The organism is Bacillus salipaludis (assembly GCF_030938565.1).
Classification (GTDB): domain Bacteria; phylum Bacillota; class Bacilli; order Bacillales; family Cytobacillaceae; genus Neobacillus; species Neobacillus salipaludis_A.
In genome coordinates this window covers 750172-807842 of sequence record NZ_JAVGVR010000001.1, presented here as the reverse complement: position 1 = coordinate 807842, position 57671 = coordinate 750172, and the positions used below count along the sequence as shown (strand labels likewise).

The window sequence follows — 57671 nt, the reverse complement described above, 5'->3', positions numbered from 1 at the left end:
AACTTCTGTGATCGGTTTGATTTCTCCTTTTAATGGAGCAACAATGATTTCTTTACTAGTGTTCCCAGCCGGAACAGCTTGAAGCTTGGTTTCCTTTGACGGGGCTGCAGCTCTTGGACGTTTTCCTTCCATAATATCTTTCATTTGTCCTTTGATGGTTTCAGAACGCGGTCCAAAGATGGCTTGGATGTTATTACCTACCTCAAGAACACCTGCAGCACCTAATTTCTTCAATTGGTTTTTGTCTACTTCTTTAATATCATTTACTGATACACGAAGGCGTGTAATACAAGCATCTAAATGAGCAATGTTTTTCTGTCCACCCATTGCATCCAAAATATTTGCTGCAAGATCACCTGAACCAGTTTTTCCTGTTGGAGCCTCATCTTCTTCTTCTTCTAATTCACGACCTGGAGTTTTGAGGTCAAATTTACGAATTGCGAAACGGAATCCGAAGTAGTAAATGACTGCAAAGATAAGGCCTACTGGAATAACAATCCATGCATGTGTTTGCGGGTTAATAAGCCCAAATAAAATGTAGTCAATCAATCCACCCGAGAAGGTCATTCCGATTTTTACGTTTAAAAGATGCATGGTCATAAAGGATAGTCCAGCAAAAATGGCGTGAATACCGAATAATACTGGTGCTACAAACAAGAATGAGAATTCAATTGGTTCTGTAATACCTGTTAAGAATGATGTTAAACCAGCAGAAAACATGAGGCCGCCGACAACAGCTTTCTTTTCCGGCTTTGCTTCATGGTAAATCGCCAAAGCCGCAGCAGGAAGACCAAACATCATAAATGGATATTTACCAGTTGTGAAAGTACCTGCCGTTAAGTGTTTTACACCATCTTTAATTTGCTCCATGAAAATATGCTGGTCACCATGAACAATTTGACCTGCTTTATTTGTATAGCTCCCAAATTCAAACCAGAATGGTGCATAGAAGATATGATGCAATCCAAATGGAATCAGAGAACGTTCAATAACCCCGAAAATAAAGGCCGAAAGCGTTAAATTTGCGTCCACCATGTTCGTTGAGAATGCATTCAAGCCAGATTGAATCGGCGGCCAAATGACAATCATAATTAATCCTAAAATTACTGAACTTGCTGCCGTTATAATTGGTACAAACCGCTTACCTGCAAAAAATCCTAAATAAGATGGGAGTTCAATTTCAAAGAATTTATTGTACATTGTAGCTGCAATGATCCCGACAATAATACCGCCAAACACACCCGTTTGCAGAGTTGGAATCCCCAATACAGATGCATAACTTTGCGGATGTTTCGTTAAAGCATCTGCATCAATGCCTAGTGCTGTACCCATTGTTGCGTTCATGATAAGGAAACCAACAATTGCTGCGAGACCTGCAACACCGTCTCCTCCGGCTAATCCAATTGCAACACCGACTGCAAATAACAATGCAAGGTTACCAAAAATAACGCTTCCTGCTTGTTCCATAACTTTTGCAACCATTGCTACACCATGGTTGTCTAAAAATGGTGCAAGATCTAATAAGGTTGGGTTTTGAAGAGCATTACCAATCGCAAGTAAAATCCCAGCAGCCGGTAAAATTGCAACCGGCAGCATTAATGCTTTACCGACTTTTTGCAAGACGCCAAAGGCATTCTTAAACATAGATATAACCCCCAATATTATAATTTAGCTCATTAAGCGTTTTCATTTATGGTAAAAAACCAACAAAAAAAGGCATGAGTAAAAGTAAACTGAATAAAGGTACGGGTATAGAATGCCCCTTACACTTTATTTCAATGAATACTTTTCACTCATGCCTGATCGAATCAGTAACACGTAAAAAATAATAGCTATTTAATTTTCTTTTGAAGCCTTTGGAGATGCATTGTCAAATAAACCGCTTCTGCATCATAGACTGTCAACTTTAATGTTTGCTGCATTACCTTAATGAGCTTCCAAGATAGATTATAGCATACTGGATATTCTTCTTTCAATAGAGAAGCAATTTTTTCTGGTTCCTCTACCCTCTCCCCTTTTTGCACTCTTTCAATCGCAAATCGAAGATGACGAACAAGACGCATATAATCAATGCTTTCTTTATCAATTTCAATATCAAGCTGTTCTTCGACCATTTCAACTAGTCTGCTTATAAGCTGGGAATGTCGGTTCACATCGGAGAGGTTTTTATTTGTAATCGCACTATGAATATGCAGTGCAATAAAACCAATCTCACCATCGGTGAGGTTTATTCCCGTTTTCTCTCGAATATATCGGACGACTTCTGCCGCCACTTCGAACTCATGCCGATACAACGCTTTTGTTTCCACTAAAAACGGGTTGGACATTTCCATCCCTTGCGATGCCCTTGTAATCGCAAACATTAAATGGTCCGTTAAAGCAACATGTATATGTTCATTGAGCTGTGAATTTGTTCTTTGCTTGATCAGACCTATAGCAGAAATAATCACTTCAAGAAATTCATTATCAATAAAAGGAAGCAGCTTAATATAACTTTCTTGTTCCTTTTCATTTTTTAAAACAAAAAGCTTTTCAACTGTATCAGTCTCAATAAAATCCCCCTGTTTCCGATTGAAACCAATACCTTTTCCAATTAAGACAACTTCTTCATAGGAAGGGTGTTTAGCGATTAAAACATTGTTATTCAACACTTTATCAATCAATAATTTTGCCATACCCTTTTCTCCATTTCCCTTTTCCTTAGTATCATCATCGTAAAAGAGAGAATACAGGAAGTCAACGGCAATTTTCGACTATTTCCACGGAAATCATGACCAATAGTCGACAAAAAAGGAACCTCAATCTGTGAAAGAGGTTCCTTTTTTACACTTATTTCAAAATAAAATATACAAGAAAGATTACAAAGAAGAGATACATAATAGGATTAATTTCCTTGATTCTTCCTTTTACAATCATGGTAATTGGATAGAATATAAACCCAATTGCAATACCTGTTGCAATGCTATAAGAAAGCGGCATTGTAATCATCGTTAAGAAAGCCGGTACAGCAATCTCAAATTTTTTCCATTCAATATCGCCTAACGAAGAAACCATCAATACTCCGACAATAATCAGTGCAGGTGCAGTAACAGCTGTAGTAACTACTGATAATAACGGGAAGAAAAAGATTGCCAAAATAAAGAATCCCGCTGTTACTAATGAAGCAAATCCTGTTCTAGCTCCTGAAGCTACCCCTGCAGTAGATTCAATATAAGAAGTAGTAGTAGATGTTCCCAGAACTGCACCAACCATTGTTGCAATGGAGTCAGATAACAACGCTCTTCCTGCATTCGGAAGCTTGTTGTCTTTCATTAATCCCGCTTGGTTTGCAACCGCAACAAGTGTTCCTGCGTTATCAAAGAAATCAACAAACAAGAATGTAAGGATAATTCCCACCATACTCGTCGACCAGAAGGAACTGTCACTAAAGGATGAAAATACAGCACCAAACGTTGGATCTAAGCTCGGTACTTTTCCGACAACTTGATGAGGAATATCAATTAAGTTAAAAATCATTCCAACAATCGCCGTGATGATCATTCCAAAGAATACGGCTCCTTTTATTCCTCTGGTCATCATAATAACCGTAATTAATATACCAAAAATCGTAAGTAATGTATTCCCGTTTGATAAGTTTCCTAACCCCACAAGTGTTGCATCGTTTTTTACGATAATTCCTGATTCCTGAAGTCCAATAAAGGTGATAAACAAACCAATACCGGCCCCAACGGCATGTTTTAAATCGATTGGAATTGCATTAATAATTTTTTCACGAAGACCAGTCAGTGTCAAAACGAAGAAGAACACACCAGAAATTAATACCGCACCCAACGCATGCTGCCAAGGGATTTTATCGCCCAATACTACGGTATAAGCAAAGAATGCATTTAACCCCATCCCCGGTGCAAGCGCAAGCGGGTATTTTCCAAGGAGCCCCATGACAATCGAGCCGATAGCAGAAGCAATAGCCGTTGCCACAAATACTGCTCCATAATCCATTCTTAAAGCATCTGGGAATCCTTTAATACTTGCTAAAGATAAAGTAAGTGGGTTTACCACTAAAATATAAGCCATTGCTAAAAAAGTAGTCATACCGCCCATGAATTCTTGACGATAACTAGTACCAAACTTTGCAAACTCAAAATAGTTTTTCAACCTATTTACCCCCTAATTGATCCTTTATCTAATAAAATCACCAAAAAACGCTCCGGTATCCACCGAAACGTTGACAAAAGGCATATGTAAATAACAAAAGGACAAAAATCCCCTATTAAAAACTCGCCTCGTAGTCAAGCTATTTACGGTAGCTCGGTAGAAACTTTTGGGCCCTATTCCCAAGATTATACGACACAATATGACAAATATTTAGTACGTTAGTATCATATCAAGGGTGAGGTCTTCTGTCAATAAAAAATACGAACGTTTTTTATTTTATAAATAAAAACATTCGTATTTTCCAACATTTATTTAATTATCCGATTGGTACAACTAAAAAATCAGTGGGGAAGCCCCCACTGATTAAAGTTTCACCTTATTCCCATTCAATCGTAGCTGGCGGCTTGCTTGTAATATCATAGACCACCCGGTTTACATGGGCAACTTCATTGACGATTCTGGTTGAAATAACTTCAAGTACATCCCACGGAATCCGCGCCCAATCGGATGTCATCCCATCGATCGAGGTTACAGCACGAATACCAATCGTGTAATCATACGTTCTAGTATCCCCCATAACCCCAACACTGCGAACGTCTGGAAGGACAGTGAAGTATTGCCAAATTTCGCGATCTAAGCCAGCCTTTTTAATTTCTTCACGTAAAATCCAATCAGATTCACGAACAATCTCTAATTTATCTTCAGAAATCGCCCCTAATACCCGAATACCAAGACCCGGACCTGGGAATGGCTGACGCCAAACGATATCATCCGGAATTCCAAGCTCAGTTCCGAGAGCACGGACTTCATCTTTAAAAAGGGTATTTAATGGTTCAATTAATTTAAACTGCATATCTTCAGGCAGACCGCCGACATTATGGTGGGACTTAATCGTTTGCGCTGTTGCTGTCCCACTTTCAATAATATCGGTATAAAGCGTTCCCTGCGCTAAGAACTCAATTCCTTCAAGCTTCGTTGCTTCATCATCAAAAACATAGATAAATTCGTTACCGATAATTTTACGTTTCTTCTCAGGATCTGAGACGCCTTCCAATTTGGAAAGGAAGCGATCCTTTGCATCAACCTTGATGACATTCATATGGAAACCTTCGGAGAAAGTTTTCATAACGCTCTCCGCTTCGTTTTTACGAAGTAATCCGTGATCAACAAAAATACATGTCAACTGATCGCCTATCGCTTTGTGGATTAAAACAGCCACAACAGATGAATCTACACCGCCGCTAAGAGCACATAGGACTTTTTTGTTACCGACAGTCTGACGGATTTTCTCCATTTCCATTTCGATATAGTTTTCCATCGACCAATCGCCACTGCAATCACAAACATTGAAAACAAAATTTTTCAGAAGGTCGTTTCCATAAACGGAATGACGAACCTCCGGATGGAATTGTACAGCATAAAGTTTTCTTGCTTCATCACTCATGGCCGCAATCGGACAGTGTGGATTTGTTCCGTCTACAGTAAAGCCAGCAGGTGCTTCAACCACCAAATCACCATGGCTCATCCAAACCACCTGCTCATTTGGAAGATCCTTATATAAGGCAGATTGATTATGAATCGTCATTGTTGCTTTTCCATATTCACGCTGCTTTGCTTTTTCGACTTTGCCTTCAAAATGAACGGTCATTAACTGCATCCCATAACAAATCCCCAGAATCGGCAGACCCATTTCAAAAATCCCTTCATCACACCGGAAGGAGTTCTCATCATAAACACTATTTGGACCACCTGAGAAAATAATCCCTTTTGGATTCAATTTTTTGATTTCCTCTACGGTAATTGTGTGGGGATGTAGCTCACTATACACACCAAATTCACGAATTCGGCGGGTAATAAGCTGGTTATACTGGCTTCCAAAATCTAAAACAACTATCATATCCTGTTTACCTGACAATGCGGCCACCTCTTTTTAATTTCATGTAATTTTAATTAGTTTTTACTACAAATGAAAAAAATAAATAAAAAAAAGAAAACTAGCTTTCTCCAACCAAAAAAAATAGGAAGGCAGAATTCTAGTTTTCTCGCAAAATCGTTCAAAAACTTTCTGCCTTCATAGTCGGGCCATTTACGGCAGCCCGGTAGAGACTCTCGAACCCTATCATCGAGGATATATGAAGGTAACGTAAAACGAACCTTATTGAATTAAACCTTATTGTAGCAATTTGTCGTTTTTTGTTCAAGCGATTGTCTTTTTAATTAAATTTTCCCACAATTCACAAGCTTCCTTCCAACTTCCTTCAGGCAGCTGATTATGATAGAGATACTGTTCATATTTTGAGGTCAAACGTGTCATTTCATTCGTTGAAAAGAATGAGTCAACATAACGGGCATAATTCCTTAATGTTTGATTTTCCTTCCGGGTAATTCCGTATCTCTCAAGCTGTTTTAATAAAATTAAGTAGGCATAACCAATATTTTCATCCTTTTTCCTAAAACGGAATTTTAGGAGCAAGAGATATGGATACCATTTTCCGCGAATTCGATAAAGAATCCCTGAAACTCCTAAAACAACCAACAGAATGAGCACCAGCGGCTTCCAATGATTTTTAAAAAATACATTGATGTTCTTTAGAAAGCCCTTTTGGTCTGTGTTTCCAGAACTCTTCACATTTTCCTTTTCATCCAGCGGTTTCTTTACTGGTTTCATTGCAGGTACTTCCGTTCTTAAGGTACCGCTTGAGCTAGTTGAGCCAACTAAATAGCTGATTGAAACATCATTTGAAAAACCCTTCGTCGGTTCAAACGGAACCCATCCTTGGTTTGGTAAGAAAACCTCTACCCATGAATGGGCATTATTATTGGTAATTTCGTAAATCTGTTTAGAAGGATCCTGCTTGCTATATTGCAAAAATTCTCCGCCCGTGTACCCTTTTACCCAGCGTGTTGGAATTCCTAACGTCCGCATCATCACTGCCATAGAGGTTGAAAAATTATCGCAATAGCCTTTTTTCGTCTCAAACAAAAATTGGTCGACATAATCATCATCCATCCCTGGAATAGCGACATCCTTTTGTTCATAGGTGTATTCCATCCGACTAAAATATTTCTCCACCGCTTTTGCCTTGTCAAACCAATTGGTTTCCTTCGAGGTAATCTTCTTGGCTAATTGTGTAACCCTTTGTGGAAGCTCCTCAGGCAGCTGTGTATATTTTTTGTACAAAATAGGGTCCATCACTTTAGGGTCAAACTTCTTTGTTTTCCTTAATTCAATTGCCCGATATTTCGGAATGTCAAAAACAATTGTATAAAGATTCGGTATAATCGGTTTATCATAACTAGTAACCGCAACAATTCGTTCCATTGTTGTATCGATATTAAACGAAATTCCGCCCCCAAGATTAGGATAGAAATTTAAGATTTTCCTAATTCCTGCAGGATAGATCACATGAGGGTATTGGTAATCCTGAACCGGGAATACTCTCGCCTGTTCCTTCTCCGTTTGTACAGTCTTACCCAATGGATATACGGGTACAAAATCCCCTTCGCTAAATGGAATGATTTCAGATCCTGGTGATAACACCCAGCCCTTTCCGGTATAAGTATCCTTGGTCTCCACTTTCCAATAATTCTTCCCATTTGCTTCAATGCGAAAAACAGTTTTATTATCGCCCAAAAAAGGGCCCCCAAGTTGGGCATCATTCGTTCCATAGCCAATCCTTTGGATTCCCCCACTTTTATCATCATTGTGGTATTTCTTGTCTCCTTTTAAATACGGAACAGGGTCAGGCCAGATTGGAGCAGCCTTTGGTGCAGCAATCCCAACAAGGACACTAAAGGCAATCATCCCGGCAAGGGGTATCATCCATTTTCTTGGCGTAGCATATTTTTTATTGATTTTTTCTTTTGCAAGCATCCGGTAAAAGGTGAGCATTCCCATTATAGTAAAACCGACCACAACCGTTCGAACGATCGCTGTATTTGCACTGTAGGGTGTAAAGGTATCCAAAACGGTAATGTAGATTAACGTCATGAAGAAAAAGATAAAAATTCTTTGACGTTTTAACAGCCAATAGTGGAGTAAATACACCATTAACCACAATAGAATAAAAAATAAGAAAGAACGGAATTCATCCGATAAGTTATTCCAATTTCTTGCAAAAAGGAAGGCAGTGTTATTTTTCAAATCAGCCAAAAACGCAGTCAGCCAGCCCAGGTGCAAAAAGCCTTCCTGGTAATAAAGTCGATTGATTGAAAAAAACACATAGAATACTTTTATCAAAAACGACAAGATCCATTTTATTCGATAAAATGACATCACAATTGATAATAGTAAGAACACTATAAAGATCCAAATATGGCTCGTATCGGTTAATTGTTCAATTGGCCGAAGCCACTCCCACAAAAGGAAAAAACCCAATGCATATAATAAAAGTGTTGAAATGTCCCGATTTTTCAACGGAAACTCACCTCCGAGAAAGCTTGGCTGAAGTCCCCTTCATGAATCATAATAATTCGAACCCCGCGAGCATTTGCAATCGCGATGAGCGACCGTTCATTTTCAGTTGGCGATTCTTTTTCAGCTTTGATAAGAAAAATGGTGGTTGAGCCCTTTCTTCGACCAAGAAAGCTTGCCTTTTCAATAAGTGGTTTGTTCAATTTTGCGGTTACCACCATAAATGATAGCGATTGCTGAATAAATACCCCATCCATTTCTAACACTTTTTCCAAAGTAGAAACGCTTTTGGCTTCAATTTTTGCGAGGTGATAAAAAAGCTGTTGGAGATGCTGCTCTCCCCCACGAATGGGAAAAGAGGCTCTTTCCTGACTAATTGTTAACAGACCCGTTTGCGCTCCTTTTTTTAAAACTGCCCTTAAAAGTGAAGCAGTAAAGGAAACCATCGCTTCAAAGCGTGGGTCCGGCACACAATCCATAACAACAAACACATCATGCGATTGCCGTTGCTCAAATTCCTTTGTCATGATTTCATTCCGTTTGGCGGATGCCTTCCAGTTAATCCAGGAAAACCGGTCCCCCGGCTGGTAGTCCCTTACTCCAATTGCCATGGATGTATCGCGCTGTACCCGCTCCCTTGAAGCAGTCATCCCCTGATCATAGTGGTTTTCAAACGGACGGTACAGGAGCTCTGAATAGGCAGGGTAAACGATGATTTTATTTTCAACTGTAAAGACCTTTTCCTTCTCGATTAAACCAAGCGGATCGCCGATTCTTACTTTAATCGATTGAAAAAGATGCTCACCTCTCGGCAGTACATCAATGATATATTCATAGGAAAGCTCTTTTTTCATACCAGCAATGAGGAGTGCGTTTTTTAATGGGGAAAATTTTTCTCTTAGTTGGTCGGCAGCCATCAGGTAGAACAACGGAAAAGATGATCCCCTTCGGAGGGTGATTTTAACCTTTAATGGTTCACCTGCATTGTAATCAGATTTTGGAATTTCTCTAATTACTGTCATGTCCTTCAGGGAATAAAAGGATAAGGCTAAGCAATAGAAACCAAAGGGCAAAAAGCTGTAAAATAAAAACCAGCTGACAAATTCTCCTTGAAACATTGCGTAAGAAAAGGTTAAGAGACTCAAGAAAAATAAAACCGTAAACTTCCAAACCTTTTTTAAAAAAGTGGCTATTTTCTTCATTTATTTCACAAGCCTTTGAACCGGAACTGGAACTCTTCCAACGATCCCGCTAATAACTTCTTCTGCGGAAATCCCTTCGAATTTGGCTTCAGATTTTAAAATAATCCGATGGGATAGGACGAATGGGGCTAAATATTGAATATCATCAGGAAGAACAAAGTCACGCCCGTACATAAAGGCATACGCTTGAGCAACTTTCATTAAGGCGATTGATCCCCTTGGACTTGCCCCCAGATAAACACTGCCATGGCCCCTTGTTCGACTGACCACTTCGACAATATACCGCTTCATCGTATCATCGATAAACACCTCTTTAATTTCCTGTTGCAATAAAAGCAGACCTGCGAGGTCAATTACCGATTCTAGTTCATCAATCGGCGGAACTTTTTGGGCCCGGTTTAATACCTCTATTTCCTCCCCCAAGTCGGGATAGCCCATTTTCATTTTTAGTAAAAAGCGGTCAAGCTGTGCCTCCGGGAGCGGGTAGGTCCCTTCATATTCAATTGGATTCTGTGTTGCCATCACAAAAAACGGCTTTTCGAGCCTATGGGTAACACCATCAATCGTTATACTTGCTTCCTCCATCCCTTCCAAAAGGGCAGATTGGGTTTTCGGTGATGTCCGGTTAATTTCATCTGCAAGGATAATATTTCCCATTAAGGGACCAGGACGGAATTGAAATTCCATTTCTTTTGGATTGTAAATCGAGATTCCCGTAACATCTGACGGTAATAAATCAGGGGTGAATTGTATTCTGCGGAACTTTGCGTCTACAGATTTGGCAAGCGCCCGCACCATCATCGTCTTCCCGACACCTGGTACATCTTCTAAAAGGACATGACCTCCAGCTAGTAGGGAAACAAGGCTAAGTTCTGCGACGCTTCGCTTTCCGATCATCACTTTTTCAATATTCGCAAGTATTCTTTCAATGGTTGGATTCATATTTTCAAGGGACATTTTAAATCCTCCTCTTTCTTACATACACCAAATGATTGCATCATCCATATTTATTCTATAAATTCTGAATAAATCCTGTAAAAACTTACAAATAATGCAAAAAAGCCGCTTACAAGGAAGCAGCTTTGCTTGATTATTATTTATCTACCGGAACAACTGGTAGTATTAGCTTGGAAGGATATTGTTCATTATGAAAAATGGTTTGCTTGGCAGTTCTTGTCTGTTTGCTCTCAACCAATGAATTTCCTGTATTTGGATTTGGCAAATAATGCGGAGAGCTGCTTGAAGAAATTTCAAGCGTGATTCGATGCCCTTGGAGAAATACATTGCTTGTAGCCCAAAGATCGATTTCATACTCCACCACTTCACCCGTCAATTCTTTTTCGGGCTGAAAGCCATTCCGGTATTTTGCGTTAACAATTCCCTCCGTTAAAATTAAAGCCTTTCCATCGGGAGCCGTATCGACGAGTTTAGCAGTAAAATCCGTATCCTTTGCATCAGTGGAAGCCCACAGTTTCACCTTTACCTGGCCTGTCACTTCTATTGCTTCAGTTAATGGCTCAGTTGAATAAACAAGCACATCTTCTCGTTCTTCTATTTCACGTTGATCAAACGGCCCCATTGTCAGCGGACCGGCAAATAGAGTACTTCCACCTTTTGTTGGTACAGGGTTTTTTGGGTCGTATAAATAGGAATCAAAGGCTTCATCCACAGGGCACATCAGCGAAAGCTCTCCATCACCATTTTTCGTATTGGCTTTTCCGCTACTATGCAAATAGAAATTGGTATATTGGGTTCGTGCAAGCGGCCATTCCCATTCGTCCCGCCATTCATTGATGCCCATGACAAAAATTCTAACCGGCGGTTCTGCTTCCAAACCAATATCGATTCCCTTTAACCAATGATTAAACCAGCGAATATGGAGGTCTGTGATATTCCCACCTAAATCTATCCAATCACCCGAAGCGTGCACACCGAAGGAGCATTCGCCTTGAATAGAAGCAAAATATCCATGCCCCCACGGTCCGACAATCAGTTTTTGGTGTTTTCCCGTTTTGGTCATCTCTGAGTAATTGGTTAAGGTCGGGCCAATAAAGCAATCATACCAGCCACCTAAATGATAGGCTGGAATCTGCAAGTCTTCATACTTATCGATAATACTAGATTCCTTCCAATAATCATCATCTTCAATCGGGTGTTCCAACTCTTCGAAAAAAAATTCAGCAACCTTAAGTTCCTTTAAGGGCAACCATTGATTCACCGGGGCAAACTGGTATAGTTCGTCCAATTTATTAAGCTGATCAGCAAGACTTCTTAATGCATCTGCTCTTTTTTTTGGCTCTCCATACTTTCGCATAAGTAAATCAGGTGCAATGGATTCAAGCGTCCAAGTTTCCGTAAATCCCGGCTGGTAAACGCCGTTTCGGTAGGAAGCACCATTTCTTTGGTCATTCAACGTCATAGCAGGAAAAATAGCAGCTAAGTGTGGCGGCCTCTTTGTTGCTGCCATCAGCTGGGTATATCCATAATAGGACATGCCAAACATGCCAACCTTTCCAGTAGAAAATGGCAGAGATGCTGCCCATTCCACCGTATCATACCCATCATTCGCTTCCTGTCTAAAAGATTGGAATTCCCCTTCCGATTGAAACCGCCCTCTCACATCTTGAATAATCACTACAAAGCCATTCTCTACAAGGCGGTTTGTATCTAAGTAACGATGTGAATAATGAGGTAAATCCTTACTATACGGAAGCCTTGTTAACAGAACCGGAAAGGTCCCTTCCTCATTTGGACGATAAATATCTGCATAAAGGATTACACCATCTCTCATTTCACATGGAACATTTTTTTCAACTAGAATCTGAATTGGTTTCATTTTTAAAGACCTCATTTTCTTTCTAAATTCACCCTCAAAAAATACGATCCCATGAGTCACCAGACTCCATGGGATCACCACACCTTTCCTATAGGTTACTCACTTGGCTGATAGGCTCTTCCTGGATAGCAGCAACTTTTTTGGTAAATAGGCTGACAGCAAGCATAACAACCGTATTGACTAAAATCGCAACGACCCCGATGTCTAAGTCCTGAATGAAGTGTGGCGCACTTGGAAACATCGTAGCCATTGTTGTGCCTTGAATCGTCTGGTAAGCGACAATTGCCACCCCAACAACCATTCCTATGGCAGCACCAACCTTACTGACCGGATTTTTCTTCATGAAACTAAAAGCAAGCGGCGGGAATAACTGTAGAACAAAGCTATATGCCATCGTCAGCAATGCAATCATCGTGTTGCCGCCATAGAAGGTAAAAAACAAAGAAATTAGAGCAAGGACCGGAACAAAAATTCGTGTTAATTTTGCAAGTTTTTGCTCTGATGTATTCGGTTTAAAGTGTTTATAAATATTTTTTGAAAGAAGCGTTGATGCCGTTAGGATTAGTAAGGAACACGGAATGAGAGCTGCAAGTAATCCGGCTGCTCCTATTACACCGATAAACCAAGGAGGCAGCGAGGCTTTAGCAATTTTGAACAAGGCTAAGTCCGAAGCTGTGCCTTCCAAATTAGGGATTTGCAATACCGCTGTAAATCCAATAAATAGAATAAAGACAAGAACGATTTGATACAAAGGTAAAATCGCCGTGTTTTTCCTTAAGGCTGCCTCACTTTTAGAAGATAAGCTGGCACCAAAGCAATGCGGCCACATATATTGACCTAATGCAATCGTCAAACAGATCGAGACATACCAAGAAATACTTAACCCTTTGTCAGGCATTAATAGGAATCCCGGTTTCGCTTTATCTAGTGTCTCAAACATCGGCTGGATTCCACCGTAGTAATGAAATGGCAAATAGAATCCTAAAAAGAGAATGACAGTAAGCATGAGAATATCCTTTAAGACAGCTGTCCATGCAGATCCGTGAATACCTGAGATATAAACGAAAATCGTCACCGCAATCAGGCCAATCCATACGGCGATCTTCGGAGGAATTGCTCCGTAAGAAGCTTCAGAAACGATAATTTGAAAGCCTTTTAATTGTAAAACAATATATGGGATCATCGAAATCACACCGATTATCGCAACAAGTAACCCTAAATTCTTACTCTGATATTTTTTAGCAAAGAAATCGGATTGAGTGATAAGATTGTGTTTTTTAGCGTAGCGCCAAATTGGAGGTAGGATCCAAAAAGGAATGACATAGGTTATGGCACAAAAAACATAAATCGTAGGACCTCCCATACGGTAGGCTCCTCCGCTTGCACCTAAGAAAATGAAGGTTGAAAACATTTCTCCAGCCATTAAAACAAACATAATGAGTGAACCAAAATTTCTCTCTGCAACGGCCCACTGTTCGAGCTTCATATCCCGCCCTTTTCTTGCTTTAATTCCAAGGTAAATAGCTAAGCATAATGTTAAACCAATAATAATAATGGAGCTGTTCATTTATTTTTGCTCCTTTCGATCATACATGATGTTACAGGCAATCAAACATACCGAAGTGAGAATTAGCCATAATGTTGACCAAAAAACAATAAACGGTAAGCCGAAAACATAAGGTTCAATTTTATTAACCACGGTTAATGATCCAATTGCAGGCAGGATGGTCAGAAAAGCAATCCATTTCTTCATAAGCAAATTCCTCTCCAATGTGAATTTCCAAGAAAGTGTCTATCTAAAAATCATGTAGGCGGTTTCAATAAAATGAATAATGAATTTTTTTTATAATCAGATAATTGGTGTTAAAAAAAGTCCCCCTTCTATATTCGAACAGAATTAGAAGGGGATGAATGTTACTTTATTTTAACTTCTCCCATAAAACAAGCAACCCTAATATAAATTAAGCCTTTAAAGAAACAATTGATTGAATAATCTCTACAGCTCTGTCACCAACTTCAGATGTTAAAGCTGTCCCCTTCATATCAGGTGTCAGCACTTCACCCTCAACAAGCAGCTCCTCAATGGCATCAATAACTAATTTTCCGTACTGTTCATAGCCTAAAAAGTCGAGCAGTTGGCTGGCGGACCAAATCGTTGCTAATGGATTGGCAAGACCTTTGCCGGCAATATCCGGAGCAGACCCATGAATCGGTTCAAACATCGATGGATACGTTCTTTCCGGATTGATATTCGCACCTGCTGCAAGTCCAATCCCCCCGGCCAATGCTGCACCCAAATCGGTTAATATATCGCCAAATAAATTAGAAGTAACAACGACCTCAAAGCGCTTCGGATCGTGAATCATTAACATCGCTGCCGCATCAACAAGATAGGACGCGGTTTTCACATCCGGATAATCTTTGCCTACTTCTTCAAAAACCTGGTCCCAGAAAACCATTGAATAGTTCAAAGCATTGCCCTTACTAATGCTCGTAAGCGATTTTCCTTCTTTTCTTGCGGTTTCAAACGCATAGCGGATGACGCGTTCTGTTCCTTTTCGGGAAAAGACACCGGTTTGCAGGACCACTTCGTTCTCTTGGCCTTTAAATAACCAATCTCCAGCTCCTGCATATTCACCCTCACTATTTTCGCGGATAAACAGCATGTCCACATCTTCCCGCTTCACGTCCTTCAATGGACATGTCGCACCTTTAATTAACTTAATCGGACGGATATTAATATATTGATCAAAGCCTTTTCTAATCCTTAAAAGTAAATCCCATAATGAAATATGATCAGGGACACCTGGATACCCGACAGCCCCAAGAAAAATTGCATCGTAGTTTTGTAATTTCTCAATTCCGTCGGCATCCATCATCACACCGTGCTTCGTGTAATACTCACAGCCCCACGGAAAATACGTATATTCAAATTGGAGAGAAGCGTCCAATTCAGCAATTTTATTTAAAACCTTAATTCCCTCCTGGAGAACTTCAGGGCCAATCCCATCTCCCGGGATCACGGCAATTTTATATATGCTCATTACTTATCGCCTCTGTTCCAAACAATTAATTTCATTTCAGTCATCTCTTCTACTGCATATTTGAGCCCTTCACGTCCGGTACCGCTCTCTTTTACACCGCCGTATGGCATGTTATCTACCCGGAAGGTTGGGATATCATTGATCATTACAGCCCCTACTTCAAGAGCTTCACTAGCAAATAGCGCATGATCAATATTTTTCGTATAAACACCAGCTTGCAGCCCGTATCTGGAATTATTTACGTAGCCAATCGCTTCTTCTACCGATTTCACTTTATTAACAATCACGACTGGAGCAAATACCTCTTGGCAAGAGACTTTTAACAGCGGATCAACATTCGTAATTACGGTTGGCTCTAAAATACCATCTTTTAGTTTTCCACCGGCTAAAACCACTGCGTCGTTTTGTTTAGCTTCTTCAATCCAGCTTAGTGCCCGCTCTGTTTCTTTTTTCGAAATTAACGAAGAAATATAGGTTTCTGGATCTAGTGGATTTCCTACCTTTAATTGCTTCGCCGCTTCCACAAATTTTTCAACAAATTGATCATATACCTCTTCATGGGCGTAGACGCGCTGAAGGGAGATACATACCTGGCCTTGATTTGAAAAGGCCCCCAAGATGCAGCGGTCAATGACCTGATCAATATTCGTATCTTTATCTAAAATGACTGCAGCATTTGATCCAAGTTCCAAAGTGGTTTTCTTCAAACCAGCTTTATTGCGAATGCCAATTCCGACCGCTGGACTTCCTGTAAAGGTAATCATTTGTACACGGTCATCTTTTATAATCGCCTCACCAACTACTGAACCTGACCCTGTCACGACATTCAATACTCCGTCTGGTAAACCGGCTTCTTTGAAAAGCTCTGCGATGTATAGAGCAGATAAAGGAGTTTGTGATGCAGGCTTCAATACGATAGAATTTCCCGAAGCAATCGCTGGACCCACCTTATGGGCCACTAGATTCATAGGAAAGTTAAACGGTGTAATAGCCCCGATCACGCCAATTGGTTTACGAACGGTATAACCAATTCTTCCGACCCCGCCTGGTGCAGCATCAAAGGGAATGGTTTCTCCATGAATTCTTTTCGCTTCTTCTGCGGCAAACTTATATGTTTCAATTGTTCTGGTAACTTCGCCTTTTGCAAAAGAAATAGGTTTTGCTGATTCAATAGCGATCACTTCTGCCGCTTCGTCCGCTCTTTCTTTTAATAATTCTACCACTTTTTCCAGAATAGCTGACCGCTCAAATGCTGCCATTTTTGAGATTACTAGAAACGCTTCCTGTGCTGCCTTGATGGCCTCTTTTGTTAAGTGCTCATCCGCCATGGCGATGTCAGCGATTACTTCATCAGAATAAGGAGAATAGAGCGGTGCATAGTTGTCAGCCTCTACATCTCGACCATTAATAAATAAGTGCTTCTTTTCTACAACTTTTACATTTGTCATCGTCCTAACGCCTCCAATACCATTTCGTGAAATTGAACAATTGCCTTTTCTGATTGGGAATATACTCCTTGGTTAAAGGCACGGGAACGGAATCCAATTTGCTCTAATTCTACTAAGTCAACATCTTCCTGTCTTACTTGTTCCGCAAATGTAACCAAATCTTTTTCTTCTTGTGTTAGGTTTTCATCTCTAAAGTAGTAAGTATAAACTGCTAAAGTATTTTCATGATCAATTGGAATCATTTGAATCGTTGCCATATTTGCTGGTCCTGGATAAATGGTTACCATCAAGTTTGGCCATAACCAATAGAACTCTCCACCCTGCATTTCAGCTTCATTCAAATCCGTTGTTCCCATTGTTTTATCCGGCTTAATCATTGATCCTTGAACGGAGTAGTTTTGGCATGTAACAATTTGGTAGTTTTTCATATCCAAAGTGGCAACAAAGCTTGGGTGGGCAACATGGCAATGGTCACACTCTAAATAGTTATCAATGAACGCCTTCCAGTTCGCTTTGATTACACGTGTTTTTTGATTGATTCTTTTTAACTCTCCTAGGAATGGAAACTTGCTTAAGCGGTCAAAGAAATCACCGTATGTTTCTTGTAAAGTTTTTGCGTTATCATCAAGGTTAACGAATATTAATGACTCCAAAATTTCCATTCTTACAGATCTTAAGCAGCGGTCGCTGACACAATGGGCATCTTCTCCGGTAAAGTTAGGAGCTTTATTCAATTCTCCATTTAAACGGAATGTCCAGCCATGGTAGCCACATTGAAGAATCTTCTTTTGTCCCGATTCATTTTTTTCTAGCTTTGTGGCACGGTGTGGACAAACATTATAAAAAGCGCGAATGACCTCGTCCATCCCACGAGTAACAATAATCGGCTCACCTGCAACATCAGTAGTAAAAAATTGCCCTGGTTTTTCTAACTGGCTCACATGGCCGACCAACTGCCATGATTTAGCAAATACATCATTCATTTCTTGTTCTAGCACTTTTGGGTCTGTATATAAATCATAGGATAATGTTCTTTCAAACGTTCGATTTGCTTTGTTTTGTACTTCATTATAAGTTGCCATTTTAATTTTCCTCCTCTAATCATTCATCATTTTTTTAATAAAATTATGTTTCTAAGAAATATTTCAGGCTGTTTGAAGGCCCTCTCTCCCTTCAAAATCAATTTTTAAAATGAGTCATTTTCAATTCACCTTTGAAATCCCAAAATACAACATGACAATAGTAATAATTAAGCGTTTACAAGATAATGAAAATTTTGTTTAATTAATTCAATGAGATTTCTCATCCATGTCTAACGACACTCACTATTAATTAATGCAAGTAACGTGCCAAAACTATAAATAGTTGAATTACCTTGAAAACTGTCAATTTTCTTTCGAAATTTGTTCAAACTTTGTTCAAAACCGAGTTGTTTTCAACTCATTTGAATTATAATCAACTCATCTTGTAATGGAGGAATCTTGAATGGTTTCTGAAACACAAAGTCCGTTCGAAATCACTGTTGATACACTCAAAAAAATACTTGATTATTCATCTGATGAAATCTTCGTGATAGATGCACAACAACGAATCATTTTCGTTAATAGTGCCTGCGAAAGACATTACGGGTTAAAACCTGATGATGTTGTGGGGAAATATAACATTGAATTATTTGAAAAAGGATACTGGAAACCTTCAATCGTCCCTTCAGTATTTAAGGAAAAGAGAACCGTTAGTATGAAACAGACAACCTATTTAGGAGCGGAGTTACTAACCACAGCCGTCCCTATATTAAATGATCAAAATGAAATTGAATTCGTTGTGACGACATCTCAAGCGCTGCAAAACTATAAAACTATTAAAACGGAAAAAGAAGAAGTAATACCTTCCGGCAATCCTAACAGTGCTACCCCCATCACCAATTGTGAAAAAATGAAAGATATTTTAAAGGTGTGTGAAAAAATCGCTAAGGTCGATTCAACGATTTTAGTTCAAGGTGAATCGGGTACTGGTAAGGGGGTACTGGCTCATTACATCCATAACATCAGCAAACGAAGTGACAAAACCTTCTTAAAAATAAACTGTGCTGCTTTGCCAGAGGATTTACTTGAATCGGAGCTTTTCGGATATACCCAAGGGGCCTTTACTGGGGCAAGTAAGTACGGAAAAAAAGGCTTGCTTGAAATTGCAGATAAAGGCACATTATTCCTCGATGAAATCGGCGAAATGCCTTTGTCCCTCCAAGCTAAGCTTCTCCAAGTCATTCAGGAAAAACAGTTCCTGCCAATTGGCGGACAGGAAATGAAAGAAGTAGATGTCCGGATTATCGCCGCAACTAACCGTGATTTAATTGACATGGTGCATAAAAACCAGTTTCGCGAGGACTTATTTTACCGCCTAAATATTATTGATATCCAGCTTCCACCGCTAAGGGAACGAAGAGAAGATATTATTCCGTTAACCTATAATTTCTTATATAAATTTAATAAAAAATACGAAATGAATAAAATCATCTCGCAGGAATGCTTGGACCTATTTTTTTTGTATTCCTGGCCAGGTAATATCCGCCAGCTTGAAAATGTGATGGAGAGATTGGTAGTCACCAGTGATTCCATCATCCATACAAGCGAACTACCTGATTTAATCTTAAAAAACATAAAACCCCACACGCAGCATATCCTGCCTGACAATCTTGATGATGCGATTGAGCATGTGAAGAAAACGCTTGTTGTACAATCCTATAAAAAACATAAAAGCTCAAGAAGAGTGGCTAAAGATTTAAATATCAGCCAAACGAGGGCTGTGAAGCTGATTAGTCAGTATTGCGGGGATGAGATTTTATAATGAATGAATTCAAGTAAAGATGTAAAACCAATCCGGTTTTATATCTTTTTTATTTCATCTTCAGTAAAACAAAAGGAAGTCCTCCGTAAGAGACCTTCCCAACTAGTCTACTGCTTTATCGCGAAACAACTTCTCTTCCGTTTCCATTTAACTCATCCAAGGCAGGTATCCCCTCCCAATCCCCCTTAAATTGAGTAGCCAGCACCCCTAGAACATTAGCACACATGAGAGCTTTTTCATTACATCGGGCAATGAAACTGACTTTCTTTTCCCTCCCTCTTAAAACCAGATAAATTTTAATCCTTCAACCTAAAATCAGCTCTTTAAAATGTTCGATTATTTGTAACACCATTTATAGGTAGGAGATGGCATAATCAAATACAGATAAGTCTAAAGGGAAATTTAGGAGGCGGTTTTAGTTGTTAAAGTTTATCGTTTTTGTAGTTTTAATCCCGATTACAATTTTTCTGTTGAGTGCTTTTATTAACGGGTTGTTTGAGTTAAATCATGAAGAAAAAGAGAACAGAAAAAGGATCCTTAGAGAAGGGCTTGAAGGGTATCTTGATCGGACGTTTGGATATGGAACCGCTAAAATTTTTAAATCAATCCTCGATGCTGAGGGGCTATTAAGCTATGTGATTTATTTGCCTCATTATGATTGGTTTAAATCTACAAAATACCAATGGTTTGAAATTTCTCTTTCTGATAAGGGCTATACTCATAGTGAAATTAAGGCGTAACCAATTATCTTCACACCCCTAAAAAGGGGTGTTTTTTTATTTGTACCATACAAAAAGTGATGTAGAATAAGGTGAGCATCATTATCGAATTCTATACCAAATTGGATTACAAAAAAGATGTGAAATCACTATTGGTTTCACATCTTTTTATTTAACAGGTATAGTAAATTATTTGATGCACTCTCATCAGGTGTTGTATGTGATTTCATGCGAATCTCGTAAGAGCTGAAGACTTTTCCGTATAGATAGGCAAAACTCAATTGTAAACCGGAAGCAATATAAAAAGGCAGGGACAGTGAACCTAGTCCAAAAAGATAGCCGGAAATATACGGTCCAACCGACATAGGCAGCCTCATGGAAAAGACATTGATGCTTGAAGCGAAGCCTCGGCGCATGTCACGAGTCAAACTTACACTTAACGCTTGCTGTGCTCCTTGTGTACCTCGGTTTAAAGCTGTTCGAATTATATACAAAACTGAGACAAGAGCATAGGAAGAGAGTAAGGGCATTAGGATCAGCATTAGGCTGGCTAAAAAACGAATCAAAACAATAGATCGGATGGTCCCGTGTTTGTGGGATAATCTTGCTTGTAAAATCGAGGTCATACCCGTCACAAAAAAGGTGATGGCCAATGTTCCGCCAATTTGTGAACTGCTTGCCCCGAATTTGGCCGCAAACCAATAGGACATCATCGGCCCTGTCAGTCCGATGGCAATCCCATTAAGGATGTTAATAGCAGCCAATTTCATGACTGCTGAATTTTCTTCGTGTAAGATCTTCTTTTCTTGATTCCCGGACTTTTCCATTATGTAACCTTGTTGTCTCTTAACCTTCTCTTCTCGAATGGTTAAAATGATAGAAGCCGTAATCAGCGATAGAATGAAGATAAAGATAAATAAAAGCCGATAAGAAGATCCTCCTAGCAGGATATTTTTCCATAAAGCTGTGGTCCCCGCTAGCGCTGCACCCGCCGTCATTCCGAAAAAGCTGAGCGCATTATTTAGACTGTATAATCTCCCACGCTCCGTTTTTGGTATAAATGCCGCCAGCCAGGCCTGCTCCGCTGGGGCACACGGACTTGGGGAACCGGCATCCGCTTTTCCAAAACCAGAAAAAGTGATTGCCATAAATAACAAGATAGTGTTTGTAGATAATACCCCAATCAACGCACATCCGGCAGTTATTAGTTCAGAAACAAGGATAAACGGTTTTCTCCCCCATCGATCACTATAGATACCTATGACTGGGGCTAGTCCAACACCAAGTAACCCTCCGGCAGCAAGCACACTTCCAATTGCCGCGGTGCCCCATCCCAGCGCATCAAGATATAAAGCCAGCTCAACCACCATCATGCCTTGTCCAATGCTTCTTAATGCGTTAACTAGCATAAGTTTTCTTGCTGACGGATGGATTTGCCCGAATGCCGTATCCATTTGCTTATTAAACTTAAACATCACTCTTACCACTTCTTTTCTATTAGGGTGGTTCTACTCAAAAGGGTTCCAAAACATATTGTTATTTATTCACAACAACAATTACCATTTTCATTAAATTTCCAACTCCTGATTATTCCCCAAATTCATCCTAATTTCGTTTACCCACCGGTTTTGGTTCTTTACCCACCGCTTTAAAGAGTTTACATTCCGGTTTCCCCTTTTTACCCACTAATTTTCGCCCTTTACCCTCCACTCCTCATTTGAGCTACTAAAAATCAGGAAAAATTTAATATTCCATATTTCGTAAACAAAAAAAGTGCCAAAGGTTATGTATCAGCTCCCTTTAGCACCAACTTTACATTCATTTATTTTTGTATTTGTCATTTTGATAGAGGATTATTCAAAATATGTCTCCGATAAATTATTGGTGATGACTGTATCATGGTGTTGCTATTGGCACCCTTTATAGCTTTCTCAATCAGATCATGTTTCGGCGCCCATTGGCAGACTGGATCGGTTGCATTAGCATCTCCGGTTAAAGCAAAAGCCTGGCACCGGCAGCCGCCACCGTCTTGGTGCCGCAAATCACATGAACGACAAGGTTCCGGCATCCATGCTTCACCGCGGAAATGGTTAAAGGCCCCTGATTTATACCATATTTGCCCTAGGGACGACTCTCGAACATTCTCAAAGGATAAGCTTTCTATCATTCCGGCAGTTGGACAAGGAAGAACATCCCCATTCGGAGCCACCGTAAGACCAATCGCACCCCATCCTCCCATACAAGGCTTCGGTGCTGAAGCGTAATAATCTGGAATAACCCAAATGATTTCCATTTTTCTATCAAGACGTGCTTTAGCAGCTTCATAGATTTCACTGGCACGCTCAATCTGATCCCAGCTCGGCATCAGCCTCTCCCGATTGAGCAAAGCCCAGTTATAATACTGAGTATTCGCTAGCTCCAGACGCTCAGCTCCCATTTCCTCCGCTAGCTTAATAATTTCATTCAAATGATCAAGATTCATCCGGTGTAACACAACATTTAATGATAAATGCAACTTTGCTTCTTTTATCGCAATGGCCGCTTCCTTTTTCCTCTCAAAGGCTTTATATCCACCAATGAAGTCCGAAAGCTTCGCTTCCCCTGCCTGGAAGCTTACCTGCACATTTTCAATTCCAGCAGCTTTGAGCCGAGCGGCTTTTTCAGTTGTCAAACCTATGCCGCTTGTAATGAGATTAGTGTACATCTCTAATGAATTTGCATGTTGGATCAAGATCTCCAAGTCATTACGCAGGAGTGGTTCACCACCAGAAAAGTGAACCTCTACCACTCCTAAATCGGCAGCCTCTGACAAGACACGGCACCAATCTTGGGTCGTAAGCTCCATTGTCTCCGCGGCCATTTTTAATGGGTTTGAACAATAGGGGCAATGCAACGGACAGCGATGGGTCAACTCCGCGAGAAGTGAAAACGGTGGTCCAACCCCATTATTGTTCTTGGTAATCGACTGTTCCATGTTTATGGATCACCACCCATCCTTGATCCTCCATCTCCCGAAGAAATTCGGAAATGTCTTCTTTCATCTCATTTAAATCGGGTAAAGCATCTGTACTCATTTCTTCTGATCCTGCCTGTAATGAACTCCTTAAAGCCTCAGCAATGGTGTGCACCGATCGACTCCCGTCACATAGCGTAAGGATCGATGCAGCGGTTTCGTTTAGGACCACAACTCTTTCCGGTAACAAGAGGAGTTGCTTCTCTCTCACTTTATCAAACTTTAATCGCGCCTTTGCTGCGAGCTTTGGAATGCTGCTAGTTAAAATTGGCTCCACCACCAATCTTTTAATCTAGAAATATCAGTCACCCATTAGAGGGATATGCCTTTTCAATAGCATCAAGCTGTGCCCACAACACATCACACTTGAATTTTAAGGCCTCGACTGCGCGCTTTTGCTCTTCAGGAGATTGACAATAAGTCAAAACAAGCTTAAGGGCGCAATCTGAATCGCGAGGTGCTTGCGTTAAGCGATTTTGAAAATACTCAAAACCTTTACTGTCAATCCATGGATACAAACGATCAAGTATCTTCATCCGCTTCGAAATGAGATCAGGTGAAAACAATTCGGTTAACGAGGAGGCAACCGCTTCAATCCAAGGTTTTGTCCGTGCGAAGTTCACATAGGCGTCAACGGCGAAACGTACGCCCGGTACAACATGGTCCTCGCGCTCTATTTCCTCCCTGACAACCCTACAGCTTCTCCAAGTCGAAGCCATGCTTCAATTCCGCCATCTTCTCCATCTGTACCATCATGATCAATAATTCGCTGAATCCATTCACGTCTTAACTCCCTTGACGGCAGTATCGACAGAATCGCTGCATCTTTTACTGGAACTGATTTCTGATAATAATATCGGTTGGCCACCCAGCCGCGAATTTGTTCCCGGCGTAAATTTCCTTGATGCATCGCCAAATGAAAAGGATGTTTGTCATGATAAAAAGAACGTCCCACATCCTTTAAACGCTCTGTGAATTCATCCTTTGTCCAAGGTGAATCCCCTTTTTGATACAGAATTTTTTTCTGGCTAATAAGTCCACCTTGTTCCGGCATCCTCACACCTCCACTTCCATTCCGTCATAGGCAATCTCAAAACCAAGTCGCTCCAATGTATGTCTTTCCTTGGAGTCCTTCTTCAAAATAGGGTTGCTATTATTAATGTGGATCAGAATTTTCCGTTCGGCTGGGAATGATCCTAGCCTTTCCGCGATCCCCCCGAACCACTAATAGGTAAATGCCCCATGTTTCTTGCGTCGCGTTTAGTCGCACCCATCTTCACCAATTCTTCTGCTGACCAAAAGGTGCCGTCGACCATTAAGATATCAGCTTTCCGCAGGCAAGCTTCTAAATCCGGAGTGATGTCTACTAATGTAGGGAAATAAGCAAGACATTTGCCGGAACTCTGATTATGAAGAACCAACCCAACTTCCCAAAGGTCTTCTGGCAGCTCATCCTTCAGATTTGACTGGGCATAAAGCGGTGGCTTTCTTGACACCGGGATTGTTTCTACGATTATCGTCCCTTCTCCAAAAGCTCCTACCCGTTGCCCGATATTTGGCTGAAGAGACTGCCATTCCCATGAGCAATAGTTTTTTAGCATTGGGAAAACCGGAAAAGCGGACTGCAAACACTTTCTAACAATCTCAGTTCCGTAAATGGTCAGAAAAGAGCCCTCTCGCAGTGACAACAGCCCAATTGTATGATCGAGTTCAGCATCTGTTAAAATTACACCAGCGAGAGAGGTCTCTCTTATTCCAGGGCCCGGATGCAGCACAGAGAATGATTCAATCTGTCTGTGAACATCCGGACCTGCATTAATGAGGTACCAATCCTTGTCATTGGCACTTACTGCAAGAGAAGACTGTAATAATGGTTGAAATTCATGGTTCTCTTCGCGAACACCGCGGCAGTTTGGACATGCACAGTTCCACTGCGGAAATCCCCCTCCTGCTGCTGTTCCTAAGACTCTAATTCTAATTTGCCTTCAGTCCTTTCGCTTGCGATTTGAGCATCTTTATTACCCATTTCCTTCCGTTTCCCCAATAACCTCCCAACTTGCCACCCAATCGCGATATTGGTCAGACCCATTAACGGAAATAAAATATAGTCCCCCACCGGGTCAGGAAGCAAGAGGTCGACAAACAGCCACCCGCCAGTTGTTGCACATCCAATCATCGCACCAATCAGTGATAGTAGGTAACGGCTCTTTCTCATTTGCATAACCTCCGTTGATTTTTTATAAACCGTTAATGAGAAATACAAAAGAGGCAAGCAGTGTTTATGCTACTTGCCGGTGTAGATATACATGGTCACTTCAGAAGCGGTATTAATTACTTTATATTCAGGCTTAACCCACATGTTATCCCCTCCTTTTCGTGAACTTCCAATGTTTATCAGCTTTCAAGGGATTTCAAATTTTCCCTGTCACCATCATCTTATGTCAGCTGATACCTCAAAATAACTAGAATTTCGACTTATAGTTGTCCGAAAGTGGTACGGAATTTTACAATAGATAGCAAAAAAGGACAAGAACCTGTTGATGAATAACAAAAAACCTGAGTCGATTTTAAAACGGACTCAGGTCTTTGCATTGTTTCTACCTATAGAGTTCTAAGTTTATTACTTTTTATTGGCCAGCCATTTTGCTAACACTTTTGCTTGGTCTGCATCAACAAGGCCTCCAGGCATCCTTCCGCCTCCGTTAATGATTTGTTTTTCGATTTCCTGTTCAGACATCGATGAGCCAACATGCTTTAGACTAGGGCCGGCTCCTCCTTCAAGATTTTGACCATGGCAGGATATACAGCTCTTATTGTAAATGGCTTCAGCATTCATACTAGCCGGCTGCTTTTTAGGCTTTTCTTTATTTCCGTGGCTGCCATGATTCGCATCATCATTTTTCCCTGAACCTTGCGGACTCTTTTCAGGTGTAGCTGACAGTTTACCGCCAAGACCAAAGGCAACAACCTTCGTTCCGGTTACGTAAACTACAAATTGTTTCCCGTTTTCCACGTAAATCGACGGAGCCATCATAATCTGTGCTCCACCGCTTTTCGCATTCCATAAGACTTTTCCGGTTTTAACATCCATTGCGTTGACGGTTCCGTCCAACTCCCCGTAGAAGGCAAGGCCAGATGCTGTACTTGTGAAACCTCCACGCATCGGTTGTTTTATCTTATTTTGATAAACCTTTTTACCAGTATTCACATCAATAGCAGTGATCGTGCCGGATATCTCAGCACCTTTCGGGGTTATTACAACAGAAGTCCCCGGGAATAAACCATTTTTTTGTTCTAATTCTTTTTCGTCTTTCGCTGCCACCCCGATGGACGGCGCGTTAATACCTGGAATTAGGACATAATTAGTTGTTGGATCATAAGTTTCAGGGGCGTAGTTTTGTCCGCCTTCCACCCCAGGCCATTGAGGCTTAGCTGTCTTCTCATCCGTTGTCAGCGGTGAATGCTGGATTTTGACAAATGGAACGCCATCATAGATGGTATCACCTGTTTTCGCATCCCAAGCAAACCATTTTCCGTTTTTACCGCCATGTACAACTACTTTCTTTTTATTACCGCCAACGGTAGCATTGAGAACCATTGGAGTCGCTGCAGCATCATAATCCCACTCGTCATTTTCGACTTCTGATTTTGCCCAAACAAATTTTCCGGTTTTACTATCAAGAGCAACCACCGAATCTGTATAAGGATTTTTACCCGGGCGAGCTTTGATAAAAAAGTCAGGTGCAGGATTCCCTACGCCAAAATACATCATATCAGTATCCGGATCAAATGACATCGGGTTCCAGACAGCGCCGCCCCCGATAAATTTCCCCTTTACCCAGCCTTTCCCTTGCTCAGGAACCGTCCAGAAAGGCTGATCCCAGGCTGGACTTAAATCGCTTGCTTTAAAAGCCATAACAAAACCGCGAATTCCATTATCACCGCCGCTGCTTCCAACATAGACATTGCCTTTATAGTACATAGGGGCGGATGTTTCATAATAACGGTTTTCAAGTGTAACCCCTTTCATGTTCTTCGTATCCCAGAAATTAATCATTTTAACTAATTTTCCTGTTTTCGCATCAAGCTTGGCTAATCGATTATCTGCAATAAGTACAAAAACATTTCCTTCTGCTACCGCTACACCACGGCTGGCGACAACTTCTAAAAGGCTGAGATCCGCTTTATTAAGATGATCTTGAACCTCTTTAGGAGGTTGCCAGTCCCAAATCTTTTTTCCATTTGAAGCATTGATAGCAAACACTCGGTTAAAGGAAGTCGTAACATACATCACCCCATCTTTAACAACAGGATAGTCCTCAGAGGCATTTTGGACTTTTGTACCCCAAGTTGCTAAATCTGATTGCCAGACAATACCTAAATTCTTTACATTGTCTTTTGTTATTTTTGTATAGGGGACATTCCGGGTTTGTTGATAGTTATATCCCCAAATTGGAAAGCCGGTATCTTTTTTAGCTTCTGTAGTTTGTTTCTCGGTCGTTTTTTGCTTATTTTCATTTTTCGTCTGACACCCCGCAACTAACATTAATCCTAAAAAAGCTACGCTGATCGATTTTACATAGCGCTTCAACTTCAAAAAAAGACCTCCTATGCTATAATTTCTCGGGTGGTCAAATCATTCCCCTAATTGCCTCATTTTTTAGGATATTTTCAAGTTTCCCCTATTAAGAAGATACTTATATTAATTAGACCCGCCACTTTTTCTATATTGAGTAAAACCTGCCTTAATTATGCAAAAAAGAGGGCAGAATCTACTTAAAAATTAGAGAGGTCTTGTATCCTGTTTTTTGGTATTACCAATTAAGAATATTTACTAAAAATGGAGACAATCTATAAATAAGGATATTCATCTTTTTATCCTTAAAAATTAAGAAGTTAAATATTTAGGAGGGCGATTTATGAGGTTTTTTTCAAAGTTTACAAAAGCTGGATTTGCCTTAATTCTATCTTTAGGTTTTTTATTGGTTTCTTCCCAAAGTACTCTGGCTGCAGAAATTGGTTCTGCAGAACATAACGGAATCAAACTGACGATTAATAACTACACCATAAAGAACTATGGCCAAGAGATGGTGGTGTATTATACGATTCAATCAAAGTCAGGACAATTGATGGAAGGGAAAAGCCTTATGAATAGACCGGATTTTACGATTGGAAATAAGTTTGTTCAAGGAAATGATGCCTGGTATAAAAAAGTCAGCAATCAGCAATATCAAGGCGCAGTAACGGTGCAGCTGCCACAATATATCCCTGCTTCATCGAATGTATCCTTTAATACAGACAGCATTTCGAGTCAAAAAGGCCAATGGACGATTAATTTTGAAATTAAAAAGTAATGAATAAACAATTTATTACATAACAAAGCCTACTTCCTTGTTTTTAGGAAGTAGTCTTTTTCTATTAAGGTTTTGTGGAAGAAATATAAATGGATAAGAACGTGTACATCTTTTCAATCCCCTCACTCTTTTTATCAAGGACGACAATATAAACCCTTTCCATCAAAATGAGTAAATAAATTTACCATAATTTGTATAATACAGAAATATAGTAGGGCATCATAAGCTTGTTCTTTTTAAAATTAGATCCTCTAAAGGAGGGACCGAACTGGAACATCTCATGTTCAGCGATTCACTACATATTAAGAGTTCACAGTGTGAGGAGGTATTTTCGTGAAACGTTTTTTAAAGGCAACAGGTTCGGTTTTGTTGGCCAGTATGGTCCTTGTTGGCTGTCAATCGAATAATAACAAGAACAATACAAATAACAAGGAAGAGACCAAGGAATCCAACCAGTCCAACCAGACAAACCAGGTAAAGGAGACAGGATTCCCAAATTGGGGTTATGACATTCAACATACCCGACATGTGCCCTATAAAGAGATTACAAAAGATAATGTAAAAAAGATGGGGATTGTTTGGCAGCAGGATATCGTGGAATGGAATAAGGATGTTCCGAATTTACAAGAGGATTTCCCTGTTGTACAAAATGGGGTCATGTATGTAACGAGTGCAAAAAACCATGTGTTTGCAATTGATGCCGCAAGCGGAAAGAAACTTTGGGCATGGACACCTCCCAAGGAGGTACTTGACCACCTAAATAGTTTGCCATGGCAATCCAACGTGGCAAGCAGAGGTGTCGCAGTGGCCAATGGAAAGGTATATGTCTTGATGATTGACAATCGGCTGGCCAAACTTGATGCCAAAACCGGAAAACTGGAAAAAATGGTTAACTTCTGGGATCATGTTCCCTCCATTAAATTAGAAAACCGATACTATGAATCTTCAGCTCCCATGTATTATGATGGAAACATTTACGTTGGAAGCAGCGGCGGTGATAATGGTACTCGAGGCTTCGTTTGGGCATTTAAAGCAGATAGCCTCGAACCGCTCTGGAAAGAACCGTTTTGGACCGTTCCTGAAAGAGGAACCGGCTGGGCGAAAGGGAAATATACGGGTGGAGGTTCCGTATGGACACCGATGTCGTTCGATCCAGATACCGATATGATGTATTTTGCAGTAGGGAATCCAGCCCCTGACTTTTACGATGCAGACCGAAAAGGAAAAAATCCATATACGGATTCCATCGTTGCTTTGGACAGTAAAACTGGGAAATTTAAATGGGCATCCTCCCAAGTTGATCACGATCTATGGGATTATGACGCTGCCGCGACACCGATGGTTCTCAATGCCAAGGTCGGCGGGAAAAAGCAGAAGATTATAGTGGAAGGCGGAAAGAACGGGAAATGGTATGCATGGGAAGCCAAAACTGGAAAAACCATTTATGATGGTGTACCGTTTGTCAAAATTCAGCACTCAGCACTACCAACCGATGAGAGTAAAGTTAAACTTCAATGGCCGGGTACGCCAGGTGGCGAGAGCTATGCTCCAGAGACGTATGATCCCGAAACCAACTATGTACTGATTCCAGGTATTAATTACCCGAATTTAATGTTAGCACCAAAAGATGCGAAAGAGATTGCAAAAGATAACAATACCTTCCCTGGTACGAAAATCCTTCCTTTACCACATGACGTTGATACTTCTGGTACTATTACTGCTATCGACGTTAATACAGGTAAAAAGGTTTATCAACTCAAAACGGATGATCCAATGTATGGCGGATTCACAAGTACTGCTACGGGCCTTGCTTTTTACGGTGAATTGGACGGAACGGTGAATGCTCTCGATATTAAAAAAGGAAAAGTATTATGGAGCATGGAAAGTGGAGGAAAACAAATCAAAATGGCGCCTTCCATTTATACCGTTGACGGCAAACAATATGTCGCGATGATTACTGGTGGAACGAGGGTTGTGGTCTATGGCCTCGGCGGTAAGGAAAAGGCTGCAGCCCCTAATAAAAATGCCAAATTACAAGGGCAAGCCGATGTCGTTATCGATCCGGAAAAGGTTTACAAAAAAAGTTGTGTTTCCTGTCATGGAGATAATCTTCAGGGCGCAACTGCTCCAAACCTTCAACACATCGGTAAATCGATGTCCAAAGAAGACATATTGAATCAAATCTTAAACGGCGGCGACCGCATGCCGGCAGGCCTTGCTAAAGGTGCAGAGGCTGAAGCACTAGCAGAATGGCTATCTAAAAAGAAATAATGTGTTTTCTAAGAAGCAGTCCGAGTCCGATTCCTTCATTCGGACTCAGATTGTTTCAGGAAAAAAAGCGGTGAAACTTATAAACGAAATAAAAGGATGGTGGTAAAATGAGGAACCTATCGAAATATACTGTAAGTTTCAGTAGTTTCGCCTTAGTCATTTGCTTGCTCATCAGCTTCGTCTTCCCTGCTTTGACCAGTGCCGAATCCCAAAATCAGGGCTTAGGTTCTGCTGAAGATAACGGAATCAAGCTAACAATCGATGGCTATACCATTGTAAACCACGGTCAAAACATTAGGCTGAATTATACCATTCATACAAATTCGGATGTTCAAGTTGATCAGAATACCAGAAGCCTGATGGAAAGTCCGCATATTTGGATTGAACACACATTAGTTCGTGAAACTTCCGATACGTTTAAAAAGGTAGGGAAAAACGAATATAAAGGAACAATCGAAGCACAACTACAGCATTACAGACCTGAAAGTCCTCATATGACATTTGATACTCATGGGATTTTCAATCAAAAGGGCGATTGGACAATTAGATTTGTCCTTAATAATGCTGAATTCTAATATAAGATGTTGAAACCCAAAAATCATCCCGTATCATCCTTTAAAATGGTACGGGATTTGATTTTTTGACATGATATTTAATTGAGAACAAGACAATATTGATCAAACTGATTCATGCGGAAAGTGACAAACATTGAGGTACAAACTGCTAATTTTGTCGATATCTAATCAGAATTTGTAGATATTTCCCGGGAAGTTGTAGAAAATTGAAAAATAGTTTTTAGATTGCTTGCAAGTTATATCACCTAGCGATACGATACAAAAAAGAGCCAATCAGCCCCTTACTCACCATTTCTAGTATATAAGATGGTTTTGATTTATTTTTACGTTATATCGCCCAGCGATACGAAGATACAATCGACCAAATCTAAATATCCCTATTAAGGATAACACTATTTTAATTGAATTCCTCAAAGGCTACCTGTCCCTAATAATTTATCACTTTCTTCGAGTTCTGTATTTTGTTTAGATGCATATCGCTTAAATAAATTTTTAATACATTTTTACAACGTTAAGCAAAAAAAAAAGCCTTAGATAGGCATCTTATTTTCGGAATATGGAGAAAAATCCCCCCATTTTTCTTTAGGCTTTTGTATCGCTTGTTCTAAACGTTTATTAAAATCATTTTGCGAACTCCATTCTCTTTTCTGTTCGTCCCGCAAATTTTGTATTTCTTTTTGTAAGAATTCACTTTTTTGTATTTCTTGTTGAAGCAATGTTTCGTAATGGTTCTTTTGTTGTTCAGTTAATTTTTCAATTTTAGCTTGAGTTTTTTGCGCTGAATTTCCAATAGTAGAACTTATAACATGATGATCTTGCTGGAGCCGGGAAACCGTTATTTTAAGCTGAGACATATCGTTTGTCAGTTGGCCATTCATTTCACGCGCGGCTGCCAATTCATTCACTAAAAACATTAAAATCTCTTTTAATTGATTGGGGTCTTTGGGTAGATGTTCGTATGTATCGGTTGTTGAGATCTCTGTTTCATTGGACCCTTCTAATCTTTCCTTTTGTTGATACGCAAGGTCTTTAGCTGTATCGTCTAGAGGCTTGTCCGTATCGCGTAACGCTATAAGCGCTCCTATGTCAGATTGAACAAATATACGCCGATCACCATCTTTTAAAAACTCATATCCATTCCGCTCTAAGATTTGGCCATACTTTCGGACAGTAGGTGTTGCAATCCCCACTTCTTCTGCCACTTCCTTAGAAGTGAAAGCTCTTTCATTAGGTTGTATATCGCGTCGCATATCGTATCTCCTTTTCTATTAAATGTGAAGGTTTTTAGATTTATTTTCAAGTGTTATATCGCCAAACGATTCGAAACAAAAAAAGAGCCGATCAACCCCGTTCATGCTGATTCCTTTTAGAGATAACTAAAAGTAACTATTAGAGGCGAAGTGGTAGAACTGTCCCTTTAACCTCCTTCAGTTTTTTAACAAAAGTTTATTCAATTCACGTACTTGATCATATGCTTTCAATAGGTATTCAGGTACCAGTGTTCTTCCATATTCCCAAGCATTCTCTTCGATTTCTGCTAAAAGCTGTTCCTTTTCTTTCTCTTCACCATAAATGAGAGTCTTTAAAACTCTTGTATTTTTCCTAAATTCTAAATAATAACCAAGCTGAAGATAAAGAATAAGTTTCACAAAGTTTTCATCTGTTTCTTTAATCTTAAAGTTAAGCTTACCGTTATATCCGTTAATTTGCAGGTAGTTAAACTTTATCGTATTTGTCGCTACGTTATAACTCATCGGTGCAGTGAGTTTATTGCTGGATTCAACATTTATATTAAATTTGAGCTCTTGTAATGTACTTTTAATGATCTTCTCAATATTCCACATATAAAGCATTTTTCTTCACCCTTCCAAAAAACATTTTCAGCAATCGCAAGTGAACCTGATCTTGCTTAAATATAATATATCTTTACCATAAAGTTGTTTTAATCTAAATTGAAGCATTCTATCTTCTATAGTAATTTATTAAATGAATTCTTACGAAAGCAGCTGCCTTTTCCCAAACAAATATAAAATTGTCACATTGCAGTCGTTTTAACATTAATATACGCTGCATAATGTGACAAGAGTCATTTATCACAATTTGTTATTGAACTAAACTGTACCGCTGAACCGGGAAAGGATCTATTTTGGCTCTATTAAAATTGGTTGTTGGTTTCCGCTCCAATCAACTTTGGTTAAAAATCAACATTGTTCTTTAACATAGTCATTTTTTTTAAGTGATTTCTTAAAATTCCTTATTGGAAATGGAAACTAAATTACTTTTGAGGGGATTTATTTAATCGCAGTGGATTTATTTATGTAGAATGGAAAAAAGGCCTCTCACCAATTTAGTAAGCTGATGAAAGGCCTTCTGTTGCAGGGCGGGTTTTCTTTACACTCACTTGTCAATTTATAAAAGGAGGACAAAGAAACCTTTATTGACTTTAAAACCTTTCTATTAAGGGGTTTATAAGATTTATTACATTATGCCGCCCATTGGTTAGAGCATAAAATTAAATTAAATAGATTCATAAAGTCATTGATATTTATCCCCCCATTTTTTCATTCTGTTAAATGGTTACTTATGCTTCAATAGCTGTGCAAGATCATATAGAGAATGGTACTGTTTAATTTGATAGTTCCGTCCTTTTTTCTGCAAATACCTTTTATCGCAAAATTGTGTAAGCACATGTAATAAGTGCCGATAGGATACGCCCAAATAATCACAAACCGTTACGTGTTTCTCCTTATAAACGCCTTCATCTGCAGTTTCCAAAATAAAATCCGCAAGCCGGTTTTCAAGTGGGAAAGCAAGACTTTGAGAATATCTTGCGGCCAATAGTGATGCTTTTACACTTAGAAATTTGGTTAATTCACGTAGAAATTTCGTATCTTCCAGCAATTGTGTTCGATAGTGGTGAAAAGGAAGAGCAAAACAAATGGTCTGAGTCGAGGCTTGAATCCCTTTGGTATAGTACACGTCATTTAATAATTCCATTTCCCCAATGTAGTCATTTGCATTGATAAAATTAATTAAGGAAACTTTCCCATTTTGATGTGTCACATATATTTTTGCTTTTCCTTTAATAACATAAAATAGAAAATACGGTCTCATACCTTCTTGAATAATCCATTCATCCCGTTGATATTCGTGAATTTGTAAAAACTCTTTGATCGGAAATGAAAACAAATGTGCGATGGAGTGTTCTTCCAGATAGAGCTGTCTTTTATCATTTTTATAAATTTCCATATATCACCTCTTAAAATATGAGATATCTCATATTATTGTAAAAATCTTAATGATATTATGCAACCAATGGGGTGATAAAAATGAACACACAACGTTGGATGAGTAGTCAATTTTTTAGTTTTTTTATGACTTGGGGTATTTTTCTACCGTATTGGACCGGATGGATGATCCATACAAAAGGGATTACCGTTTCACAAGCTAGTTTGATTATGAGTCTAGGATTGGTTGCTAGAGGTCTCTCTACTTTGATCGCATTTCCTTATTTCTCGGAAAAATTCAGTAGTAAAACATTATTAAATGCAATGTCCATTGGTACAATCATCAGCCTTTTGAGTTATATCCCGGCAACTTCCTTTCCTGGCTTACTTTTAGCTACCTTACTTTTACATTTCTTTTATCCAGCATTAATGCCAGCTTTAGATAGTGCAGCAGGAACACTTGTACAAAATAAACAATTAGTGGATTACGGCAAGAGCCGTTCATTTGGTTCAATCGGATTTGTTGTGGCTGGCATGACCTTAACTTTGTTTACAGGGGCATTGGGTGATGAAGTAATCTTATGGGCCCTGTTACTAGGGACACTGATTTACCTATTTCTAGGTTTTATGAATTCACCGGTTATTTTATCGAAAAAACCGAAAATGGATCAAAATAAAAAACACGGAATGATGAGTTTATTCCGTATAAAACACTTTGGGTTAGTGCTTGTTATCGTGATTTTATTACAAGCAGCCCACGCCTCTTATTACAGCTATGGCTATATCTTTTTACAGGAAATCCATGCACCAAAGTACTTGATTGGACTCATTCTTAACATCGCCGTATTAGCAGAGATCATTTTCTTTTCCATTGCCGACAAGTGCTTTCAGCGGTCAATTGGATCCTTGTTAACACTGGCGGCACTAGGTTCCACCATACGATGGTTACTAGTATTTTCCTTTCCTAATGTCATTGTATTCTGTATTACACAATCTTTGCATGCATGCTCATTTGCAATGGGGCATTATGCCTTTATAAAATATTTGATCAAAAATATTAAACCCGCACAGATTCCGAAAGCACAAGGCATGTATTCAGCGCTTGCACTTAGTTGGAGTACTGCAATGTTCACATTTTTTGGTGGCTATTTATACGAAATTGGGCCAAGATATGCCTTTATCGGAATGCTTGTTTGTACCATACCATCAATGTTGCTTGCGGTTATATATCGAAAAGTGGAACTTAGAAAGGAAGGGTTAATTTCTATTTATTAATAGATATTGTCGAACATGACTGTAGATTATGTCCTCCACCTTTACTACCTCATGTTCAATACCATAATTCACAAATTCTCCAAGCAGTGTTTGATAATTTCTTATGTTTTTCTGGATTGTTAAACCTTCTGTCTTCTAAAAAGTCCTGAAATGCAAATTTGAGCAAAAAAAACCACTCCCTAAATTTTATAGGAAGTGGTTATTGCTATTGATATAATTTTTTACATAACTACTTCTCAAAATGGGGGGAAAATAGCTATAACTATTTCTCAAATGTAGGGCTCAAAAGCCTTACATCATGCCGCCCATTCCACCCATGCCGCCCATGTCAGGCATTGCAGGACCAGCTGGTTCTGGCTTATCAGCCACAACTGCTTCAGTTGTTAAGAACATAGCCGCAACAGATGCTGCATTTTGAAGAGCAGAACGAGTTACTTTCGTTGGGTCAACGATACCAGCTTCGATCATGTTTACCCACTCGCCAGTAGCAGCATTGAAGCCTGTGCCGACTGCTTCACGCTTTAAGCGATCAACGATAACAGATCCTTCAAGGCCAGCATTTTGAGCGATTGTGCGAACTGGCTCTTCCATCGCACGTAATACGATGTTGATACCTGTAGCGATATCACCTTCAGCTTGAAGTTCAGCAACCTTGCTGTACACATTTAGAAGGGCAACACCACCACCGGATACGATCCCTTCTTCAACAGCTGCACGAGTCGCATTCAAAGCATCCTCGATACGAAGCTTACGCTCTTTTAATTCTGTTTCAGTTGCAGCACCAACTTTGATTACTGCTACACCGCCAGCTAATTTAGCTAAACGCTCTTGTAATTTTTCACGGTCAAATTCAGAAGTCGTTTCTTCTAATTGTACACGGATTTGGTTCACACGAGCTTGGATTTCCTCAGTTGCACCAGCACCTTCAACGATTGTTGTGTTTTCTTTTGTCACAACAACCTTAGAAGCACGTCCTAAAGATGTGATAGTTGCAGTTTTAAGGTCACGGCCAAGTTCTTCTGTGATTACTTCACCGCCAGTTAATGCAGCGATATCTTCAAGCATTGCTTTACGACGGTCACCAAAGCCCGGAGCCTTAACAGCAACTGCATTGAATGTTCCGCGAAGCTTGTTCACTACTAATGTAGATAATGCTTCACCTTCGATATCTTCAGCAATCAATAATAATGGTTTACCTTGTTGAACGACTTGCTCAAGAACTGGTAAGATTTCTTGAATGCTGGAGATTTTCTTATCAGTGATTAAGATATATGGATTTTCTAATACAGCTTCCATTTTATCGGTATTCGTTACCATGTAAGCTGAAACATATCCGCGGTCAAATTGCATACCTTCCACAACATCTAGCTCAGTTGTGAAACCTTTTGATTCTTCAATAGTGATAACACCATCGTTGCCAACACGCTCCATTGCTTCAGCGATTAATTGACCTACTTCAGTATCATCAGAAGAAATAGCGGCTACTTGTGCGATAGACTCTTTTCCTTCAATTTGTTTTGAAATTGATTTTAATTCACCAACTGCCGCAGCAACTGCTTTTTCAATCCCTTTACGGATTCCCATTGGGTTTGCACCAGCAGTTACGTTCTTTAAGCCTTCACGAATCATCGCTTGAGCAAGAACTGTTGCAGTAGTTGTACCGTCACCGGCAACATCGTTTGTTTTGCTTGCTACTTCAGCAACGAGCTTTGCACCCATGTTTTCGAATGCATCTTCTAATTCGATTTCTTTAGCGATGGTTACACCGTCATTTGTGATTAAAGGTGAACCAAATTTTTTCTCAAGAACCACGTTGCGTCCTTTAGGTCCAAGAGTTACTTTTACTGCATTTGCAAGTGTATCTACACCACGTAGCATTGCGCGGCGCGCTTCTTCACTAAACATAATCTCTTTAGCCATTGTTCAAAAAACCTCCTCTGAATTTATAAAAACTATATTTTTTAATTTTCCTTATTCGCCGATAACAGCAAGGACATCACTTTCACGTAGTAATAAATATTCTGTACCCTGGTATTTCACTTCTGTACCAGCATACTTTGAGAAGATAATACGATCGCCTACAGAAACTTCAAGTGCTACACGCTCGCCATTTTCAAGCACACGGCCAGTACCTACTGCAACAACTTTTCCTTCCTGAGGCTTTTCTTTAGCTGAGTCTGGTAAAACAATACCGCTTGCAGTTTTTTCTTCTGATTCAACAAGCTCAATGACAATGCGATCACCTAATGGTCTTAACAAATCAAACAACCTCCTCAAAAATATATGTAATTCTGACATTATTAGCACTCCTCATACATGAGTGCTAACACAATTATTATAATAATGAATTTGACAATCTTTTGCAAGTTTGATGTATATATTTTTTCATAAAAAAATATAAAAACGAAAGTATTTTTGTACAACCTTACAAGTATATGATGCCAATGAAAATCTATACATTTCTTTTATAAAAAGTTTCTAAATTGAAACAAGACTGGTTTTAAGAGTAAAATGAAGAATACGCAGAAAAACTTTGAGTGGATGTTAAAAGGAGAGAATTAGTTGAAACGGGAATATTGGATAATCTTAATTGTTTATATTGCCATGCAGTTTTCAAGTCTTGCAGGAGTCCCATTACTTATGTACGGCTTTAAATTATCCGGAATCAGCGGGAGGCTTGCAGTACCAGTTTGGCTGGTGATCAGCTTTTCCTTAGCACTTATTATTACGCTTATTATTTTACGGAAAGAAATGCGGAGCAATCGGAATGAAAGAGGAACCTCTTTGGGTCTCTCGATTATTTGGGCAATTTTTGGTGTCTTCTTAGCACTATTTGCACAAGCGATCGCAGCAAATATTGAACGGTTGATTGGTATCGAAATGGGCTCAGAGAACACAAAGGATATTATTCATATTATTGAGGAGTTCCCACTTGCCATCCTGGTCAGTTCTATTTTCGGTCCGATTTTAGAAGAAATAGTGTTTCGGAAAATCCTTTTCGGCACGCTGCATAAACGTTTTAACTTTTTTATATCGGCTATCATTAGCTCGGTCATTTTTGCTTTAGCGCATATGGAACTGGAGCATATTCTCCTTTATTCCGCAATGGGCTTTACTTTCGCCTTTCTTTATGTAAAAACAAAACATATCTTAGTACCGATTTTTGCTCATGTGACAATGAATACAATGGTTGTCATTGTTCAATCCGCTTACAAAGACGATATTGAAAGATTAATCCGGGATGCAGAGTCGATGCAAAACTTTATCGGAGGATTTTTATGAGACGTTCACCCTTGTTTTCCAGCGTGATTTACTTCCTGCTCGGAAGTTTATTTACATATTTCGCCATACATGATGTAAATCAAAATGGCTGGGGATTTTTTAGCTATCTGCTTGTCATATTAGCCACATTTGATTTCGGCTCCAGCCTTAAATTATTTTTCTTTTATAAGAAGTATAAGGATCAGTTGAAAAAATAAAAAAAGTTGACCCAAATTATGTTTGGGCAACTTTTTTTAATAGAAAATAGACGTTTTTGTGTAATAAACTAGTAATTTCGATAGCTTTTTTCCGGTGAAAAATTTTTATCTGCGATTAAATGATCTTTATCTGCGATAATCAACGATTTATCTGCGATAAGCGCTATTTTATCTGCGTTCCTCCCCTATTTATCTGCGTATCGATTTTCCCTCAAATTTCTCTTTCAGCACCAACTTCCTTTTTCAACACCATCCGTTCTTTCCCCATTGTAAAAATGAGAAGAAACGCTATTCCAGCCGGAACGAGAGCCCATGTAAAGGTTTGAACAATGGAACTTGAGAGGGCCTCAGTGATTTTTTCTAAAATTTGCGGCGGTATGTGGCTTCGTGCCTGCTCTTGCAATAATGCACGTGAATCACCAAATCCGTCTTTTGGCATGGGTCCCATTCCAGCAAAAGCATCTTCTAGATTTCCTTTAAAGCTATTCCGCTGAATCGAACCAAAAATCGTAATTCCAATCGTCATCCCCAAAGAGCGGATAAAGTTGCTTGTGGAGGTTGCAGAGCCCCTCTGCTGCATTCCAAACGGATGAATCGCCGCCATGCTTAACACGGAGAAAGAAAATCCCACCCCAAAACCAATGATAACCATATAAAGGGTAAGTACCCATCTGCTTGTATCAACGGTTAAGGTGCTTAATAATAAAATCCCTGCTATTAAAATCACACTAGATAAAAACATGATATTGCGGTAGCTTAACTTCGTGGTTAAAAAACCACCGACTTGTGCCGTTACCACCGACCCAAGCATCATCGGCAAGAGGATTAACCCTGAATTTGTAGCACTTCCGCCATAAACACCTTGAACAAAAATTGGTATATAAACAGTTGCTGCCATAAATGCAGCTCCATAAAATAAACCAACTAGCGTACTGCCGGCAAAGAGGCGATGCCGGAACATCGTGAACGATATAATTGGGTCCTTTGCCCTCGTCTCCACAAACAAAAAGATGAGAAATAGGACCGCAAATCCCATAAATAAACTTATTATCGTACTTGAATTCCAATCATATTTCTGTCCCCCAGCTCAAGAGCAAACATTAAGCAGACAACGGCCCCAATCAATGTAACAGCGCCCCACCAATCAATCGCCTGCTTTTGATGAATAGGAGATTCCTTATAGAAGGCAATGATAAAAATAAACGAGAGAATCCCAAGGGGCAAATTGATATAGAAAATCCAATGCCAGCTAATATGGTCGGTAATATACGCCCCTAACAGGGGTCCAAAAATACTGGAGAGACCGAAAACTGCTCCGAACAGTCCGCCCATTTTCCCGCGCCTTTCGGGAGGAAACAAGTCAAACATAATGGTAAACGCAATCGGAACAAGTGCCCCCCCGCCGACTCCCTGAATCGCGCGATACACACTTAGTTGGGTAATTGTTTCTGCTGTCCCACATAAAATCGAGCCAGCCATAAACAAAATCAACCCCATGATAAAAAACCTTTTCCGACCATACATATCCGACAATTTACCGAAAATCGGCATCCCTGCCATCTCCGCTACCATATAGGCGGATACCACCCATACAAAGTTCTCAAGCCCTCCGAGGTCGCCGACAATCGTTGGCATTGCCGTTACAACAATGGTATTATCCATTGACGCCATCAATATTCCGAGCAGCAGACCAGCTACCACAAATCCTAATTTACTATTTTTCGCTTCCATCCCATTCTCCTTTAAATTTTCTTCGACGTTTTTACTGTTGCATTTGAATCTTGTATAAAATCATCTTTATACTCTACCAATCCGATTGTGCAGCCGGGTCCAATTTTGACCGTATTTCCTCTTACAGTTTCTGCTTTCGTATTTTCTAAATAAAGGTCGTCTCCTTCAATCACCTTTGCTGTAAGGGTACCTTCCTCACCTACAAAAGGTAAAAGAGAGTTTCTTTTTCTTTTTATCGTGATTTTCCCGCCGCCGATTTCCTCCGCACGGCTTTCCCCGAACCGTAAAGAAATTTTAATCGTATCAGCATTTAATAACCCTTTGATTTCAAACCCGCCACTTGAATCGAACGTTTCATATTCAACATCGCCTGCAACTGCAATACTGCCTTTAACATTGGCTGTATCACCATTAAGGCTTTCTCTAACATCAAGTGTTCCCAGGATTTTTATTTTTTTCAAATAAGCTTTGCCGCCAATTTCCATTGTACCCATTACCAGCAAATCTTCTAACTCGGCATTCCCTTTTACCTCTGCCTCACCTAAAACCTTCATCGAACCTGTTTTGAGATTTTCCGCAACCTCTGTCGTTCCATAAACCTTAAACACGGAAGCTTCAACATCATCAACGATCGTACCCTCGCCGCGGACACTGATTTTATCATATCGTCCGCCGGGATAGCTCCCTGAGCCGTTAATAATTAGATTTTCTTTACTTTTCATCTCCCTTATCCCCCCTCATTACATTTTTTTGCTTTCGCCCACAACAGCACTTGAATCAATAGAAAGTTCATCTGTATATTCGACAACGTCAATTTCACAATTTTGGCCAATGGTTACATGGTTTCCCCGCACTACTGCAGCCTTCGTATTTTCAAGTTGGATCATATCGCCCTCAATGATTTCCACCCTTAATTGAGTTTGAAAAAGAGATTTAAATAACCCCAGCCAAGACGGCTTATATTTCACAACAATCGATTGCCCGCCAATTTCCTTCGCCTGGCACTCTCCAAAAATCTTAATATCCACTTCATCCGCATTTAACAGACCGCCAATCGTAAACATCGATTCAGCCTTGAAAAGTTCTGCCTCACAATCCTCTCCCACTGTCAGCTTTCCTTTTACCTTTATTTCTTCTGCTTTGACTTTACCGCCAACAGAAGCTTTTCCTGAAACCTTAAGTTTTTCAACTAATAGGTTTTTTCCAATTTTTGCAGTGCCATCAATAGAAAGGTCTTTAGCCGCAACGGTTCCACCTATTTTGGCCATCCCATTAATTTTGGCAATTTCAGTGTGGATGTTCCCCTTGACCGTCCCTGTTCCATTACATTCAAATCCCTTACATTCGACATCGCTGTTTACCGTTCCCTTTCCGTTGAGTGTTACCTGATGAAACTGTCCGCCATTCGATGCCCCGAAGCCATTTATAACCAGGTCTCCCCTTTTTTGCATCTCCATTCCCATTCTCCTTTATAATAATTTCGATTTCATTTCTTCCATACAGGCCATTAGCGACAGCTGAGCAACAATTTTCATTCCTCGTTCAAAATGAAAGGACTCTGTATTGATTAACAAAAGACAGGAGGATACCCCCAACTTTCTAGTAATCACCAGTTCGGCACTTTTTTGCTTGATCATTGATGCTTGATCCTTTAATACCTGGAGTACCATTTTTCCTTCTTCGAGATTAATTTGACCTGATTGCAACAGCTTTTCTAACACAAACACTTCAAGCATTCTTGAAAAACTAAATTGTAAACTGCCATTTTCATTCTCTAAGTAAAAATTTATAACCGTTTCTGAAACAATGTTACGCCTTATTAAATCATCTTTAGTTAAATTTAAGTCAGATATATTGGGAGAAAACATATCGGCAAGTTCATCCAGTGATAGATTTTCTTTCATCGTTTGAATTTTATTGATTCGTTCTAAGATTTTTTCTTTTGGAAAAAAGGTTTCCTGTCCGGTAAACGTTGATTTCCGGATAAACCAATCCTCCGGGATCAAGTCCTTGCGTTTCCACCTATACAGCTGCCCATAGGAGATTCCTGCTAATTCCAATAATTCTTTTTTCGATATTAACTCCTCGTTCATTGTAATGGCCCCTTTCTTGTTTTTAATGTAACATAACACTGTTACGTTGTAAAGGTAGCTTTGTTTTATCGAATAAAAAAACCTTCCCATTTTCATGGAAAGGTTGATTCTCAAATTTATTCTGCTATTTCCGCTGTTGGGTAATGCTTTAAAAAGTAAACAAGTGATTGAAGCTCTACGGCAAGGTCGATGTGATGAACCCTAATGGAAGATGGTATATTTAAACGGGCGGGTGTGAAATTTAAGATTCCTTTCACCTCAGCACTCACAAGCCGGTCCGTAATGATCTGCGCCACTGGAGCAGGAACGGTTAGAATCGCAACCTGAACATTTTCCTCCGTAATATACTTCTCTAAATCATCCATATGATAGACCGGGACATCCCCGATGGTCGTACCCATTTTATTCGGGTCCACATCAAAGGCGCACGTAATTTTTGTATTATTATTTTTTAAGAAATTGTAGTTTAAAAATGCTGTTCCAAGATTACCAACGCCGATTAATGCAACCTTTGTTAATTCATCCTGGTCCAATGTCTTTCGGAAAAAGGTTAGTAAATAATTCACATTGTAGCCATAACCTTTTTTCCCAAGGGCGCCAAAATAGGAAAAATCTCTGCGGATTGTTGCTGAATCCACTTTTACCGCTTCACTTAATTCTGCTGAGGAAACTCTCTGTTTCCCTGAAGCATACAGATTTTGAATAAATCGATAATATAAGGGTAGTCGCTTTGCTGTTGCTTGTGGAATTTTCATTGTTTCGTTTGTCATATTCCTCCTGCACCCCCGCATAATTAATTTCGTTCATATTTTAAAAAACATTAGTTCTTTTAAAATCGCCGTTTTTACCGCCGGTTTTTTCTACTAAATAAGTCGGTCCAATCACCATGCCCTTATCAATTGCTTTACACATATCATAGACGGTCAGAGCACAAGCAGATGCAGCTGTTAGCGCTTCCATTTCAACACCTGTATTCCCTTTTGTTTTAACGGATACGGCAATACCTAATTTATACATCTCTTGCTGATCAGGTTCCCAGGAAAAAGAAATATTCACCCCTGTTAATGGAATCGGATGACACATCGGAATAATATCCCATGTCTTTTTGGCCGCCATAATACCGGCAACCTGGGCTACTGCTAGGACATCTCCTTTTTTCATCTCATTGTGGGTAATTTTATCAAATATTTCTTTACTGACGGTAATACTGGAATGAGCTAATGCGGTGCGGGCAGTCTCCGGTTTATTACTAACGTCCACCATTTTTGCTCTGCCCTCTTCATTAAAGTGAGTAAATTCTGCCATATAAAAATTCCTCCTTTCAAATCATACACTATTTTTCAGTCTATGTGTGTGAAACTTTGAGCGAATCATTCCTATATTTTTAACATTTTTCCAACATTTTGGGCCAATGCACCCTTTGCGGCCTGCGTTTTATTGCCGACACTCTAGGAATACGGTACACTATTTCTATGTAATAGAGGTGAAAAAAACAATGATTTTATTGCAAGTGAATCAATTAGCAAAATATTATGGTGCTGACCTTATTTTATCGAATATAAAACTGGAATTACAAACACGGGACCGTGTCGCTTTAGTTGGACGAAACGGCGCGGGAAAGTCGACGTTGTTAAAAATTATCGCCGGGCACCTGTCACATGATGGCGGAGAAATCATCAAACCAAAAGAAGTGACCATTGGGTATTTAGCGCAAAATACGGGTTTAGAGTCTAATTTGTCCATTTGGGAAGAAATGCTGACTGTATTTGAACCATTGCGCGCGATGGAAAAAAATTTAAGACAGCTTGAAGAACAAATGGCAGACCCTGCTGCAATCGCAGATACAAGCAAATATGAGAGGATTCTAAAAGACTATGACCAGCTTCAGGTGAAATTTAAGGAACAGGGTGGATACCAGTATGAGGCGGATATTCGCTCCGTGTTGCACGGGTTAAATTTCCCTGATTATTCCTTAATGATAGCGTCTTTAAGCGGCGGTCAAAAAACCCGTTTGGCCTTAGGGAAATTGCTGCTAACCAAGCCGGATATTTTAATTTTAGACGAACCTACCAACCATCTAGATATTGATACCCTCTCCTGGCTGGAGCAATATTTGCAAAGCTACGATGGGGCAATTCTAATTGTATCCCATGACCGCTATTTTTTGGACAAGGTTGTGACACAGGTCTACGAGGTTTCTCGAAAGCAAATCCAAAGATATACAGGCAATTATAGTTCTTACCTTGAACAAAAAGCGGCAAATTATGAACGTGACCTGAAGCTTTATGAAAAACAGCAACAGGAAATTGCCAATCTACAAGATTTTATCCAGAAGAATTTAGCAAGGGCCTCGACAACGAAACGAGCCCAGAGCCGACGAAAAAAACTTGAAAAGATGGATGTAATCGATCGACCGTTAGGGGATGAAAAATCAGCTTCCTTCTCGTTTGAAATTGAGAAGCAAAGTGGAAATGATGTCCTAACCTTCGATTCTCTTGCTGTCGGATATGACGGCGAAAGAATTTCAGAGGGAATTTCCTTTCGAGTATTTCGGGGCGAAAGCATCGCCCTGGTGGGCCCTAATGGAATTGGAAAATCGACGCTATTAAAAACACTCATTAGGAAACTTCCTGTATTAGCCGGAAATATCCTTTATGGGACAAATCTTTCAATTGGTTATTATGACCAAGAACAAGCGGAATTAACCTCCAATAAGCGTGTGTTAAATGAACTGTGGGATGATTATCCACTAAAAAGCGAAAAGGAAATTCGCACAGTTTTGGGTAATTTCTTATTTTCCGGGGATGATGTTTTAAAAATTGTTTCTACCTTGAGCGGTGGCGAGAAAGCACGGCTTGCTCTTGCGAAATTAATGCTGGAAAAGGCTAATCTATTAATTTTGGACGAACCTACCAACCATCTCGATTTGGATAGCAAGGAAGTTCTTGAGAATGCTTTAATCGATTATCCAGGTACAATTTTGTTTGTTTCCCATGACAGATATTTTATTAACCGTATCGCTACAAAGGTTGTTGAGCTAAGCCGTCATGGCAGTTTAGAGTATCTGGGCGATTATGATTATTATTTAGAGAAGAAACTGGAACAGGAAGAGATTGCGGCACTTGAGGCTGCGGCTTCGGCTGCTGCTAAAAAAGCCGGACAGGAGGACGCTTCTGAGAAGAGCATTTATCAACAGGATAAAGAAAGTAAGAAGCTCGAACGGCAGCGCAAGCGCAAGTTAGAAGATATTGAGATAAAAATTGAGGGCCTTGAGGAACAAATTCAAAGTTATGAGGAGCAATTATGTGACCCGGATGTTTTCCAGGATCACGAAAGGGTGTTAGAAATTACCCAGTTGAATGAAAAAGCAAAAGCGGAACTCGAACATTTAATGGAAGAGTGGGCAGAGCTTGCCGAATAAAATGAGTTGGTCCTTCATCCGAGTGGTGAAGGACTTTTTTGTTAGTTTTTAGGGTATTTTGGACTTCATTGGCTTTATGAGGACCATTTTCTAAGCTCTTGTGATGTGTTTTGGCTTTCATTCGCTTCATGAAGACCATTTTCTAAGCCCTTGCTATGCGTTTTGGCTTTCATCCGGGGAATGAAGACCATTTTCTGAGCCCTTGCTATGCGTTTTGGCTTTCATCCGCTTTATGAAGACCATTTTCTAACCCCTTGCTATGTGTTTTGGCTTTCATCCGCTTCATGAACACCATTTTCTGAGCCCTTGCTATGCGTTTTGGCTTTCATCCGGGGAATGAAGACCATTTTCTGAGCCCTTGCTATGCGTTTTGGCTTTCATCCGCTTCATGAACACCATTTTCTGAGCCCTTGCTATGCGTTTTGGCTTTCATCCGGGGAATGAAGACCATTTTCTGAGCCCTTGCTATGCGTTTTGGCTTTCATCCGCTTCATGAACACCATTTTCTGAGCCCTTGCTATGCGTTCTGGCTTTCATCCGCTTCATGAACACCATTTTCTGAGCCCTTGCTATGCGTTTTGGCTTTCATCCGGGGAATGAAGACCATTTTCTAAGCTCTTGCTATACGTTTTGGCTTTCATCCGCTTCATGAAGACCATTTTCTAAGCCCTTGCTATGCGTTTTGGCTTTCATCCGGGGAATGAAGACCATTTTCTGAGCCCTTGCTATGCGTTTTGGCTTTCATCCGCTTCATGAACACCATTTTCTGAGCCCTTGCTATGCGTTTTGGCTTTCATCCGCTTCATGAACACCATTTTCTGAGCCCTTGCTATGCGTTCTGGCTTTCATCCGCTTCATGAACACCATTTTCTGAGCCCTTGCTATGCGTTTTGGCTTTCATCCGGGGAATGAAGACCATTTTCTAAGCTCTTGCTATACGTTTTGGCTTTCATCCGGGGAATGAAGACCATTTTCTGAGCCCTTGCTATGCGTTTTGGCTTTCATCCGCTTTATGAAGACCATTTTCTAACCCTTGCTATGCGTTTTGGCTTTCATCCGCTTCATGAAGACCATTTTCTAACTCCTTGCTATGCGTTTTGGCTTTCATCCGCTTTATGAAGACCATTTTCTAACCCTTGCTATGCGTTTTGGCTTTCATCCGCCTCATGAAGACCATTTTCTGAGCCCTTGCTATGCGTTTTGGCTTTCATCCGGGGAATGAAGACCATTTTCTGAGCCCTTGCTATGCGTTTTGGCTTTCATCCGGGGAATGATGACCATTTCTAAGCTCTTGCTATGCGTTTTGGCTTTCATCCGGGGAATGATGACCATTTTCTGAGCCCTTGCTATGCGTTTTGGCTTTCATCCGGGGAATGAAGACCATTTTCTAAGCTCTTGCTATGCGTTTTGGCTTTCATCCGCTTTATGAAGACCATTTTCTAAGCCCTTGCTATGCGTTTTGGCTTTCATCCGGGGAATGAAGACCATTTTCTGAGCCCTTGCTATGCGTTTTGGCTTTCATCCGCTTTATGAAGACCATTTTCTAACCCTTGCTATGCGTTTTGGCTTTCATCCGCTTCATGAAGACCATTTTCTAACTCCTTGCTATGCGTTTTGGCTTTCATCCGCTTTATGAAGACCATTTTCTAACCCTTGCTATGCGTTTTGGCTTTCATCCGCCTCATGAAGACCATTTTCTGAGCCCTTGCTATACGTTTTGGCTTTCAACGGCTTGTTAAAGGGTATTTTCTTTCCTCCATTAAGTAATGTTGACTTTAAATATCCTTTATAGAACAACTCCCTGTCCTCTTGACATTTTTCCACAAAGCTAAAAAAATCTCTAAACCAAATTTCAGCATTTATCAACATATTATTCGACAATACCAAAAGATATTCAAAATAAATCGACATTTTCCGGCAAAATCCTAAGAAACTGCGATAGTTTTTTACTCTTCAATTTAAAAAATGTTAATATGTCCACCTTTTCCACAGACTTATTCACATAATAAACAGTAACAACTTCACTGTTTTTCAACCTTTTCCACATTATCCACAGTAAATGTTCCAGTTATCCACATTATTAACACTTTACAGTGACTTATCCACTAAACCTCAATTGCCAGAAATGTCGAATAATATTTTTTATCCACAAAAAAAGCTCTTCTTATAAACAGAAGAGCTAATCATTATATAATTCAATCTCCAATCCTGGAATTGCATTAAGCGAAAGTTCAGCACGAACGCCTTTTTCAAACATAATACTTCCTGCCGCCGCAATCATCGCAGCATTATCTGTGCATAAAGATATTGGAGGGACAACCAATTCTATCTCTGGATAATGAGAGAATACCTTTTCCAAGGCGCTTCTGAGCCCCTTATTTGCTGCAACCCCGCCTGCTAATAATACCTGTTTCACGTTATATTCAGAAGCAGCTTTTTCCGTCTTTTTAACAAGCACATCAATCACGCTTTCTTGAAAACTAGCTGCAAGATCTTCCGGGGTTATGGTCTCACCACGCTGCTCGGCATTGTGGACAGTGTTAATAACTGCCGACTTTAATCCACTAAAACTAAAATCATAAGATCCTTCCTCTAACCAGGCACGCGGCAGATTAATGGTCGGGCTTCCTTCATGGGCTAGACGGTCGATATGCGGTCCCCCTGGATATGGAAGATTAAGTGTTCTTGCCACCTTGTCATAGGCTTCTCCTGCTGCGTCATCCCTTGTCTCTCCAATGACTTCAAAATGGCCATGTTCCTTCATGTAAACAAGCTCTGTATGCCCGCCTGATACAACAAGAGCTAATAGCGGAAATTTCATTTCCGTCACCAAGCAGTTGGCATATATATGTCCGGCAATATGATGAACCGGTACAAGCGGAAGATTATGGGCAAAGGCAAGAGCCTTTGCTGCATTGACACCGATTAATAAAGCTCCCACCAACCCGGGGCCTTCAGTCACAGCAATTGCATCAATATCTTTAAAGGAAAGATTTGCTTGGCCTAATGCTTCTTCAAGAACAATGGTTATTTGCTCCACATGGTGTCTTGAGGCAATCTCCGGTACAACCCCGCCAAATCGTTTATGACTTTCTATTTGTGAGGCAACAATATTAGCGGCAATCTCCCTTCCGTTTTTTATGATTGCAACTGCCGTTTCATCACAACTTGTTTCAATTCCTAAAATCCATTGATCTTTTTTCATAAATTCACCCACATTACTAAAGCATCTTCCTGATTATCGGAATAATAATTTTTTCGGATTCCGCCATTGTGAAATCCAAACTTCCGGTAAAGAGATTGGGCAATCTGGTTAGTTACACGCACTTCCAGGGTCATACTTTTTGCCCCCATTTCTCTAGCCACAGACATCATTTTTTGCAGCAAGGCTTCTCCTAGCTTCTTGCCCCGATATCCCGGTAGAATGGCAATATTGGTTATATGGGCCTCGTCGATGACAATCCAAGCACCACAATAGCCGATAATTTTATCATCTTCTTCAAGAACAATATAGACTGCAAATTTATTATTATTTAGTTCATTATAGAAGGCTTCACGGCTCCATGGGGTCGTAAAAGAGGCATGCTCCACTTCTAATATCTGATCAATATCCTCTTCCCTCATATATCGAAAAACAAAAGAATCTACCATATTTCTCTAATCCTGTCCTTTAAAAATTTTCCTATTTGCCTCTAACCACTTTGCTTCTGCTTCAGCTAAACGAATATAATTCGGTACAAAAGAATGAACATCTTCCTCTGATTGAAATTGGCCTAATAAGGCAAGTTCAGATGGCCGCGGATTGTGTTCCGTTATTGCTGCATATATAGCCTTAGTTCCTAGGGCTTCCGCAATTTCCTCTTGGTGAATAGGCAGGTCATTGCCGACAAAGAGAATAGGCTTATCCATTTTTATTAAGTAACGCGCCCAATCGTTTAACATGATTAACTGGTCCTGTTCAACCTGGATAAGTTCATCATTCTTATACTGGTACAATCCTGTATAGACTTGTCCCCTTCTGGCATCAAATAAAGGGGAAACATAGCCATCGAAGTAACGGCCGGTTCCAGCAGCTAAAATTTCCAGACTGGAAACACCCACAAGTGGAATTTTCAATGACCAAGCCAGTGTTTTAGCAATCGTTACGCCAATTCTAACACCCGTATAGGAACCAGGTCCCTTTGCCACGACCACTTTCGTTAAATCAGCAGGTACACGGTCACAATCCTGCATTAACGTCTGTATAGCAGGCATAATTCGGATGGAATGGTTTTTTTTCAAATTCGTTATATATTCGCCAAGTACTTGATTTTCTTCTAAAAGTGCAACACCAAGGGCATAATTAGAAGTATCAATTGCTAAAATCGTCATGAAAAAATCTCCTTACATAATTGCTCATATCGTTCCCCCTTCGGAACGAAAACCATTTTTCTCTTTTCTTGGCTCTCATGGTACAAGAAAATTGTCAATCGTTCTGATGGAAGCTGCTCTTCAATTAAATGAGCCCATTCCACTACTGTTACTCCATCGCCTTCAAAGTATTCATCGAAACCAAGATCTTCAAAAGTATCTCCCACCCGATACACATCCATATGATAGAGGGGCATTCTCCCTGCATATTCTTTTATGATTGTAAAGGTTGGACTGTTTACGGTCCGCTTAACCCCCAGACCCTGTGCTAATCCTTTTGTAAAAGTTGTTTTACCTGCGCCCAAATCTCCTTCAAGAGTAATAACATCTCCTGGCAGCAAATGTTCAGCCAATTTTGCCGCAAAGCTTAATGTTTGAGTTGAATCGTTTGTATTTAGTTCGTATTGCTTCATTCCATCACCTTTTTACATAAACATGTCATTATCTTCATTTTACCTTATTTATGTGCAAAAAAACCTTAGGATCTCTCCTAAGGATGAAAAATCTAAGGGCTGTTCAAATGCTTTTAAATAAAAAAAGACGAAACCTGGTTTCGTTCTTTTTATAAGACAATATGTACGGTCTGGACGGGACTCGAACCCGCGACCTCCTGCGTGACAGGCAGGCATTCTAACCAACTGAACTACCAAACCAAATTGCGGAGGCAGGATTTGAACCTGCGACCTTCGGGTTATGAGCCCGACGAGCTACCAGACTGCTCCACCCCGCGACGATACTAATACCATACTATTATATGTTTAACATAATAAAGTATGCATGTTATTTAAAATAACAGCCTGGCAACGTCCTACTCTCACAGGGGGACAGCCCCCAACTACCATCGGCGCTGAGAAGCTTAACTTCCGTGTTCGGTATGGGAACGGGTGTGACCTTCTCGCCATTATTGCCAGACTATTAAGTTTGAGGTATCATTCCCTCAAAACTAGATAATACAGAAGAAGTTTTTAGTAAAAACGAGTTCACCTTCATATAATACATATGACTTGGTTAAGTCCTCGATCGATTAGTATCAGTCAGCTCCACATGTCGCCATGCTTCCACCTCTGACCTATCAACCTGATCATCTTTCAGGGATCTTACTAGCTTGACGCTATGGGAAATCTCATCTTGAGGGGGGCTTCATGCTTAGATGCTTTCAGCACTTATCCCGTCCGCACATAGCTACCCAGCGATGCCTTTGGCAAGACAACTGGTACACCAGCGGTGCGTCCATCCCGGTCCTCTCGTACTAAGGACAGCTCCTCTCAAATTTCCTGCGCCCACGACGGATAGGGACCGAACTGTCTCACGACGTTCTGAACCCAGCTCGCGTACCGCTTTAATGGGCGAACAGCCCAACCCTTGGGACCGACTACAGCCCCAGGATGCGATGAGCCGACATCGAGGTGCCAAACCTCCCCGTCGATGTGGACTCTTGGGGGAGATAAGCCTGTTATCCCCAGGGTAGCTTTTATCCGTTGAGCGATGGCCCTTCCATGCGGAACCACCGGATCACTAAGCCCGACTTTCGTCCCTGCTCGACTTGTAGGTCTCGCAGTCAAGCTCCCTTATGCCTTTACACTCTGCGAATGATTTCCAACCATTCTGAGGGAACCTTTGGGCGCCTCCGTTACTCTTTAGGAGGCGACCGCCCCAGTCAAACTGCCCACCTGACACTGTCTCCCACCCCGATCAGGGGTGCGGGTTAGAATTTCAATACAGCCAGGGTAGTATCCCACCGACGCCTCCACCGAAGCTAGCGCTCCGGCTTCTACGGCTCCTACCTATCCTGTACAAGCTGTACCAAAATTCAATATCAGGCTACAGTAAAGCTCCATGGGGTCTTTCCGTCCTGTCGCGGGTAACCTGCATCTTCACAGGTACTATAATTTCACCGAGTCTCTCGTTGAGACAGTGCCCAGATCGTTACGCCTTTCGTGCGGGTCGGAACTTACCCGACAAGGAATTTCGCTACCTTAGGACCGTTATAGTTACGGCCGCCGTTTACTGGGGCTTCGATTCAGAGCTTCGCTTGCGCTAACCCCTCCTCTTAACCTTCCAGCACCGGGCAGGCGTCAGCCCCTATACTTCGCCTTACGGCTTCGCAGAGACCTGTGTTTTTGCTAAACAGTCGCCTGGGCCTATTCACTGCGGCTCTTCGAGGCTATTCACCTCAAAGAGCACCCCTTCTCCCGAAGTTACGGGGTCATTTTGCCGAGTTCCTTAACGAGAGTTCTCTCGCTCACCTTAGGATTCTCTCCTCGCCTACCTGTGTCGGTTTGCGGTACGGGCACCTTTTATCTCGCTAGAGGCTTTTCTTGGCAGTGTGGAATCAGGAACTTCGGTACTAAATTTCCCTCGCCGTCACAGCTCAGCCTTCGCGAGAAGCGGATTTTCCTACTTCTCAGCCTAACTGCTTGGACGCGCATATCCAATAGCGCGCTTACCCTATCCTCCTGCGTCCCCCCATCACTCAAACGATAAAGAGGTGGTACAGGAATATCAACCTGTTGTCCATCGCCTACGCCTTTCGGCCTCGGCTTAGGTCCCGACTAACCCTGAGCGGACGAGCCTTCCTCAGGAAACCTTAGGCATTCGGTGGATGAGATTCTCACTCATCTTTCGCTACTCATACCGGCATTCTCACTTCTAAGCGCTCCACCAGTCCTTACGGTCTAGCTTCAACGCCCTTAGAACGCTCTCCTACCGCAGACACCTAATGGTGTCCACCCACAGCTTCGGTGATACGTTTAGCCCCGGTACATTTTCGGCGCAGAGTCACTCGACCAGTGAGCTATTACGCACTCTTTAAATGGTGGCTGCTTCTAAGCCAACATCCTGGTTGTCTAAGCAACTCCACATCCTTTTCCACTTAACGTATACTTTGGGACCTTAGCTGGTGGTCTGGGCTGTTTCCCTTTTGACTACGGATCTTATCACTCGCAGTCTGACTCCCACGGATAAGTCATTGGCATTCGGAGTTTGTCTGAATTCGGTAACCCGATGAGGGCCCCTAGTCCAAACAGTGCTCTACCTCCAAGACTCTTACTTCGTGAGGCTAGCCCTAAAGCTATTTCGGAGAGAACCAGCTATCTCCAAGTTCGATTGGAATTTCTCCGCTACCCACACCTCATCCCCGCACTTTTCAACGTGCGTGGGTTCGGGCCTCCATCCAGTGTTACCTGGACTTCACCCTGGACATGGGTAGATCACCTGGTTTCGGGTCTACGACCACATACTCATTCGCCCTATTCAGACTCGCTTTCGCTGCGGCTCCGTCTCATCAACTTAACCTTGCATGTAATCGTAACTCGCCGGTTCATTCTACAAAAGGCACGCCATCACCCATAAACGGGCTCTGACTACTTGTAGGCACACGGTTTCAGGAACTATTTCACTCCCCTTCCGGGGTGCTTTTCACCTTTCCCTCACGGTACTGGTTCACTATCGGTCACTAGGGAGTATTTAGCCTTGGGAGATGGTCCTCCCTGCTTCCGACCGGATTTCACGTGTCCGGCCGTACTCAGGATCCACTCAGGAGGGAACGAAGTTTCAACTACAGGGTTTTTACCTTCTATGACGGACCTTTCCAGATCGCTTCATCTACCCCGTTCCTTTGTAACTCCATGTTGAGTGTCCTACAACCCCGAAAGGCAAGCCTTTCGGTTTGGGCTGTTCCCGTTTCGCTCGCCGCTACTCAGGGAATCGCGTTTGCTTTCTCTTCCTCCGGGTACTTAGATGTTTCAGTTCCCCGGGTCTGCCTTCATTATCCTATGTATTCAGATAAAGATACTGCTCCATTACGAACAGTGGGTTCCCCCATTCGGAAATCTCCGGATCAAAGCTTACTTACAGCTCCCCGAAGCATATCGGTGTTAGTCCCGTCCTTCATCGGCTCCTAGTGCCAAGGCATTCACCGTGCGCCCTTTCTAACTTAACCTAAAAGGTTTTACTCTAAAATTAGAGAGAAAAACTAAAATGGCGATTACTCGGTTTTTACTTGGTTACTTCTTCTTACGATTATCTAGTTTTCAAAGAACAATGTTTTGAGAGAAAATTGCTCCCTCAAAACTAAACAAACAAGAAACAGTCAACTTCTTATCAGTCCATGAGGACTGCATTATCCTTAGAAAGGAGGTGATCCAGCCGCACCTTCCGATACGGCTACCTTGTTACGACTTCACCCCAATCATCTGTCCCACCTTAGGCGGCTGGCTCCTTACGGTTACCCCACCGACTTCGGGTGTTACAAACTCTCGTGGTGTGACGGGCGGTGTGTACAAGGCCCGGGAACGTATTCACCGCGGCATGCTGATCCGCGATTACTAGCGATTCCGGCTTCATGTAGGCGAGTTGCAGCCTACAATCCGAACTGAGAATGGTTTTATGGGATTGGCTAAACCTCGCGGTTTCGCAGCCCTTTGTACCATCCATTGTAGCACGTGTGTAGCCCAGGTCATAAGGGGCATGATGATTTGACGTCATCCCCACCTTCCTCCGGTTTGTCACCGGCAGTCACCTTAGAGTGCCCAACTAAATGCTGGCAACTAAGATCAAGGGTTGCGCTCGTTGCGGGACTTAACCCAACATCTCACGACACGAGCTGACGACAACCATGCACCACCTGTCACTCTGTCCCCCGAAGGGGAAAGTCCTATCTCTAGGAGTGTCAGAGGATGTCAAGACCTGGTAAGGTTCTTCGCGTTGCTTCGAATTAAACCACATGCTCCACCGCTTGTGCGGGCCCCCGTCAATTCCTTTGAGTTTCAGCCTTGCGGCCGTACTCCCCAGGCGGAGTGCTTAATGCGTTAGCTGCAGCACTAAAGGGCGGAAACCCTCTAACACTTAGCACTCATCGTTTACGGCGTGGACTACCAGGGTATCTAATCCTGTTTGCTCCCCACGCTTTCGCGCCTCAGCGTCAGTTACAGACCAGAAAGCCGCCTTCGCCACTGGTGTTCCTCCACATCTCTACGCATTTCACCGCTACACGTGGAATTCCGCTTTCCTCTTCTGCACTCAAGTCCCCCAGTTTCCAATGACCCTCCACGGTTGAGCCGTGGGCTTTCACATCAGACTTAAAGGACCGCCTGCGCGCGCTTTACGCCCAATAATTCCGGACAACGCTTGCCACCTACGTATTACCGCGGCTGCTGGCACGTAGTTAGCCGTGGCTTTCTGGTTAGGTACCGTCAAGGTACCGGCAGTTACTCCGATACTTGTTCTTCCCTAACAACAGAGCTTTACGACCCGAAGGCCTTCATCGCTCACGCGGCGTTGCTCCGTCAGACTTTCGTCCATTGCGGAAGATTCCCTACTGCTGCCTCCCGTAGGAGTCTGGGCCGTGTCTCAGTCCCAGTGTGGCCGATCACCCTCTCAGGTCGGCTACGCATCGTCGCCTTGGTGAGCCGTTACCTCACCAACTAGCTAATGCGCCGCGGGCCCATCTGTAAGTGTCAGCCGAAACCGACTTTCAGCTTTTCCTCATGAGAGGAAAAGGATTATCCGGTATTAGCTCCGGTTTCCCGAAGTTATCCCAGTCTTACAGGCAGGTTGCCCACGTGTTACTCACCCGTCCGCCGCTAACCAACAGGAGCAAGCTCCTATTGATTCGCTCGACTTGCATGTATTAGGCACGCCGCCAGCGTTCGTCCTGAGCCAGGATCAAACTCTCCAAGAAAGTTGATTTAGCTCGAATGTTACGTTGGCTTCATTTCAAAAGAAATGAATATTATTGTTTGTTGACGTTTTTGTTTGTTTAGTTTTCAAAGAACAATCACAAAATCAATTTGGAGCGGGTGATGGGAATCGAACCCACAACAACAGCTTGGAAGGCTGTGGTTTTACCACTAAACTACACCCGCGTATTATATTTAACTGGTCGGGAAGACAGGATTCGAACCTGCGACCCCTTGGTCCCAAACCAAGTGCTCTACCAAGCTGAGCTACTTCCCGTAATAATGGCGCGCCCGAAAGGAGTCGAACCCATAACCTTTTGATCCGTAGTCAAACGCTCTATCCAATTGAGCTACGGGCGCAATATTTTACAAGCAACTTTTATATCTTAACAAATCCATTTCGTCTTGTCAAGAGTAATTTTGGTGCGGCCGAGAGGACTTGAACCTCCACGGGGTTGCCCCCACTAGGCCCTCAACCTAGC

Annotated in this window: 44 protein-coding genes, 6 tRNA genes, 3 rRNA genes, 2 pseudogenes and 2 riboswitches (2 of these 57 only partly in view); of the genes and pseudogenes, 9 read left to right on the top strand and 46 right to left on the bottom strand. The window is 41.0% G+C overall.

Annotated elements, in window-relative coordinates; all coding sequences use genetic code 11:
• The 13 genes from ptsG to RCG21_RS03960 form a co-directional block, all read right to left on the bottom strand.
• On the bottom strand, window positions 1-1644 hold the 5' portion of the coding sequence (gene ptsG / locus RCG21_RS04020; RefSeq protein ID WP_133339603.1) for a glucose-specific PTS transporter subunit IIBC. 402 nt of this gene lie to the left of the window's left edge; only the first 1644 of its 2046 coding nucleotides appear in the window; it begins with the start codon at window positions 1642-1644; its stop codon lies beyond the left edge, outside the window.
• A 188-nt stretch (window positions 1645-1832) separates the two neighbouring features.
• Entirely contained in the window at window positions 1833-2675 is an 843-nt protein-coding gene (gene glcT, locus RCG21_RS04015; RefSeq protein WP_133339605.1) for a glucose PTS transporter transcription antiterminator GlcT, read from the bottom strand.
• Between the two features lie 154 nt (window positions 2676-2829).
• Window positions 2830-4155 carry an NCS2 family permease gene (locus RCG21_RS04010; RefSeq protein ID WP_133339607.1) on the bottom strand — a complete coding sequence of 442 codons (1326 nt, stop codon included), beginning with the start codon at window positions 4153-4155 and terminating at the stop codon, window positions 2830-2832.
• 111 nt (window positions 4156-4266) lie between these two features.
• Window positions 4267-4368: riboswitch (purine riboswitch) on the bottom strand.
• 163 nt (window positions 4369-4531) lie between these two features.
• Window positions 4532-6052 (bottom strand): glutamine-hydrolyzing GMP synthase, encoded by a 1521-nt coding sequence (gene guaA / locus RCG21_RS04005; RefSeq protein ID WP_133339677.1) that lies wholly within the window; start codon window positions 6050-6052, stop codon window positions 4532-4534.
• A gap of 157 nt (window positions 6053-6209) precedes the next feature.
• A riboswitch (purine riboswitch) is annotated at window positions 6210-6311 on the bottom strand.
• Window positions 6312-6352: 41 nt separating this feature from the next.
• Complete coding sequence (locus RCG21_RS04000) at window positions 6353-8572, bottom strand: transglutaminase TgpA family protein (protein WP_133339609.1); 2220 nt, start codon at window positions 8570-8572, stop codon at window positions 6353-6355.
• Window positions 8569-9591: a DUF58 domain-containing protein gene (locus RCG21_RS03995; RefSeq protein WP_308912886.1), complete on the bottom strand. Its 1023-nt coding sequence runs from the start codon at window positions 9589-9591 to the stop codon at window positions 8569-8571. The genes RCG21_RS04000 and RCG21_RS03995 overlap by 4 nt, the downstream gene beginning before the upstream one ends.
• A 180-nt stretch (window positions 9592-9771) precedes the next feature.
• Entirely contained in the window at window positions 9772-10728 is a 957-nt protein-coding gene (locus tag RCG21_RS03990) for an AAA family ATPase (protein ID WP_133339613.1), read from the bottom strand.
• Window positions 10729-10864: 136 nt separating this feature from the next.
• Window positions 10865-12607 (bottom strand): CocE/NonD family hydrolase, encoded by a 1743-nt coding sequence (locus RCG21_RS03985; RefSeq protein WP_133339615.1) that lies wholly within the window; start codon window positions 12605-12607, stop codon window positions 10865-10867.
• Between the two features lie 88 nt (window positions 12608-12695).
• Window positions 12696-14174 carry a sodium:solute symporter family protein gene (locus tag RCG21_RS03980; RefSeq protein ID WP_133339617.1) on the bottom strand — a complete coding sequence of 493 codons (1479 nt, stop codon included), beginning with the start codon at window positions 14172-14174 and terminating at the stop codon, window positions 12696-12698.
• The gene (locus tag RCG21_RS03975; RefSeq protein ID WP_133339619.1) at window positions 14175-14360 is read right to left on the bottom strand and encodes a DUF3311 domain-containing protein; all 186 of its coding nucleotides are present in this window, start codon (window positions 14358-14360) and stop codon (window positions 14175-14177) included. It lies immediately after the preceding gene.
• 208 nt (window positions 14361-14568) lie between these two features.
• On the bottom strand, window positions 14569-15651 hold the full coding sequence (locus RCG21_RS03970; protein ID WP_133339621.1) for a tartrate dehydrogenase: 1083 nt from the start codon (window positions 15649-15651) through the stop codon (window positions 14569-14571).
• Window positions 15651-17099 carry an aldehyde dehydrogenase family protein gene (locus RCG21_RS03965; protein ID WP_133339623.1) on the bottom strand — a complete coding sequence of 483 codons (1449 nt, stop codon included), beginning with the start codon at window positions 17097-17099 and terminating at the stop codon, window positions 15651-15653. Before RCG21_RS03965 ends, RCG21_RS03970 begins: the two co-directional genes overlap by 1 nt.
• Entirely contained in the window at window positions 17096-18181 is a 1086-nt protein-coding gene (locus tag RCG21_RS03960) for an aromatic ring-hydroxylating oxygenase subunit alpha (RefSeq protein WP_133339625.1), read from the bottom strand. Before RCG21_RS03960 ends, RCG21_RS03965 begins: the two co-directional genes overlap by 4 nt.
• A 403-nt stretch (window positions 18182-18584) precedes the next feature.
• On the opposite strand from RCG21_RS03960, the gene RCG21_RS03955 reads away from it, so the two are divergent.
• Window positions 18585-19943, top strand: coding sequence for a sigma-54 interaction domain-containing protein (locus tag RCG21_RS03955; RefSeq protein WP_133339627.1), 1359 nt, complete (start codon window positions 18585-18587; stop codon window positions 19941-19943).
• Window positions 19944-20362: 419 nt separating this feature from the next.
• The gene (locus tag RCG21_RS03950) at window positions 20363-20683 is read left to right on the top strand and encodes a hypothetical protein (RefSeq protein WP_133339629.1); all 321 of its coding nucleotides are present in this window, start codon (window positions 20363-20365) and stop codon (window positions 20681-20683) included.
• A gap of 137 nt (window positions 20684-20820) precedes the next feature.
• On the opposite strand, the gene RCG21_RS03945 is transcribed toward RCG21_RS03950, so the two are convergent.
• From RCG21_RS03945 to RCG21_RS03915, 8 genes and pseudogenes are all read right to left on the bottom strand, one after another.
• Complete coding sequence (locus RCG21_RS03945; RefSeq protein WP_133339631.1) at window positions 20821-22137, bottom strand: MFS transporter; 1317 nt, start codon at window positions 22135-22137, stop codon at window positions 20821-20823.
• Between the two features lie 362 nt (window positions 22138-22499).
• Window positions 22500-23636: a pyrroloquinoline quinone biosynthesis protein PqqE gene (pqqE, locus tag RCG21_RS03940; protein WP_133339633.1), complete on the bottom strand. Its 1137-nt coding sequence runs from the start codon at window positions 23634-23636 to the stop codon at window positions 22500-22502.
• On the bottom strand, window positions 23608-23952 hold the full coding sequence (pqqD, locus tag RCG21_RS03935; protein WP_208025430.1) for a pyrroloquinoline quinone biosynthesis peptide chaperone PqqD: 345 nt from the start codon (window positions 23950-23952) through the stop codon (window positions 23608-23610). Before pqqD ends, pqqE begins: the two co-directional genes overlap by 29 nt.
• 28 nt (window positions 23953-23980) lie before the next feature.
• Window positions 23981-24585: pseudogene (pqqC, locus tag RCG21_RS03930) on the bottom strand (pyrroloquinoline-quinone synthase PqqC).
• A 286-nt stretch (window positions 24586-24871) separates the two neighbouring features.
• The gene (pqqB, locus tag RCG21_RS03925; RefSeq protein ID WP_443646225.1) at window positions 24872-25648 is read right to left on the bottom strand and encodes a pyrroloquinoline quinone biosynthesis protein PqqB; all 777 of its coding nucleotides are present in this window, start codon (window positions 25646-25648) and stop codon (window positions 24872-24874) included.
• Complete coding sequence (locus RCG21_RS03920; RefSeq protein ID WP_208025431.1) at window positions 25636-25890, bottom strand: hypothetical protein; 255 nt, start codon at window positions 25888-25890, stop codon at window positions 25636-25638. The genes pqqB and RCG21_RS03920 overlap by 13 nt, the downstream gene beginning before the upstream one ends.
• Window positions 25891-25959: 69 nt before the next feature.
• Window positions 25960-26034, bottom strand: coding sequence for a pyrroloquinoline quinone precursor peptide PqqA (gene pqqA, locus RCG21_RS33450; protein ID WP_165976399.1), 75 nt, complete (start codon window positions 26032-26034; stop codon window positions 25960-25962).
• A 261-nt stretch (window positions 26035-26295) separates the two neighbouring features.
• Window positions 26296-28272 (bottom strand): outer membrane protein assembly factor BamB family protein, encoded by a 1977-nt coding sequence (locus RCG21_RS03915; protein ID WP_308912885.1) that lies wholly within the window; start codon window positions 28270-28272, stop codon window positions 26296-26298.
• A gap of 322 nt (window positions 28273-28594) precedes the next feature.
• Here RCG21_RS03915 and RCG21_RS03910 point away from each other — a divergent pair, with 322 nt between their 5' ends.
• The 3 genes from RCG21_RS03910 to RCG21_RS03900 all read left to right on the top strand — a co-directional run bounded on the left by RCG21_RS03910 (window position 28595) and on the right by RCG21_RS03900 (window position 31875).
• Window positions 28595-29029, top strand: coding sequence for a hypothetical protein (locus RCG21_RS03910; protein ID WP_133339643.1), 435 nt, complete (start codon window positions 28595-28597; stop codon window positions 29027-29029).
• 333 nt (window positions 29030-29362) lie between these two features.
• Complete coding sequence (locus tag RCG21_RS03905) at window positions 29363-31300, top strand: outer membrane protein assembly factor BamB family protein (protein ID WP_133339645.1); 1938 nt, start codon at window positions 29363-29365, stop codon at window positions 31298-31300.
• Between the two features lie 107 nt (window positions 31301-31407).
• Window positions 31408-31875, top strand: coding sequence for a hypothetical protein (locus tag RCG21_RS03900; RefSeq protein ID WP_133339647.1), 468 nt, complete (start codon window positions 31408-31410; stop codon window positions 31873-31875).
• 530 nt (window positions 31876-32405) lie between these two features.
• Here RCG21_RS03900 and RCG21_RS03895 read toward each other — a convergent pair.
• From RCG21_RS03895 to yeiL, 3 genes are all read right to left on the bottom strand, one after another.
• On the bottom strand, window positions 32406-33125 hold the full coding sequence (locus tag RCG21_RS03895; RefSeq protein ID WP_308912884.1) for a hypothetical protein: 720 nt from the start codon (window positions 33123-33125) through the stop codon (window positions 32406-32408).
• A gap of 177 nt (window positions 33126-33302) precedes the next feature.
• Window positions 33303-33728, bottom strand: a complete 426-nt coding sequence (locus RCG21_RS03890; protein WP_133339651.1) for a hypothetical protein — start codon at window positions 33726-33728, stop codon at window positions 33303-33305.
• Between the two features lie 724 nt (window positions 33729-34452).
• A complete protein-coding gene (gene yeiL / locus RCG21_RS03885) occupies window positions 34453-35124 on the bottom strand; it encodes a transcriptional regulator YeiL (protein ID WP_133339653.1) in 672 nt (223 codons plus the stop codon).
• 80 nt (window positions 35125-35204) lie between these two features.
• Between yeiL and RCG21_RS03880 the strand changes: the two genes are divergently transcribed.
• Entirely contained in the window at window positions 35205-36377 is a 1173-nt protein-coding gene (locus RCG21_RS03880; RefSeq protein ID WP_133339655.1) for an MFS transporter, read from the top strand.
• A gap of 291 nt (window positions 36378-36668) precedes the next feature.
• On the opposite strand, the gene groL is transcribed toward RCG21_RS03880, so the two are convergent.
• A complete protein-coding gene (groL, locus tag RCG21_RS03875; protein ID WP_133339657.1) occupies window positions 36669-38297 on the bottom strand; it encodes a chaperonin GroEL in 1629 nt (542 codons plus the stop codon).
• Window positions 38298-38348: 51 nt separating this feature from the next.
• Window positions 38349-38636 carry a co-chaperone GroES gene (gene groES / locus RCG21_RS03870; protein WP_026573991.1) on the bottom strand — a complete coding sequence of 96 codons (288 nt, stop codon included), beginning with the start codon at window positions 38634-38636 and terminating at the stop codon, window positions 38349-38351.
• A 303-nt stretch (window positions 38637-38939) separates the two neighbouring features.
• Between groES and RCG21_RS03865 the strand changes: the two genes are divergently transcribed.
• A complete protein-coding gene (locus tag RCG21_RS03865) occupies window positions 38940-39659 on the top strand; it encodes a CPBP family intramembrane glutamic endopeptidase (RefSeq protein WP_133339659.1) in 720 nt (239 codons plus the stop codon).
• Entirely contained in the window at window positions 39656-39856 is a 201-nt protein-coding gene (locus RCG21_RS03860) for a YdiK family protein (RefSeq protein ID WP_133339661.1), read from the top strand. The genes RCG21_RS03865 and RCG21_RS03860 overlap by 4 nt, the downstream gene beginning before the upstream one ends.
• A 211-nt stretch (window positions 39857-40067) precedes the next feature.
• Here the strand turns inward: RCG21_RS03860 and RCG21_RS03855 are convergent.
• The 6 genes and pseudogenes from RCG21_RS03855 to moaC all read right to left on the bottom strand — a co-directional run bounded on the left by RCG21_RS03855 (window position 40068) and on the right by moaC (window position 44985).
• Window positions 40068-41587, bottom strand: a pseudogene (locus tag RCG21_RS03855) (MDR family MFS transporter).
• 11 nt (window positions 41588-41598) lie between these two features.
• The gene (locus RCG21_RS03850) at window positions 41599-42309 is read right to left on the bottom strand and encodes a cytoplasmic protein (protein WP_133339665.1); all 711 of its coding nucleotides are present in this window, start codon (window positions 42307-42309) and stop codon (window positions 41599-41601) included.
• Window positions 42310-42327: 18 nt separating this feature from the next.
• Window positions 42328-43044 carry a bactofilin family protein gene (locus tag RCG21_RS03845; protein ID WP_133339667.1) on the bottom strand — a complete coding sequence of 239 codons (717 nt, stop codon included), beginning with the start codon at window positions 43042-43044 and terminating at the stop codon, window positions 42328-42330.
• A gap of 12 nt (window positions 43045-43056) precedes the next feature.
• Window positions 43057-43680, bottom strand: a complete 624-nt coding sequence (locus tag RCG21_RS03840) for a YhbD family protein (RefSeq protein WP_133339669.1) — start codon at window positions 43678-43680, stop codon at window positions 43057-43059.
• 116 nt (window positions 43681-43796) lie between these two features.
• Window positions 43797-44450 (bottom strand): redox-sensing transcriptional repressor Rex, encoded by a 654-nt coding sequence (locus RCG21_RS03835; RefSeq protein ID WP_133339671.1) that lies wholly within the window; start codon window positions 44448-44450, stop codon window positions 43797-43799.
• Between the two features lie 40 nt (window positions 44451-44490).
• Window positions 44491-44985: a cyclic pyranopterin monophosphate synthase MoaC gene (moaC, locus tag RCG21_RS03830; protein ID WP_133339673.1), complete on the bottom strand. Its 495-nt coding sequence runs from the start codon at window positions 44983-44985 to the stop codon at window positions 44491-44493.
• A 190-nt stretch (window positions 44986-45175) separates the two neighbouring features.
• On the opposite strand from moaC, the gene RCG21_RS03825 reads away from it, so the two are divergent.
• A complete protein-coding gene (locus tag RCG21_RS03825; RefSeq protein ID WP_133339675.1) occupies window positions 45176-47101 on the top strand; it encodes an ABC-F family ATP-binding cassette domain-containing protein in 1926 nt (641 codons plus the stop codon).
• A 1656-nt stretch (window positions 47102-48757) separates the two neighbouring features.
• On the opposite strand, the gene RCG21_RS03820 is transcribed toward RCG21_RS03825, so the two are convergent.
• The 14 genes from RCG21_RS03820 to RCG21_RS03755 all read right to left on the bottom strand — a co-directional run.
• Window positions 48758-49012 carry a hypothetical protein gene (locus RCG21_RS03820; protein WP_308912883.1) on the bottom strand — a complete coding sequence of 85 codons (255 nt, stop codon included), beginning with the start codon at window positions 49010-49012 and terminating at the stop codon, window positions 48758-48760.
• A 268-nt stretch (window positions 49013-49280) separates the two neighbouring features.
• Window positions 49281-50306, bottom strand: a complete 1026-nt coding sequence (gene tsaD / locus RCG21_RS03815; protein WP_133340639.1) for a tRNA (adenosine(37)-N6)-threonylcarbamoyltransferase complex transferase subunit TsaD — start codon at window positions 50304-50306, stop codon at window positions 49281-49283.
• A complete protein-coding gene (gene rimI / locus RCG21_RS03810; RefSeq protein WP_133340641.1) occupies window positions 50303-50752 on the bottom strand; it encodes a ribosomal protein S18-alanine N-acetyltransferase in 450 nt (149 codons plus the stop codon). Before rimI ends, tsaD begins: the two co-directional genes overlap by 4 nt.
• A 6-nt stretch (window positions 50753-50758) precedes the next feature.
• A complete protein-coding gene (tsaB, locus tag RCG21_RS03805; RefSeq protein ID WP_133340643.1) occupies window positions 50759-51472 on the bottom strand; it encodes a tRNA (adenosine(37)-N6)-threonylcarbamoyltransferase complex dimerization subunit type 1 TsaB in 714 nt (237 codons plus the stop codon).
• Complete coding sequence (gene tsaE, locus RCG21_RS03800) at window positions 51469-51924, bottom strand: tRNA (adenosine(37)-N6)-threonylcarbamoyltransferase complex ATPase subunit type 1 TsaE (protein WP_133340645.1); 456 nt, start codon at window positions 51922-51924, stop codon at window positions 51469-51471. Before tsaE ends, tsaB begins: the two co-directional genes overlap by 4 nt.
• Window positions 51925-52090: 166 nt before the next feature.
• Window positions 52091-52164: transfer RNA gene (locus RCG21_RS03795), tRNA-Asp, on the bottom strand.
• Between the two features lie 3 nt (window positions 52165-52167).
• Window positions 52168-52241, bottom strand: a tRNA-Met gene (locus RCG21_RS03790).
• A gap of 65 nt (window positions 52242-52306) precedes the next feature.
• Window positions 52307-52423: ribosomal RNA gene (rrf, locus tag RCG21_RS03785) — 5S ribosomal RNA — on the bottom strand.
• 92 nt (window positions 52424-52515) lie between these two features.
• Window positions 52516-55451 (bottom strand): 23S ribosomal RNA (locus RCG21_RS03780).
• A gap of 190 nt (window positions 55452-55641) precedes the next feature.
• Window positions 55642-57191: ribosomal RNA gene (locus tag RCG21_RS03775) — 16S ribosomal RNA — on the bottom strand.
• The 16S, 23S and 5S rRNA genes sit together here with 6 tRNA genes alongside, the layout of an rRNA operon.
• 110 nt (window positions 57192-57301) lie before the next feature.
• Window positions 57302-57375, bottom strand: a tRNA-Gly gene (locus RCG21_RS03770).
• 14 nt (window positions 57376-57389) lie between these two features.
• Window positions 57390-57466, bottom strand: a tRNA-Pro gene (locus RCG21_RS03765).
• Between the two features lie 6 nt (window positions 57467-57472).
• Window positions 57473-57549 (bottom strand) — tRNA-Arg (locus tag RCG21_RS03760).
• A 61-nt stretch (window positions 57550-57610) separates the two neighbouring features.
• A tRNA-Leu gene (locus RCG21_RS03755) sits at window positions 57611-57671 on the bottom strand; it runs 25 nt beyond the window's last position.

Coding starts and splice junctions, on each gene's coding strand:
- moaC (WP_133339673.1), bottom strand. CDS start 44,985: ATGGCAGAATTTACTCACTTTAATGAAGAGGGCAGAGCAAAAATGGTG.
- RCG21_RS03970 (WP_133339621.1), bottom strand. CDS start 15,651: ATGAGCATATATAAAATTGCCGTGATCCCGGGAGATGGGATTGGCCCT.
- RCG21_RS03955 (WP_133339627.1), top strand. CDS start 18,585: ATGGTTTCTGAAACACAAAGTCCGTTCGAAATCACTGTTGATACACTC.
- pqqE (WP_133339633.1), bottom strand. CDS start 23,636: ATGGAACAGTCGATTACCAAGAACAATAATGGGGTTGGACCACCGTTT.
- tsaE (WP_133340645.1), bottom strand. CDS start 51,924: ATGAAGCAATACGAACTAAATACAAACGATTCAACTCAAACATTAAGC.
- RCG21_RS03980 (WP_133339617.1), bottom strand. CDS start 14,174: ATGAACAGCTCCATTATTATTATTGGTTTAACATTATGCTTAGCTATT.
- groL (WP_133339657.1), bottom strand. CDS start 38,297: ATGGCTAAAGAGATTATGTTTAGTGAAGAAGCGCGCCGCGCAATGCTA.
- RCG21_RS03995 (WP_308912886.1), bottom strand. CDS start 9,591: ATGACAGTAATTAGAGAAATTCCAAAATCTGATTACAATGCAGGTGAA.
- tsaB (WP_133340643.1), bottom strand. CDS start 51,472: ATGACGATTTTAGCAATTGATACTTCTAATTATGCCCTTGGTGTTGCA.
- RCG21_RS03845 (WP_133339667.1), bottom strand. CDS start 43,044: ATGGAGATGCAAAAAAGGGGAGACCTGGTTATAAATGGCTTCGGGGCA.
- RCG21_RS03920 (WP_208025431.1), bottom strand. CDS start 25,890: ATGAGAAAGAGCCGTTACCTACTATCACTGATTGGTGCGATGATTGGA.
- RCG21_RS03895 (WP_308912884.1), bottom strand. CDS start 33,125: ATGCGACGCGATATACAACCTAATGAAAGAGCTTTCACTTCTAAGGAA.
- rimI (WP_133340641.1), bottom strand. CDS start 50,752: ATGGTAGATTCTTTTGTTTTTCGATATATGAGGGAAGAGGATATTGAT.
- RCG21_RS03835 (WP_133339671.1), bottom strand. CDS start 44,450: ATGACAAACGAAACAATGAAAATTCCACAAGCAACAGCAAAGCGACTA.
- RCG21_RS03910 (WP_133339643.1), top strand. CDS start 28,595: ATGAGGTTTTTTTCAAAGTTTACAAAAGCTGGATTTGCCTTAATTCTA.
- RCG21_RS03890 (WP_133339651.1), bottom strand. CDS start 33,728: ATGCTTTATATGTGGAATATTGAGAAGATCATTAAAAGTACATTACAA.
- RCG21_RS03945 (WP_133339631.1), bottom strand. CDS start 22,137: ATGTTTAAGTTTAATAAGCAAATGGATACGGCATTCGGGCAAATCCAT.
- RCG21_RS03860 (WP_133339661.1), top strand. CDS start 39,656: ATGAGACGTTCACCCTTGTTTTCCAGCGTGATTTACTTCCTGCTCGGA.
- RCG21_RS03965 (WP_133339623.1), bottom strand. CDS start 17,099: ATGACAAATGTAAAAGTTGTAGAAAAGAAGCACTTATTTATTAATGGT.
- tsaD (WP_133340639.1), bottom strand. CDS start 50,306: ATGAAAAAAGATCAATGGATTTTAGGAATTGAAACAAGTTGTGATGAA.
- RCG21_RS03825 (WP_133339675.1), top strand. CDS start 45,176: ATGATTTTATTGCAAGTGAATCAATTAGCAAAATATTATGGTGCTGAC.
- guaA (WP_133339677.1), bottom strand. CDS start 6,052: ATGATAGTTGTTTTAGATTTTGGAAGCCAGTATAACCAGCTTATTACC.
- glcT (WP_133339605.1), bottom strand. CDS start 2,675: ATGGCAAAATTATTGATTGATAAAGTGTTGAATAACAATGTTTTAATC.
- RCG21_RS03985 (WP_133339615.1), bottom strand. CDS start 12,607: ATGAAACCAATTCAGATTCTAGTTGAAAAAAATGTTCCATGTGAAATG.
- RCG21_RS03880 (WP_133339655.1), top strand. CDS start 35,205: ATGAACACACAACGTTGGATGAGTAGTCAATTTTTTAGTTTTTTTATG.
- RCG21_RS03975 (WP_133339619.1), bottom strand. CDS start 14,360: ATGAAGAAATGGATTGCTTTTCTGACCATCCTGCCTGCAATTGGATCA.
- RCG21_RS03820 (WP_308912883.1), bottom strand. CDS start 49,012: ATGTCGATTTATTTTGAATATCTTTTGGTATTGTCGAATAATATGTTG.
- RCG21_RS03840 (WP_133339669.1), bottom strand. CDS start 43,680: ATGAACGAGGAGTTAATATCGAAAAAAGAATTATTGGAATTAGCAGGA.
- RCG21_RS03960 (WP_133339625.1), bottom strand. CDS start 18,181: ATGGCAACTTATAATGAAGTACAAAACAAAGCAAATCGAACGTTTGAA.
- RCG21_RS03990 (WP_133339613.1), bottom strand. CDS start 10,728: ATGTCCCTTGAAAATATGAATCCAACCATTGAAAGAATACTTGCGAAT.
- yeiL (WP_133339653.1), bottom strand. CDS start 35,124: ATGGAAATTTATAAAAATGATAAAAGACAGCTCTATCTGGAAGAACAC.
- RCG21_RS03900 (WP_133339647.1), top strand. CDS start 31,408: ATGAGGAACCTATCGAAATATACTGTAAGTTTCAGTAGTTTCGCCTTA.
- RCG21_RS03850 (WP_133339665.1), bottom strand. CDS start 42,309: ATGAAAAGTAAAGAAAATCTAATTATTAACGGCTCAGGGAGCTATCCC.